Raw genomic sequence first — 57,671 nt, 5'->3', positions numbered from 1 at the left:
CGTGGTACTTCTTCCTCAGAAGCAAAGAAACGCTTGTTGGCTTCTATGGTACTTTCTGTCAAGTCTACGCAGTGTGTTTCACGTTCAAAAGCAGCGCCTGGTTCATTGAAGCCGATATGACCATTGTGCCCAAGCCCCAGAAGCTGTAGATCAATACCACCGGATGTGGCAATTATATGATTGTAATCAGTACAAGCCTTCTCTGAATTGACCTCAAGTCCATTGGGAACGAAAGTGTGAGCTTTGTCAATGTTTACATGATTGAATAGATTCGTGTTCATAAAATAGCGATAGCTCTGGTCATTTTCGGGGGAGAGACCTTTATATTCGTCCAGATTGATGCTGGTTACATGGGAAAAGTCAAGGTCTCCTTTGTTATACCACTCAATCAATTGGCGATAAGTTCCTACAGGTGAAGAACCGGTGGCAAGTCCCAGTACACAGTTGGGTTTCATAATAATCTGTGCAGAAATAATATTTGCAGCTTTACGGCTCATGTCTTGATAATCTTTTGCTCTGTAAATAATCATAGTTTTTATCCCTTTCTTTGAATAGTTCATATCTTTTGTGTTCAGTATAACAATCATCCTGTACTTTTCAAGGGAAATGCGTGGAATTGAAGTTACTTTCACAAATGGAAAGAAACAACCTGAAATTGTGCAATTTCACTAATTGAGTACTACCAAAATTGGCTAAAAATCACCCCTGTTTTGAAAAATATGAAAGAACTTTCAGAACATGGAGATGCTATTGAAAATAAAAACGGAGTTGGTATACTTGGTTTCAGCAAGGCAAACAAAGGAAGGAGAACGAAGATGAAAGAGTGTATAGAACAGATAAAAGGCAAATTGATCGTATCATGTCAGGCATTACCGCATGAACCGTTACATTCTTCTTTTATTATGGGAAGAATGGCGGTTGCAGCGAAAGAAGGCGGTGCTGTGGGAATTCGCGCGAATACAAAAGAAGACATACAAGAAATACAGACTCAGGTCGATCTTCCGATTATTGGAATTGTAAAAAGAGATTATGACGACAGTAAGGTGTACATCACTCCAACAATGAAAGAGATTGAGGAGTTAATGGAAGTGAAGCCAGAGATTATTGCGATTGATGCGACAGAGGCACTTCGACCGGGAAATGTTACATTGGATGAATTTTATTATCAGATTAGGGAGAAATATCCGGATCAGCTTCTAATGGCAGATTGTTCAACTGTGGAGGAAGCAATTCATGCAGATGAGCTTGGATTTGATTTTATCGGAACTACGATGGTCGGATATACAGAACAGAGCAAGGGAGATAGAATCGAAGCAAATGATTTTGAAATCTTAAGAAAAATTGTGGCACAGGTAAAACATCGTGTGATTGCAGAAGGTAATATCAACACTCCAGAGAAAGCAAAAAGAGTTATTGAGTTGGGAGCATTCAGTGTAGTGGTTGGTTCTATCATTACAAGACCACAATTGATTACAAGATCATTTGCTGAGGCACTGGAATAGAAAAGCGGGCTTAATATTTTTCACATAAAACAAGAATAATAAAAAGAAAAGGAGAAAGAATCATGAAAAATCTTGACAAGTACAAAGGAGTCATTCCGGCATTTTATGCATGTTATGACAAGGAGGGAAATATCAGCCCAGAAGGAGTGCAGGCTCTGACAAGATATTTCGTAGAAAAAGGGGTAAAGGGCGTATATGTTAACGGGTCTTCCGGAGAATGTATTTACCAGAGCGTGGAAGATCGTAAGATTGTCCTGGAAAATGTGATGAAAGCAGCAGAAGGGAAATTGACAGTCATTGCCCATGTGGCGTGCAACAATACCAAAGACAGTATGGAGCTTGCAAGACATGCAGAGAGCCTTGGGGTAGATGCAATTGCGGCAATTCCTCCGATTTATTTCCATCTTCCTGAATATGCGATTGCACAGTACTGGAATGATATCAGTTTGGCAGCACCAAATACAGACTTTGTCATCTATAATATTCCGCAGCTTGCAGGAGTAGCACTTACGATGGGATTGTTTGCAGAGATGAGGAAGAATCCAAGAGTCATTGGTGTAAAGAATTCATCTATGCCAGTGCAGGATATTCAGATGTTCAAACAGGCAGCAGGAGAAGATTATATCGTCTTTAATGGTCCAGATGAGCAGTTTATCAGTGGACGTGTTATCGGAGCAGAGGGCGCTATCGGCGGAACATATGGTGTTATGCCAGAGTTATTCCTTAAGATGGACGAGTATGTAAAGGCAGGAGATATGGAGAAAGCAAGAGAGATTCAATATGCTGTAGATGCAATTATCTATAAGATGTGCTCAGGCCATGGCAATATGTATGGCGTGATCAAGGCAATTCTTAAGATTAATGAAGGACTGGAACTCGGAGGAGTCAGAGAACCATTGCCGGCACTGATTGAGTCTGATATGGCAATCGTTGAAGAGGCTGCAAAGATGATTCGCGATGCAAAAGAAGCGTATCTCGCATAAAAAATATCAAAATCAGACACGAATGAGAATATAGGAGGAGAGAATAGAATGCAAGGTTTTACAGTAATAGATTTGGTGATCTTGATTGTGTATCTGGCAGCAGTATTGTTAGCAGGACTTCATTTCGCCAAAAGGGAGATGAAGGGAAAAGAATATTTTAAGGGAGATGGAACGGTACCGTGGTGGGTAACTTCTGTTTCTATCTTCGCAACGTTGTTAAGTCCGATATCCTTCCTGTCACTGGCAGGAAATTCATATGCAGGGACATGGATCATGTGGTTTGCTCAGCTTGGAATGCTTCTGGCAATTCCACTTACCATTAAGTTCTTCTTGCCAATTTACAGTAAACTGGATATTGATACCGCATACCATTATCTGGAATTAAGATTTGGAAGTAAAGGACTGCGTGTGTTAGGGGCTGTGATGTTCATCATTTATCAGGTAGGGCGTATGTCTATTATCATGTACCTGCCATGTATGGTACTTTCCAGTCTGACGGGCATTAATGTAAATCTGCTGATTGTAATCATGGGAATTATCGCAATCATTTATTCCTATACAGGTGGATTGAAATCAGTACTTTGGACAGACTTTATCCAGGGTTCTGTGTTATTGATCGGTGTAACTTTTTCGCTGTTCTTCCTGTTAGCACATATTGATGGAGGAATTGGAGCAATCTTCCATGCTTTTGCAACAGAGCATAAGTTCCTGGCAGTAGATCAGCCAATCTTCAATCCGAATATCCTAAAAGACAGTGTGTTTATTATGATCGTCGGAGCCGGATTTAATACCATGGGATCTTATGTATCAAGTCAGGATATTGTACAGCGTTTTACAACAACCACGGATACGAAGAAGTTAAATAAGATGATGCTGACAAATGGTGGATTATCTATCTTCATTGCAACTGTATTCTATCTGATTGGTACTGGATTATACGTATTCTATCAGCAGAATGCATTACCGCCGGCAGCAGCACAGGATCAGATCTTTGCATCTTACATTGCATTTGAACTTCCGGTGGGATTCACAGGACTTCTTCTGGCTGCCATCTACGCAGCAGCACAGTCCACATTGTCTACAGGACTGAACTCTGTGGCAGCAAGCTGGACGCTGGATATTCAGGCACGTTTGTCTAAGAAGGAATTGAGTTTTGAGAAACAGACCAAGATTGGTCAATATGTATCCCTGATTGTTGGTATTTTTGCAATCGTAGTATCTATGGTACTTGCAAATGGCGGCGTGAAGTCTGCATATGAATGGTTCAACGGATTTATGGGACTGGTACTTGGAATTCTGATAGGAACATTTATCCTTGGAGCATTTACAAAAGTGGCAAATACATTTGGGGCAACACTGGCATTTATTGCAGCATCCGCAGTCATGGTAGGAATAAAATATTTTGTACCGGCAGAAGATGTTACTATCTGGTCATACTCCATTATCTCAATTGCAGTATCTCTGGTAGTAGGAATTCCTGCAAGTATGATCTGGAGAAAGGTGAAAGGAGATACTTCTGAGCCTGCGAAGTACACAACCATTTACACTTCAAAATAAAAGGAGAAGTTGAGATGATATACGGAAATATTCATAATATGGAAGAGTTTTCTTGTCTGGAAGAGAAGATCAAAGAATGCTTCGTATATGTAATGGAGCATGACATGGCGGTATATGAGAAAGGGAGCCATGAAATTGACGGAGAACGTTTCTTTGTAAACGTAGTAGAATATACTACAACTACACCAGAGGAGCGTTTTTGGGAAGCACATAAAAAATATCTGGATGTACATGTGATGATCCATGGAACGGAGCAGATTGATCTGAACTTTATTCAGAATATGGAGCAGAAGGAATTCGTGGAAAAGGATGATTTCCTTCCGTTAGAAGGGGAAAAGAAAGCATCGGTTATCTTACAGGATGGCGATTTCCTGATCTGTTATCCAAGTGACGGACATCGTACTGCGGTTGCCGTGGATGGACCAGAAACGATTAAAAAAGCTATTTTTAAAGTATTAATATAATATTTACAAAAGGCAAATCGGAGAAGAATCCAGGATTTGCCTTTTTGTAGTAACTGCTCAGCCGTAGATTGCGCAATGAAAAAGAATATATTATAATGAAAGGACAAAAGCCAGCAAAATGATAAAAAAATATGTAAGTATAGATATCGGCGGTACTGCGATGAAATATGGGCTTATCAGTGAAGAAGGAGTTATTCTTGCCCGGAGTGAACAAAAGACAGAGGCTTATAAAGGTGGAGCGTCTATTCTTGAAAAAGCTGTCAGGATTGTGGAAGGATTTTTGAAGAGAGAAGAGATTAGCGGCATCTGTATCTCCACTGCAGGTATGGTCGATACGGTTAAGGGTGAGATATTCTATTCAGCACCTCTGATCCCCAGATACGCGGGAACCAAATTTAAAGAAACTATGGAACGGAAATTCGGAATTCCCTGTGAAGTGGAAAATGATGTGAATTGTGCCGGACTTGCAGAATATATGTCTGGTGCATCGAAAGGATGTCATAGTGCACTGATGTTGACAGTCGGAACAGGGATTGGGGGCTGCATTGTATTAAATGGCGAGATTTACCATGGATTCAGTAACAGTGCCTGCGAGATTGGTTATATGCATATGGCAGGCAGTGATTTTCAAACAATGGGTGCTGCCAGCATATTGACGAGAAAAGTGGCAGAGTGGAAGAATGAACCGGAAGAAAACTGGAACGGTTATCATATTTTTGAAGAAGCAAAAAAAGGGGATGAACTGTGTAACAAAGCAATCAATGAAATGGTGGATGTATTGGGACAAGGCATCGCGAATGTTTGTTATGTGATTAATCCGGAGATCGTCGTACTGGGCGGTGGAATTATGGCACAGGAAGAGTTCCTGAGAAAGAAGATTGAAGATGCCGTGAGTTGGTATTTAATTCCAAGTATTGCTGCTCACACAAAGATTGCATTTGCAAAACATAGAAATGACGCAGGTATGTTGGGGGCATTTTATCATTTTCAAAATTGTCATAGGAGATAAAGGGTGAAGATACAATGGAATACTATGTAAAATCTGTAGTTCCAATCATAGAATCAAATTATGATAACTTTACAACTGTGGAAAAGACGATTGCAGACTTTTTCATTTATAATCGTAAGAAGGTAGATTTTTCTGCGAAAGCAATTGCAGAACGGTTATATGTCTCGGAGGCATCGCTCTCACGCTTTGCTAAGAAATGTGGCTATCGGGGCTATCGAGAGTTTGTGTATCAGTATGAAGAGACATTTGTTGAAAAGCAGGAATCCATGACGGGAAATACGAGAATGGTATTGAATGCATATCAAGAGCTTCTGAATAAGACTTACAATCTGGTGAATGAGGCTCAGATTGCCAGAATCAGCAGATATTTGAATCAGGCGGAACGAGTCTTCGTATGTGGCAAGGGGAGTTCTGGTCTTGCTGGCGGTGAGATGGAACTGCGTTTTATGAGAATCGGTGTAGACATTGATTCGATTCGGGATTCTGATTTGATGAGGATGCAGGCGGTATTTCAGGACAAACGGAGTTTGGTATTTGGAATCAGTATCAGTGGTGAAAAGGAAGATGTCTTGTATCTTTTGTATGAGGCACACAAAAGAGGGGCTAAGACGGTACTTTTGACGGCCAAGAATAAAGGGATCTTTGATGAATTTTGTGATGAGGTAGTGCTTCTGCCATCCTTGCGGCATCTGAATCATGGAAATGTAATATCACCGCAGTTCCCGATTCTGGTTATGCTTGATATTATCTATTCCTATTATGTGGAACAAGATAAATTTGAGAAAGAAATTCTTCATGATAACACTTTGCGTGCATTAGAAGAAGGAAGCAAGATGCATCAAAATATTCAATCATTATAATTTAGTGGGAGGAACAGCATGATTATTAAAAATGTAAAGGTGTATACGGAGGAAAAGACTTTTTCTGATGGGATAATCTATATCAAAGATGGGGTATTTGATAAGATTATTATATCTGAAACATCTCCGGTGAATGTGGATTCACTGAGGAATCTGGAGGGTGATTTGGATGAAGTGATTGATGGACAGGGGAGCTATGCTATCCCGGGGTTGATCGATCTACATTTTCACGGATGTAAAGGGTACGATTTCTGTGATGGCACCAAAGAAGCAATTGCAGAAATTGCAAAGTATGAGGCTTCCATTGGAGTAACAGCTATTGCACCGGCAACGATGACGCTTCCGGTGGAAGAGCTGGAGAGAATCCTTGCAGTTGCAGCATCCTACAAAAAGGAAGCAGAAGAAAGTGGAACACAGGGCGCAGATCTGATTGGAATCAATATGGAAGGACCATTTATCAGTCCGACCAAAAAAGGGGCACAGGACGAGCGGAATATCATCCCATGTGATTCGGATATCTGTCAGAGATTTCTGGACGCGTCGGAAGGACTGGTGAAATTCGTCGGAATCGCGCCAGAATGCAGTGAAGAATCGGTACATTTTATTCAGCAGATGAAGGACAAAGTCCATATCTCTTTGGCACATACGAATGCTGATTACGATACTGCTATGGATGCATTTCAGGCAGGAGCAAATCACGCTGTACATCTGTACAACGCCATGCCATCATTTACTCATCGTGCTCCAGGTGTTATCGGAGCAGTGGCAGACAACAAGCATGTCAATGCAGAATTGATCTGCGATGGTGTGCATATCCATCCATCTGTTGTTCGTGCGACATTCCAGATGCTCGGCGCAGACAGAATGATTCTGATCAGCGACAGTATGCGTGCGACCGGCATGCCGGATGGACGTTATACTTTGGGTGGGTTAGAAGTTGATGTGGTCGGTAATCGGGCAACGCTCGTATCGGACGGTGCACTGGCAGGTTCCGCAACCAATCTCCTGGACTGCATGAGAACAGTAGTGAAAAAGATGGGAATTCCATTAGAGACAGCAGTTGCCTGTGCAACAATGAATCCGGCAAAAGCCTTGGGAGAATACGAAAATTATGGTTCAATTACGCCAGGGAAAAAAGGAAACGTTGTATTGCTGGATTCAGAGTTGAATCTGAAAATGGTTGTAAAGGAGGGGACGGAGGTTTTTTGATTTTCCTCCGTCCCCAATTATAGGTTGATGGTATAAATCTTGGTGGGACGGCCGCGCATGTGACTGGATTTTTGGAAGGAGGTCGTTGCCACTCCGCAGTCTTCCAACTTTTGAAGAATCCGATTGGCACCCCGCAGAGAGATGTGGAAGTTTTCAGCCAGATCTGTGCTGGTGATTTCGCGTTTTCCAAGCAATATTAAGAGCCGTGTAAGGCGATGGATTGTCATGGTTGACAGGGAGGATTGCTTGGCAATTTCTTGCATCTGTGGGGTGATGATTGTACTGGCGATAGTACGGTTGTCGGCATCCAGAGGACCAATCAGTTTCTGGTCTTCGTCCACTAGAAAGGAATCGCCTGAGATTCCGGACGAGACCAGGGCAGTCTGCGAATTGGTTATGGCTTCTTCTACGGTATTACCAATGCCATAGGAGATATTCAGGTTAAAATCAATAGAATCATTCAGATAAATCGCAAGAAGGTTCTGTTTAAAGTCCGCAGTGATGTAAGACAGAACCGCTTTTTCTGTAAGGACCAGAGTTTTTTCACGCCGTTTTTGCAGGATAAAATCCAGGTCATTCTTATGTGCAAAATCCATCAATGCTTTTTGCAAAGAAATCTCTAAGCGCTCTGACCAGATGCGGTCTTTGGTTTCCTTTGGAGAAATGGAAATGACAGCAGGAGCATGAGCAGTTATTTTCTCGATTTTTATCTTGGCCAGCAGATGTTGCAGAACATCGCGAACATATTCATCGGTTCCTGACGCGAAGACACAAGGAATATGTAAATCTTTTAAGCGTGGTACCAGACTGCTGTAACGACAGATCACCAGATCAATCTGATCTTGTTCCCATAACTTTTGAATATGTTTCAGAGTAGAATCTTCTACAGTGTATAGTTCTTCCAGTGTAGCAACAGAAAGCCAGTGAGAAAAGTCTGGGAATGTATCCATGATGCTTTTATTATCCAGAAGACTTAGGACAGATGCCCGCGGTTCTACATTTACGAAAACATCAAAAATAATCCGTTCAGGATCCAATGAACGGTTCTCAATCAGCAATGTCAGGGGAATTCTGTAAAAGCTTTCATTATCTGTATCAAGAGAAAGAATTGGCTTGAGAGGTTTGTCAATAGCACGCTCTAATACAGTCTGAACGACGATTCCAGTGGTAAGAATACCATCTGCCCAAGATTCATTTTCCAGATAAATTGCTTTTAAATCCGTGAATTTTTCATACTCCACGAAACGAAAACTGACATTTTCTGGTGGTTTCTTTAAAGTGTCTTTCATATATCTAACTAAATATCTTGAAGTAATAATAAGAATATGGTAGGTCATACCTGCACCTCCTGATTTACTTATTTATATTTTCTATTAAAGTGTTCCATAAATCAATAGGTATCTTCCAAAAATCGAAAAAAAGAATGTAATTTTATCTATATTTAACAAAATTTACAAACAATATTTGATAATAATTGATAAATTCAGAAAACTGAATTATAATCCAAATAAAAGAACAGTTCTTTAAATATTCCTAAAATGAATTGGAGGAGAAAAGAATGGGTGCGGAACAATTATTAGAAGAGGCAAAGATGTATGAACAGCAGTTGATAGAGAAGAGACGTTATCTTCATCAACACGCGGAGACAGAATTTGACCTGCATGATACTGTGGCATTCGTGAAAGCGGAATTGCAGTCTATGGGATATGAACCACAGGAATGTGGAAAAGCAGGATTGATTGTAAATGCAGGTGGAAAAAAATCAGGGAAGGTATTCCTGATCCGCGGAGACATGGATGCTTTGCCGATGGCGGAACAGGCAGAGGTGGATTTTCCTTCTGAAACGGGAAAAATGCATGCCTGTGGTCATGATATGCATACAACGATGATGCTGGGAGCAGCAAAGCTGTTAAAAGAGCATGAGGATGAGATCGAGGGAACTGTGAAGTTGATGTTCCAGCCGGCGGAAGAGATCTTTGAAGGGGCTCACGATATGATTGAAGCAGGAGTACTGAAGAATCCAGATGTTGATGCAGCGTTGATGATCCATGTAATGGCAGGACAGCCATTCCCGGCAGGAACGGTTATCGTTAGTGATGGAGGAATCAGCGCACCGGGTGCGGACTATTTTAGAATTATGAGTATCGGTATGCTGAGCGGATTCTTTATCTTGATTCCTCTTGGAAAGAAACTTTGTATGAGCGTTTCTAAAACAGAAAACGCAAGTACATGGAAATATGTATTGAGCGGTACATTTATGTTATGTCTGTTCGCTGTTTATGTACCAGTTCTTCTGATTGGTGATACCATTCGGGCTGCAGTTATGCTTACCGGTCTTGTGATAGCAGTTGTTCTTGGAATCCTTGCTTCAAAACCGAAGCTTAGATGGCTGAATGACTTTATCATGGCATTCTCCATGATCGGTGGTATGGTTTCATCCTTGTTATGGACAAGTATTTTACAGTAAGAGGAGGTAGAGGACATGAGTAAAGATAAGAAGAAAAATAATGTTGTAATGGATCCTTTTCAGCAATGGTCACACAGTAAAGGCCGCATTGGCACGGTGATCGCTTTGATTTATATGGTGTCGGTTCCGTTTATCGTATTAGGATATTATCATGCAATTCCTTCTCTTGGAGAAGTGTTTAATCTGGCGACGATCAGTATTCTGATGATTTATATTCCGGTCGGTATCTCTGAAGCAATCAGTTATACTCCAATCCTTGGAAGTTCGGCATATCTTACTTTTATTACCGGAAATATTATGAACCTGAAGGTTCCATGTGCGATCAACGCAATTAAATTGTCAGATACTGAGCAGAATACACCAGAAGGTGATGCGATTGCATCTGTAGCAGTAGCAGTTTCCTCTATCATGACGGTTATCATTCTGGCACTTGCTGCACTGTTGAGTTCAAGAATTGGATTCGTATTTGAGATACCACAGGTTAAGACGGCTTCAAACTACATTATCCCGGCTCTTTTTGGTTCCCTGACATTAGGTTTGTTCTCTAGCAGCAGCTCTGGAGATAAAGTAGTTAAGGGTGGAACAAAAGGCGTGATCCCTGTATTGATCATTGTATCTGTACTTTCCTTACTGGTACGTATTTCTTCCGGCGGATCTCTGTTTGGAGCAATCGGATTCCTGATTATTGCAATGCTTCCGATTGCAATCATTACTTCCAGAATTATGTGGAAAAAGGGAATTATCCAGGTTGTGGATAATCCGCAGAATGTGAAGAAGGATGAGAAGAAAGAGGAAGAATAGATTTGAATCATAGAAACTTGTTTTCATGAGTAGATTGCGATATAATAGCTTATGTACACATGAATGTACAATTTTGATGAAAAGGAGAATCTGTGATATGAAATATGTATGTGAAGTTTGTGGCTGGGAATATGACGAAGAAGCAGGATATCCAGAAGGCGGTATTGCACCAGGAACTAAATGGGAAGATGTACCGGAAGATTTTGAGTGTCCGCTTTGCTCTGTAGGAAAGGATCAGTTCGCTGAAGCTTAAAGAACAGAAGAATAGAAGGCCTGCCATACTGATATTTTCAGTGTGACAGGCCTTTTGAAACTGCCATATGATCAGAGGAACATTTTTATGAATAGAATTATCTTTTTGGGAGACAGTATTACCGATGCGCACCATAATCTGGGCGTGGATCCTCTGAGCCTGGGAGATGGCTATGTTCAGTTGATTGCTCAGAGGCTGAAGAATACGGATTCAGGCATTCGGGTGTTGAATCGGGGGCATGATGGATTTACTCTTCAGGGAGTATTACGCTTCCTGGGAAGGGACTGTATTCTGCAGAAACCAGACGTGGTGAGTATTCTTGTCGGATGCAATGATGTCGGAGTGATGATGAATACAGGAAAAGATCTGACAGATCAAGGATTTGCTGAGAATTATGAACGATTGCTGACTGAGATACAAGAGGAGACCAGAGCCAGAATCGTCTGCATGGGTCCTTTTCTGTTCCCATATCCTCTGGAATATCAGAATTGGATTCCGGGAATTCTGCAGGCGGAACAGATTATCCGTGAAGTAGCCGGAAAACATCATCAGTTGTTCATTCCTTTGCATGAGGAGATGCAGGAAGCGGCTGAAAGGTACGGCTATGATGCGTTGACAACAGATGGGATTCACCTGACAAGAAAAGGTGCCGAGATTGTGGCTGACAGATGGATAAAAGGAGTAAAATGAGACTGTTGCTGGTATTTATCTTGACAAAATCAAGGAAATCAGGTAGGATTTTAGACAAACCTGTTTTTTATATGATTCAAAGGCTTAGAAAAGAAGAAGTAGTAATCTTTACACCCATACAGAAAGTTGCCGGTTGATGAGAGGCGCATGAAGGAAGCGGTTATGAATACATCTTGGAGCTGCACACCGAAAATATCAGATACTTTTTGTGTATGCGCAATGAAGTATCAGTAGGCTGTGACGTAAGGCACACGTTACTGTGCGAGAGTTGTGAATACGCAACTTACAGAGACTGTTTATGCGAATGGCAGTGAATCAAGGTGGTACCACGGTATATATCCCGTCCTTATCTATGATAAGGGCGGTTTTTTATGATACAGGGATTTTGTCCTAATAGAACATTTCCGAAAAGTGTGGGTCTGTAACATTTATATAAGAATCATAGAATAAAAAAAGAAAAGGAGAGAAAACAATGGGAATTTATGAAGAATTGCAGGCGAGGGGACTGATTGCTCAGGTAACAGATGAAGATGATATCAGAGAGCTGGTTAACAATGGAAAGGCGACTTTTTATATAGGATTTGATCCAACTGCAGACAGTCTCCATGTGGGACACTTTATGGCACTCTGCCTGATGAAGCGTCTGCAGGATGCAGGAAATAAGCCGATTGCTCTGATTGGCGGTGGAACCGCGATGATCGGAGATCCGTCCGGTAGAACCGATATGCGTCAGATGATGACGAAAGAGACTATCCAGCATAACTGTGAATGCTTTAAAAAGCAGATGAGTCGTTTTATTGATTTTTCAGATGGAAAAGCACTGATGGTCAATAATGCAGACTGGCTTCTGGATCTGAATTATATTGATGTACTCCGTGAAGTAGGAGCACACTTCAGTGTAAACCGCATGCTGACAGCAGAGTGCTATAAGCAGAGAATGGAAAGAGGACTTAGTTTCCTGGAGTTCAATTATATGATCATGCAGAGCTATGATTTCTACGCATTATACCAAAAATATGGATGTAATCTGCAGTTTGGTGGTGATGATCAGTGGAGTAATATGCTTGGCGGAACAGAGTTGATTCGTCGTAAATTAGGAAAGAATGCATGTGCAATGACGATTACATTACTTCTCAATTCTGAAGGCAAGAAGATGGGTAAGACTCAAAGCGGTGCAGTATGGCTTGACCCGAATAAGACTTCTCCATTTGAATTCTATCAGTACTGGAGAAATGTTGCAGATGCAGATGTATTAAAGTGCATCCGTATGCTCACGTTCCTTCCATTAGAAGAGATCGACAAGATGGATTCATGGGAAGGCGCACAGTTGAATACTGCAAAAGAGATTCTTGCATATGAATTGACCAAACTGGTTCATGGAGAAGAAGAAGCACAGAAAGCACAGGAAGCGGCAAAAGCATTGTTCAGCAAAGGTGCAGCAGCAGATATGCCTACTACAGAATTGACAGAAGCAGATCTGACGGAAGGAAATATTGATATTCTTACTATGCTCGTAAAAACAGGATTAGTTCCGTCCAAATCAGAAGCGCGTCGTGCAGTACAGCAGGGCGGAGTAGCTGTGGATGGTGAAAAGATAACGGATATCTACGCATCATTTGCCGGAGAAGATCTGAATGGTGAAGGTATTGTCCTGAAGAAAGGTAAGAAGAATTTCAGAAAAGTTGTTTTAGTCTAGCATGCTGCATGTTGGCATGTTGTCGAGTGATAAGGAATGAGAAAAATGAAAAAATATAAAATATTTCTTTTGTTACTCTGTCTGATGTTTATCCTGTCAGGATGTAAAGCAAAAGAGAAGCAGACAGAGGAGACAACGAAAGAACCATTGAAGATAGAATCTGAAGAAGAAGTACCGGAGGAAGAGGAATCTGAAGAACAGGTACAGGAGCCGGAGGAACCTCAGACAAATGGAAAGCTGATCGTAATTGATCCGGGGCATTCCGGGGTGGTCGCTCAGGGAACGGAACCAGTAGGACCTGGAGCATCTGAATATAAAGCAGCAGATTCCGGTGGGACCTGTGGTGTTAGCACAGGGATTCCGGAGTATGAACTGACACTGACATTATCTGTAAAACTAAAGGCAGAATTAGAAAACAGAGGATATACAGTCATAATGACAAGGGAGACGAATGATGTCCCAATGAGCTGTACACAGAGAGCAGATGTGGCAAATCAGAATGGTGCGGACGCATTTGTCAGAATACATGCAAATGGTTCGGAGAACAGTGGGGCACAAGGTGCCATGACAATCTGTACAACACCTTCCAGTCCTTATGTTCCGGGGCTTTACAGTCAGTCCCGGGCATTATCTGACTGTATTATCAATCATCTTTGCGCGGCAACCGGATGCAGAAGCGAAGGAGTATGGGAAACAGATTCCATGAGTGGAAATAACTGGAGCCAGGTTCCGGCCACCATTGTGGAAGTAGGATATATGACGAATCCACAGGAAGATCAACTGATGGCAACGGAAGATTATCAGAATAAGATCGTGCTGGGGATTGCAGACGGAATTGAAGATTATTGTTTCTGATTGCCTCATGATAATGAGGAAAAAAATAAGGAGGAATAGTATTATGGCATTTCAGGAAATAGCAATTAACAGTTTAGAATTCAATCCATTTCAGAAGATTTCAAAAGAATGGATGCTGATCACAGCGGGTGATGAAACCAAAAGCAATACGATGACAGCAAGCTGGGGAGGCCTGGGAATCATGTGGGGCAAAAACATTGCAACCGTGTATATCCGTCCACAGCGTTACACTAAGGAATTCGTTGACCAGAATGATACATTTACCATTTCATTTCTTGCGGAAGAATACAGAAAAGCATTGAATGTATGTGGAAGTGTGTCTGGAAAGAATGTGGAAGATAAGTGGAAAGAAGCAGGGCTTCATCCATATTATGTAGACGGTACAACAGCTGTAGAAGAAGCGGATCTCGTATTTGTCTGCAAAAAACAATATCATCAGACTATGAAACCAGAATGTTTCGATGTCACTGAAAATGATGACAAATGGTATCCTGATAAAGATTATCATGAAATGTATATGGCAGAGATTGTAAAGATTCTGAAGAAGGGATAGCTGATATGTTAAGAGATAAGATGCTGTGGATATTCCCAAGTGATATGTTACGGGATGAGTATCGTCAATGTGTGGATGAAGGTCGTTGTGTAGAAGAATATGCTCCCGAGATTGAAAAAATCCTTGCAATAGAGGAGGAAGATAGTCGAAACGCACAGGCGAAAAGACTATTGCTTCAGATGGAACAGACTCCGATAAAAGAAGATTTTGGATATCTGGAGCCAGTGTCTTATGAGGAGATTCAGCGATGTCTGAGTGAAGAAGCAAAGCAGAATTATCCGTACGATACAGATCATCTCAAAGACCATGTGTTAGGTGCAGTCTATGGAAGAATTACGGCCTGTGTACTTGGAATTCCTGTGGAGGGATGGCCACGCAAGAAGATAAGGGAATATCTGGAGGCAACAGATCAGATGCCTTTAGCATATTATATTTCCTCAACGAAGGATGATACTGTCCGGGAAAGATTTGATCTCCGGGAAGAAGATGCAATGACGTCTTATGACCGTCAGAAAGTAGAATGGTACGATAATCTGAATGGGCAGTTTCCGAATGATGATGATATTAACTATACCGTAATTGCGCTCAAGATCCTTGAACGATATGGAAGAGACTTTACGATGGAAGATGTTGCGGAGGCATGGCTTCTTGGAATCCCTGCATTCCATGCCTGTACCGCAGAGCGTGCAGCTATCCGGAATCTGATGAATGGGGTATTACCGCCGAAGTCAGCTGTGGAATGTAATCCTTACCGGGAATGGATCGGAGCTCAGATACGGGGAGATTTCTTCGGCTATGTGAATCCCGGCCATCCATTAGAAGCAGCAGAGATGGCATACCGTGATGCATCGGTGTCTCATACGAAGAATGGTGTCTATGGAGAGATGTTCATTGCAGCCTTGATCAGTCTGTGCTTTGTTCCGGATATGACGATGATAGAGAGAATCTATACAGCATTGCAGCAGATTCCGCCCAAGAGTCGGTTAAAAGAAAGTCTGGATGAAGTGTGTCGGTGGTATGAACAGGGATGGACATTTGATACAATGGCCGAAACAGTGCATCAAAGATATCACGAAGAAGAGATGTTTGACTGGTGCCTGACCATTCCGAATGCTATGCTGGTCGTTGCATGCCTGCTCTGTTATGATAACTTTGACGATGCAGTGACCGCTGCAGTGCTGTCTGGATTTGATACGGACTGTAACGGGGCAACCGTAGGTTCCATTATGGGAGCGATTCATGGATTGAAAGGCATAGATCCGAAATGGTATGAAGCATTCGATGGGATTGCCCGTACCAGTGTGCATGGATATCATGAGATACCATTGCAAGAATTGGCAGAGCGGACAATCTCACTGATAAAAGAATAGATGAATATAGTTGGAAAAAGATAAACAGCCGGATTGCATAGAATCTCATGGAAACTATGTGTCCGGCTGTTTAGATGATAGAGTTGTCATGGTATTTGAAAGTATTTTCTGTAGAAAGCCATATAAGGATTATTGTTTCAGATATTGAATGCTGTAAGGAGGTAATTCCAGCTCTCCATTCATGGAGAGTTTTCCATGAGTCAGTAATTCGACCGCATCTCCTTGAAGATCCTGATGCCTTGCAGTATAAGGGGTATCTGCTGCATTGATCGCAACCATCACTCGTTCTGTATCTGAAGAGCGCTCAAAGATCAGCTGATGATTCTGGATCAAGACATTTCGATAAGTGCCATTGCACAGAGCACCGCTGTTCTGGCGGGTACGAATTAATAGTTTCATAAAGTCTGTCAGTTCATTGGGCTTTGGCACATCGAAACAAGGTCGCAGTGAATAGTCGTTATCCGGCGCTTTTTCTCCGGGTTCTCCCCATTCACTCCCATAATACAGGCATGGAATCCCAGGCATCCCCAGTAAAAGACCATAGGCCAGAGGAATGTGTTCCTTGTTCGTTAATATACTTGCAAGTCTCGTGACATCATGATTATCCACAAAAGTCATCAGATGCTTGCCACGATAGATACACCAGGGATCAGCTCCAAATTGACGATGCAGAGAATGTGCGATCTCAAAAAGGTTCATGGAGTTAAAGCTTGAGAAAATCCCCTTGTAACATTCATAGTTTGTACAGCTGTGAAGCATATCATCATTCACGATCAGATTATAGTCTCCGAATAATACTTCTCCGATCAGAGCAAAATCAGGTTTTAATTCCTGAACATAAGAACGGAGCCTGCGCATAAAATTATGATCCAGGCTGTAAGCAACATCCAGTCTCAGACCATCAATATCGAATTCATCTACCCAGAATCTGACACACTCCAGCAGATATTCTATAACAGCCGGATTCTGAAGATTCAGTTTGACCAGCTCATAATGTCCTTCCCAGCCTTCATACCAGAATCCGTCATTGTAACAGCTGTTTCCGTCAAAGTTAATATGAAACCAGTCTTTGTATGGAGAATCCCATTTCTTTTCCTGTACGTCCTGAAATGCCCAGAAACCACGTCCTACGTGGTTGAATACGCCATCCAGGACAATCTTGATTCCATGTTCGTGAAGACAGTTACAGACTTCGAAAAAATCTTCATTCGTTCCAAGCCGGCAGTCGATCGTTTTGAAATCACGGGTGTCATAACCATGGTTGTCGGATTCAAAGATTGGATTCAGAAGAATAGAATCAATTCCCAAGTCGTCCAGATAATCCGTCCATTCCATTAATTTGCGGATTCTAGGAACACATTCTCCGTCATTGTGAACAGGAGCACCACAGAAACCTATGGGATAGATTTGATAAAAAACACTATTGTAGGCCCACATTTTATACCTCTCTTCCTTGAAATAATCATTCAGTTGTAGTATCGTAAGAGATGTCTCAAGGCAGAGACACTTACAGCAGTTATTATAGCAAAAATCGGAAGAAAAATCAAAGAAAATGGTTGACACGCGTGGCACCGTATAATATAATAATTCAGTGTGAAAAAACGAGAAACAGCACGAAACCAAAGCCCCGGAGTCTTGCTGATTCTGATATAATTATTACAATGTTAATGATTCATAGGAGGTAAACCAATGAAAACTTATATGGCTAATCCAGATAAGATTGAAAGAAAATGGTATGTAGTTGACGCTGCGGATTATACATTAGGACGTTTAGCATCAGAAGTAGCTAAGGTTTTAAGAGGAAAGAATAAACCGGAATTTACACCACATGTTGATACAGGTGATTATGTAATCGTTGTAAATGCTGAGAAAGTAAAAGTAACAGGTAAGAAGCTGAATCAGAAGATTTATTACAATCACTCTGATTATGTAGGAGGAATGAAAGAGACTACATTAGCTGAGATGATGAACAAGAAACCTGAAAAAGTGATTGAACTTGCTGTAAAGGGAATGCTTCCAAAAGGACCTTTAGGAAGATCTATGATTAAGAAACTTCATGTATACGCTGGACCAGAGCATGAACAGCAGGCTCAGAAACCAGTAGAACTGAAATTTTAAGGAAAGGTTGAAAGGAGGATATTACAGTGGCTAAAGCAAAATTCTACGGAACAGGAAGAAGAAAAAAATCAATCGCAAGAGTATATTTAGTACCAGGAACAGGTAATATTACTATAAATAAAAGAGATATCGATGAGTATCTTGGACTGGAAACATTAAAAGTTGTTGTACGTCAGCCATTGGTTGCTACAGAGACATCTGACAAATTCGATGTAATCGTTAACGTAAAAGGCGGCGGATACACAGGACAGGCAGGAGCAATCCGCCATGGTATCGCAAGAGCACTTCTTCAGGCAGATCCAGATTACAGACCGGTTCTGAAGAAAGCTGGATACTTAACACGTGATCCACGTATGAAAGAACGTAAGAAGTACGGTCTCAAAGCAGCACGTAGAGCACCACAGTTCAGCAAGCGTTAATCATACATTCATACGAGACAAATACAGATATTCAAGGTCCATCTGGGATTATCCCGGGTGGACTTTTTGTAATTCTCCGGAATTTCTTTGTTTTCTGATATTCGCATTTTTTGTGCACTGAATAATCACAAAATTGAGATTCTTTGTTCTTTTTTCATACCCAGGAAAAGTCTGTGGTACAATATTGAAAGGTATCATTGCTATGCAGAGATTTCTTTGTGAGAATCTGTATTGGAGGAATTAGGATATGCAGATTATATTAGTTGTAGAAGATGATTATGATTTGAATCAGGCGATCTGTTATTCTTTGAAAAAGTCAGGATATGGAGTTTATGGTGTGACTTTTATGGAAAAAGGGAAGCAGATTTTTTTGGGGAATCAGATAGATATGGTCCTTCTGGATGTGAATCTTCCAGATGGCGAGGGATTCTCTTTTTGCCAGTGGGTAAAAAAGCAAAGAGAAGTTCCGGTCATTTACCTGACAGCCAGGGATATGGAGGAGGATGCTCTGGCAGGATATGAATCCGGGGCAGAAGATTACGTTACTAAACCATTTTCAATGAAGATTTTACTTAGAAAAATAGAAGTCATTTTAAAAAGAACTGCTTCGGTCAATCGTCTGATTTTTGCAGATGAGTATTTATATATAGATTTGGATAATGCACGAGTAACGGTAAAAGGTCAGGAATGCCCTGTCACACCGACAGAGTGCCGTCTGCTTCGTCAATTTCTTATGAACAGGGGACAGCTTCTGACTTATGATCTGTTATTGGAACGGTTGTGGGACAGTGGGGGACAGTTTGTGGACAAGCACGCCCTGGCAGTAAATGTGAATCGTCTGAGGGGAAAGATTGAAGATAAGGATCACAGGTATATTTCAAATGTATATGGGATGGGATATCAATGGATTGGCTGATGTGTATCATGATGATAATTTTATTTGCAGCAGTACTGGTATTGTTATGGAAAAACTACCGGATAAAAAAAGAAGCGAAGTTGTTTGCTGAAAAGGTGGAAGATGTTCTGGATGCTATCGTAACGGGTAAAGAATGGAATATGGAAGAGGAATTGGAGGATAGCCTCTGGGGAAGAACAGGAACACAATTAGCGAAAGCCGGGCACGTATTTCGGAAAAAAGAAGAAGACGGTTTTCGTGAGAAAGAAAGAGTAAAGGGCTTGATTTCTGATATATCCCATCAGACAAGGACGCCCATTGCTAATATAAAACTATACCTGGAACTCCTTGAGGACGAGGAGGTTTCGCAAAGCGGTCAGGAGTTTTTGGGAAAAATCAAAGGGCAGATGGAAAAAATTGATTTTTTAATGCAGAGCATGGTAAAAATGTCAAGGCTTGAAACGGGAATTCTGCAAATACATAAGGAAGACCAAAATCTATACGAAACCATCCGCCATGCAGTTGCCGATGTGGTTCCGGAGGCGGCTTTGAAGGGGATTGATCTATATGTGAACTGCGAAGAAAATATGATGATTCGGCATGACAGCAAATGGACGGAGGAAGCAATTTATAATATTCTGGATAATGCACTCAAGTATACCGAACCTGGTGGAAAGATCCATATTCAGACAGAAAGACAGGAATTATTTTTTAAGATCAGCATTTCCGATACCGGAAAAGGGATTGCCCCGGAGAGGCAGGCAGAGATCTTTACAAGATTTTACCGTGAGCCGGAGGTCCATGATAAACCAGGGGTTGGGATCGGATTATATCTTGCAAGAACAATTATGGAACTTCAGAAGGGCTACATAGAAGTACAGTCTGAAGTGGGAAAAGGAGCGTGTTTTCGCCTGTATTTACCGGTGATTAAATCGTAACATAACCGATCGGGGATTGTCACAATCTTGTGATAATTAAAAATTGAGACAGGTTTGTGATTTTTAGGAGATATTCTATAGAATATCAAAAGAAGGAGGCAAACCAATGAAAGAATACATTGTAGAGACAAGAAGCTTAAAAAAATACTATCAAATGGGTGAAAATACGGTAAAGGCATTGGATGGCGTAGATTTTCGTGTGAAAGATCAGGAATTCGTTGCTATTATCGGAAAAAGCGGATCTGGAAAAAGTACACTTTTGCATATGCTGGGTGGACTGGATGTGCCAACAGAAGGGGAAGTGTTGGTAGAGGGTAAGTGTCTTTTGGGGCTGAAAAAAGAACAGCTTGCCATATTCCGCAGAAGAAAGATCGGGTTTATTTTTCAAAATTATAATCTTGTCCCGGATCTTAATGTATATGAGAATGTTATTCTTCCGGTGGAACTGGATGGGAGAAAGGTTGATGTGGAGTATGTGGATAGGATACTGGAACTTTTAGGGCTGTCAGAGAAGAGGGAAGCTCTTCCTGGAACATTATCTGGTGGACAGCAGCAGAGGGCTGCGATTGCCAGGGCGCTTGCGGCGAAGCCCGCCATTATTCTGGCTGATGAACCGACGGGAAATCTGGATTCGGTTACCAGCCATGATGTACTCGGACTTTTGAAAATGGCAGCAAGACAGTTCAGCCAGACCTTGATCTTGATCACTCATGACAGAGACATTGCACAGCTTGCAGATCGTATCGTACATATTGAGGACGGAAAGATTGTAGGAGATACCAGGAAGGGAAGTGATTCCTATGCTTAAGAATCCGAATCAGAAAGTGATCAAGAGGATGGCACGGAACGCTTTAAAAGTAAACAGGAGAAAGACCATTACTTTGTTCCTTGCGGTTCTTCTTTCTTCCTTTTTGGTATTCACAATATTCACAGTTGGAGATTCTTATTTTAGACTTCAGAAAATTCAGAACATCCGTATGTCAGGAGCTGAATTTGATGCAATCATGTATGGAGTGACGGATGAACAGAAGCAAATGTGTGAGAACAACCCGGATATCGTTCTGACAGGTACGGTGGGAGTCTGTGGATGGGTAGAAAAAACAGATCAGGATTCCACACCTAATGTGGGACTGATCTGGGCAGATGATGGATATTGGACACAGATGATGGAGCCGGTCAGAGAAAAGTTGGAAGGAAGATATCCGACAGCTTTGGATGAGATAATGGTAACAAAATCCGCTTTAAAAGAATGTGGTTACGAAGATCTTGATGTAGGCGATACCCTTGCTATGTCTTATGGAACACATGAGGGAATCTTTACAGGGACTTTTCGAATCTGTGGGATCTGGGATGGATATGGACCCAAGAAGCAGTTTTATGTCTCGAAAGCATTTTATGATCAATCGGGATGGAAGCTTTCTCAGGCAGCTTCCGGTCGTTACTTTATGGATTTTAAGCAGAAAATAATGACAAAAACAGAGCAGAATGCTTTTATCGAAAGTATGGACCTTGGAAAGCAGCAGAATCTTTTCTTCATGGAAGATCTTGGCGCATCGGTTCAGATATTGGCAGGCCTTATTGGCTTGATTGCAGTTACCTGTTTGTGTGCGTATCTGCTTATTTATAATATTATGTATCTTTCCGTAGCTGGAAAAGTTCGTTATTATGGTCTGCTTCAGACGGTCGGAATGACTGAAAAGCAGATAAAAAGGATGATGAAGGAACAGATGCTTCTGATAGGATCTGCAGGGACAGTACTTGGATGTCTGGCAGGGGGGCTGGTATCCTTTTTCCTGATTCCTGTTGTAGTAAAATCCCTTGGAATTAAAAGTGGTTATGTTGGAGCAGACATGGTTCGTTTTCATCCGGCAGTTCTGCTGGCAACCATCTTACTGGTTGGAGTTACCATCTTTCTGGCCAGCCAAAAACCGGCAAAAATGGCAGCAGATATCTCCCCAATAGAAGCGCTTGGTTATCGTCCGACCCATAAAACCGTAAAAGAAAGAAAAGCAGGAAAGGGGAAAGTAATAGCAAGACTTTCTATGGAGCAGTTTACAAAGGATAAGAAAAGAACTGCGGTGGTACTGTTGTCTTTGACAGCCAGTCTGTCTGTGTACCTTTGTATTGTGACCATGCTGGACAGTCAGGCAGCAAGAACCATAGTGTCAAATTATATGGATACGGATATGGTTATTAAAAATGATACGGCATGCAAAGAAAAATCAGAAGACAGAAGAGATATTCTGGATGAATCTTTCGTGAAGTCAATCAAAGAAAATGCTGGAGTCTCTGAAGCACATTCTATGATATTTGCCGAGATTACAGTTCCATGGGAACCGGATTTTGCTGAGATGTGGATGAAAGAATTTTATGCAAAGTGGATGAGCACTCCATATAGTAAGGAAAAGGACGAGTATCAGAATCATCCTGAGAATTTTGGATCCTCTCTGATTGGAATTGATGAACAGGAATTTGATTATTTAAATAACAGTCTTGAGCATCCGATAAATAAAGAGGACTTCCTTTCGGGAAAAGCATGTATTGTTTATCGAAATGGTTTGGATTTCGCAGATACTGACGTAATAGGAAAAAATGTGACATGTGCTTTGTATGAAGATCAACAAACGACAAAAACTTTTATCATAGAAGGAGTTACGGACGAGAATTATTATACGGCACTCCTTGGATACCCACCGACGATTATAGCCAGTGATCAGGTGGTGAAAACATTTGCCAATCATCCAATTACACTAAAGACCAGCATAAAATATCACAAAGAATATGATAGGGATGCAGAGCAGGAAATCCTGGCGTTATTAGAAGAAAATGACAATGCAAAAGACTTTTCCTGGGAATCCAAAATCGAAGATGCAGATGAGATTGAAAAAGCACAGGGCAATATGCCGCAAGTGGGAATCGGGATTGTGTTGATTCTGGCTTTTATCGGAATCATGAACTACATGAACACCTTTGTAGTAAATGTGCAGAGCCGGATGACGGAGCTTTCGGTTATGGAGAGTATCGGGATGACCACGAAGCAGCTTCTTGGAATGCTAGTCAGGGAAGGAGTTCTCTATGCAGGCGGCGCATGGCTTGTTACACTAACAGTAGGAATGGGAGTAACGTATCTTCTTTATGAATCAATGAATTATCAGGGGATTGCGTTTTCAGTACCATTACTTCCACTTTTATTTGCATTGGGAATCAGTTTGCTGGTTTGTACTATGGTTCCAGTGCTTACCTGGATCGTTTTGGAAAAGAAAGGAACTGTTGTTGAGAGGATTAAGGGAGTTGAGTGATTTTGGAGCAATACGGAAATTGAAAGTTTATGGAATTTACAATTGATTTTTTGAAGAATACTGCATATAATATAAGTGACAGAAGACTGTCAGGTGTGCTGACACCTTAAAAATCTGACATTTATGTCGCACATTATGAGGCGAACGGTTGGGGAGCAACAGAAAAACTCTACATTTTTGCCGGTGTTATTGACCGGACGGTTGGCAGACAACAGAAAAATCAGCATTTTATAGTTTTTAAAGGGTTGTCCGACATGGGCAACCTTTTTCTGTATCGTAAGAGGTGAGTTACTAATTAATGAAATATGATAAAAAGAAAGCACTGGAAATTATTGTTGAGACGGCTAAACAGTATGATAAATGGTTGAAATCAAATCATTTTCTAATTTTTTATCAAAAAGGGAAAGAACAGGATTGTGTGGAAGTAGGTTTTCGAGATCTGAATTTCCTTCATTTGACTGGGATAAAAACCAAGTTGTCAGCACAAAGATTTTTCTCCTTATGTATCGATGGAAAACTATCTTCTAAGTGTTGGTTTCAGATCTGGTAAAACAGTAGATATGCCAGTCACACTGTATAAAGAAAATGTGAAAAAACTGATTAAACCGGTGTGCAAGGTCCTTGCAATATTCAAGAAGCCTTATAATCAGCAGACTTATACAGAATGTACATATTGCTCAAAGGGAATAAATCTATCAGAATTATCATTGCCAGACAAGGTTGAGGTGTTTTTATCTGCAGAAGAGGAAATGATAAAGAGGTGATAGTATAAAAAGAGCCAGATACCATTTCTGATACCTGGCCATGAAGAGAAGTGCTCAGTTGTTATTAGATGCTGTGGGTTTGCAGCATGTATGCAGCACATATATCTACAAAGCCTTATTATACGGGTTTCCACAGTTTCGCAAACGTTAATCATTCGTTCGAGACTACAAATTATATACGACGCAGAACGTCACAAGACGTTTCACGACCTCTCAGGACATTTGTTCTGGGAGGTTTTTAGTTTATCAGAAGTGAGAACTGTGGTAGAATGTAATCAGGTTCATATGTAATATTATTTTCATAAGAAAGAGGATAAAAACAATGCTGGCGCCAAGGAAAGTGAAATTTGAAGCTCAGAAAAGAGAAAGGGAAAATCTGGAATTTCGTACATTTTTGAAGTGTAATGCGGATGAAAAAGAACTGGATGAGCAGTTTTTTAAATTGCATGACGAGTTGTTTACACAATATGATTGTAATAGATGTAGAAATTGTTGCAAGATGTATCATGGAAGCATTCCGGAGGAGGATGTTGAGAAAGATGCACTGTATTTAGGAGTAACCGCTACAGATTTTGCTGAACAATATTTAGGCGGAAAAGATTCTGAGGGGAATTACCAGACAAAGCATAAACCATGTGATTTTTTGATGGAGGACGGGAGTTGTAAATTGGGAGATTGCAAGCCTGAAAGCTGTAAAAGATATCCGTATACGAATCAACCAGAACGTCTGTGGAGCTTATATAGTGTGTTGGAGGCTGTGTCTGTTTGTCCGGTGGCTTTTGAAATCTATGAAAGACTGAAGAAAGAATATAGGTTCAAGAAATAAAATGAAATGGTATACATTATTTAGACAACATATTTTGGACAGAGGGATTGAATATTATGAAGATGGTCATGTCGTAGATTTTAGCTATTCTGATGACGAAATTATAGCACAGGTAGATGGAACGGATGTATATGATGTTCAAATTACGTTGGATGGAGAAGACGTAATAGATATGTACTGTTCCTGTCCATATGCAGCGGATGGAAGAAATTGCAAACACATGGCGGCGGCTTTGTTTCAGTTTGAGGAAATGCTGGCTGGAAAGGATGCTGAAATAGAAGATAACGATACAGAAGAAGAGGTTTCATTACTAAAAGAGGACTTTTTCCAAAGGCATCAAAGGAAAAAAGAAGAAGTAACAGAGCTTATTTCAAAAATACCGGAAGACAAAGTAAGAGAATTGTTGGTCGAATTTGTTTTGGCAGATGAAGGATTAAAGCATAAATTGCAGATGCAATATGAATTTAAAATGAATAGTAAGTTAATGCTGGAACTTCGGACAGAAATAGATCACATTATATATCGAAATAGCAGAGGAGGGTATGTGGATTGGTATCATGCCTCTGAATTTACATCCGAGTTAAGCGGTTTTTTGCATACAAAGGTAATGCTATTAATTGAAAAAAATTGCTTAAAACAAGCGTTTGAGTTGACAAATCTGGTATTTCATTGTATTGGAAATATCGATATGGATGATTCGGATGGAAGTTCTTCTTGGGTTGCGAATGCCTGCTATGAATGTTGGAAGCAAATTATTGAAAAAAGTGATGATATATACAGAAATGAGATAAAAACATGGTTTGAAACGCATCAGGATGGGTACGTAATTGATATATATGAAGAATATATGGAAGAAATCCTGTTTGAATTTTTTGCAACAGAAGAAATGATAACAGAAAAGATTAAAAACCTGGATAATTTCATAAATAAACGTTCGGGATCCGATTGTGGAACAATATATTCGGTTCACTATGGATTTGAAAATCCAATCATAAAGAGAATAGAATATATGAAAAAATTAAACTATACTGCTGAGCAAATCAAGGAGTATAAACATGCAAACCGCAGGTTTTTTGTGATTCGAGAATTGGAAATCTCAGAGGCAATCGAGAATAATGATTATGATACAGCTATAAAGGTGTTGTTAGAAAGCAAAGAGCTTGATGCTGGTAATATCGAGCAGTTGGAAAAATATAGCGAGCAATTAATAGAAATATACGATAAATTAGGGAAAACAGAGGAATATATTGAGGAACTTATACGGTATATTACATCTTTTTGGCAATATGATTTAACCTATGTTAAGATGTTGAAAGCATGTATTGTGAACCCGGATCAATGGAGTCAGATGGTTGATGATATCGTGATGAAAAGCCGGTATGAAGATTTTGTATGTCAGTTACTCTATGAAGAAAAACGATATGATGAGTTGATGAGTAAGATTGAAGAGAGTTCCAATAAAGTTAGTCTGCTGGATTCATATGATAAAATTTTGCGCAAAATAATGCCGGAACGAGTAATAAAAATATATTCTGCTTATTTAAAACAGGCGGCTGAAATGGCGAATGAAAGGAAAAAATATAAATATCTCATGCCATATCTTAAGAAGATATCTAAATGTGATGGAGGAAAAACTGTAGCAGAAGATATTGCGGCTACATGGAGACGAGAATACAAACGTAGAACTGCAATGATGGATGAACTTCGAAAGGCAGGTTTTTAAATTGCTTAAAAATAAAAGAATTGTTTTGCAAAATCCCCTGGTGTGGTAATATATATATAAGATTGGCTACGGAGGTGTTAGATATGCCAGAAATTTCTTTGTTTTATGAGATTCGTGTTACAATGTATTATGAAGATCATAATCCACCACACTTTCACGCAGAATATAATGGAAATCAAAGATGGACTTCCATTAAATCGAATCAATCCTTTGGTTTAATATGAGAGGGGATGAATATGTTTCCAAAAGTAGTGCAGGTAATCCCATATAGGGACTATAAAGTAGATGTATATTTCGAGGATGGAAAAATAGTTTGTTATGATGCAAGTCATCTCTTAGAAAAAAAGGTTTTTGAACGATTAAAGGATATTGATTTTTTTATGAATGCATGCACAATATTAAATGATTCATTGGCTTGGGATGTCACTGGAACCAGAGATGAAAGCAAATGCTTAGATTTGGATCCGGATATGCTATATGAATTAGAAAATGTAAAGGAAAAAATTGCTTAAATATTTGTCCGAATACTTTTTCAAAAAGCCAGATACCATCGCTGATATCTGGCCATGAAGAGAAGTGCTAAGTTGTGATAAGCTGCTGTGGGTTAGTAGCAAGTATGCAGCACACATATGTTTAAACAGAACGAAGGAGAAAGCTTTCGAAAAGATCGCACAAAAACAATTGAAATAGAGAGAGGTAATCATATGGCGAAGCAAACAAGAGGAGTCTGTAAATTTTGTGGCAAAGAGTATACGAGAGGTGGAATGCTAAGGCATTTGCCGACGTGTAAAGCCCGGAAGAAAAGAATGGAACAGGAAAATGGCAAACCAAGATGTGGATGGTTTGAATTAGTAATCTCAGATAAATATGATTCTTCATACTGGTTAATTGTAGAGATAAGGGAAACGGCAACATTAAAAGACTTAGATGCATTTATTCGTGACATCTGGGTAGAATGTTGTGGACATCTTAGTGCGTTTGAGATTCAGGGAATAAGATATGAGTCTTGCCCAGATACAGACAGCTTTTGGGGACCTCCTGCAAAGAGAATGAATGATAAAGTAAAAAATGTACTTATTGTTGGTGATTCAATAAATTATGAATATGATTTTGGTTCTACAACAGAATTGGTGATTCGTGTGCATGATTATTATGTGGGAGCCCAAAAATCAGAAAAGATCACCTTGTTATCGCGGAATAATCCACTTCAGATTCTTTGTAGTCAATGTGGAAGTAATGTGGCACAGTGGGTGGACCCTGAAGGAGTGTATGAAGGTAATCCGTTTTGGTGTAATGAATGTCTGGACGAAGCTGATATAGGAGAAGATACCTTCTTCTTACCAGTATGTAATTCACCGCGAATGGGTGTCTGTGGGTATGAAGGAAGTAACCGTTATCCAGATCAATTTGTGCCAGATGGTAGCATGGATGAAGAAGAGAAAAACTTTGAAGATTCTGGAGATTTTGTGCCATATGAAGAGGGCAGGAAAGAAGCAACAATCATACAATGGAAAGAATTATATGAAACGGCAACGAGAATTCAAAAACTAGAACCCTGGAAAAAATTCTGGGATATGGATATCATTGGAATCAGAAATGGTGCTGAAGAAGATACTACATTTTTCAGCATCCTTGGCCGTGGTGGTGATTGTTATGGAATTGTGGTGTATGAAGGGTATGAAGGACTCAATGATTTTATGATGCTTACGATGCAGGAACAGTTGAACCTTCCGGTTGATTATGTGATGTTTTCGCAGAGAAATCTGACGTGCTATTGGGGGAACAGAGATGAGCTGTCGAATGAGCAGAGAAAGATTATAAAAGAACTGGGGTATAAATATAGAGGGAAAAATCAGTGGCTGTATTTTCTGTCTTTTGAACCTGGATATTTCCCATATAATTTCAATCAGGATGAAGTGCTTCGAATGACAGAATATCTGCAAGATCTGGAAGTCGCGTTAGAACAATATGAAAAACAGAAGATGTCTGTAGATTTTGAAAAAGGTAATATGCTTTCTTTGGAGTTTGAAGCGGATAAAAAGACTTGGGAGCTTAGTGCAAAACCTCTTCCATTTATGTCATTCCAATTTCGGAATCTGATCATAACAGATGAAGAGCTGCTTGCTGATTTATCCCGGGCATCAAAGTGTAAGATGATATTAGAGATAGATGTTTCCATACCAGGATTTCGAATCAATGATGTAGAATATGGTCGACCGGCGAATCCTGCGATGTACATGATTGCAGATGCCTCGTCGGGAATGATGTTAAGATGTGAACTTCAGGAACCGAAAGAAGATGCGGTTGCGTCTATAGCAGAAGAAATCGTTGGATTTATTTTACAATGCGGTGCGCCTGATGAAATTCGGGTATCCAACATATTGGTAGAGGCTGGTCTTGAACAGATTTGTGATGTATGTGGAATTAAACTTCGCAGAGTTAAGCGGTTAAAGGCATTAGATGAATTCAAAAAAGGGATGAAAGATTTTCTGTAGTGGATGGACAATAAATTAGTTGGAGATTTCTATATATTAAAAAGAAAAATTGTGTTAAAATCTATTTAAGCGGAAATATAGTATCAGGTAATTGATATTACGGCTCAAATCTAAGATTCTCATAATTGAGAAGGAAATTAAAGGAGGGAAATGATATGCCACATATCAACGTAAAATTATATGCCGGAAAAAGTGAAGAGATGAAGGAAAAGCTTGCAAAGGCAGTAAGAAAAGCTCTGGCTGAGGAGTCCGGAGTCTGGAAAGAAAGCGATATCTCGGTATCTATGGAAGAATATTCACCAGAAGAGTTTGAAGCAGCAACAAAAGCAAGTTTTCAGAAAGAACAACTTGTATTTGACTCAGACTATATTAATTTTAAGTAATAGCACAGCCTCCCGGTGATTCTCTGGGAGGCTGTTTCAGAATATGTTTATAGATTATTTTAAGAAAATATGGATTAATTTGTTGTTGAGTTTTTTATATGGCTGATATCGCATCGGAAGATCCAGCCATGTTTTTTTGTCTACGATACTCTTGTAATGGGAGAAGGTATCAAAACCGTCTTTGCCATGATAAGAGCCCATGCCGCTTTCTCCAAATCCGCCGAATCCCATTTCGCTGGTAGCCAGGTGGATGATGGTATCATTGATACAGCCTCCACCGAATCCACAGCGGGAAGTAATTTTTTTCGCTACGTACGAGTTATTTGTGAAAATATATAATGCCAATGGATGTGGCATTGCATTGATGTTACGGATGGCTTCATCCAGAGAATCATAGGTCAGAATCGGCATGATCGGACCGAAGATCTCTTCCTGCATTACGACATCGCCAAAGGTGACATTGTCCATTACTGTAGGCTCAATACGTAAAGTGGCACGGTCAAAGTTCCCGCCGTGTACAATCTTGGCAGAATCCATAAGTCCAAGAATCCGGTCGAAATGCTTTTCGTTGATAATCTTTCCATAATTTTCTCTGTTTAATGGCTGTTTACCGAACTGCTTTTGAATCTGTTTCTTGATTTCTTTGACCAGACGTTCTTTGACCGAGCGTTCGCAGTAAATATAATCAGGAGCAACACAAGTCTGGCCGCAATTCAGATATTTACCGAAGACAATTCTCTTTGCTGCAAGCTTCAAGTTGGCATCTTTATCTACGATACAAGGACTTTTGCCGCCTAACTCCAGAGTGACCGGCGTTAGATGAGCAGAAGCCTGCCGCATGACTTCTTTACCGACTGCCTGGCTTCCGGTAAAGAAGATATAGTCGAAATGTTCGCTTAACAGGCAGGTATTCTCAGCCCGCCCTCCCGTTACGACAGCAACATATTTTGAATCAAAACATTCCTGGATCATTGCCCGGATGATTTCACTGGTGTGAGGAGAATAAGCACTTGGTTTCAGTACTGCAGTGTTACCGGCAGCGATAGCATCGACCAGTGGATCGATAGTCAAAAGGAATGGATAGTTCCATGGGCTCATAATCAGAACTACGCCATAGGGAGATGGCTTTTTATAGCTCCTGGAGTGGAACTGAGCGAGAGGAGTATGCACCGCCTTTTCTCTGGCAAATGAATGAATATGCTTCAGCATATAGCTGATTTCGCTTAACACAAGTCCGGTTTCGCACATATAACTTTCAAATGCACTTTTTCCAAGATCTTTTTTGATTGCTTCGTTGATGTCTGCTTCGTGTTTTAGAATACAGGCCTTTAATTTTTTCAATGCCAGGATGCGGGCGTCAATACTGAGAGTTGCGCCGGTATAATAATAGGTGCGTTGCTCCTGGACGATTTTTTTAATCTCAGTTTCTGTCATGATCAGCTTCCTCCTCTATATCTTCTTCCATCAAGAGATAATAAAAATCCTCTAATTCTTCTGCATTCATTAATACTGGAACCGGATAAAGAGGATTTGCTTCTTTGTCAGCGTAATGTGCCAGTTTTGGAATGTCCTCCTCCTGGATTTCTTTTACTGTATCTCCGATGTGAAAGCGCTTCTTCATATCTTTAATGGCATCAATAAATGCTTTTGCTGCTTCATCGTATGGAGTTCCTTCTTCTACGATTCCGGCTTCCAGAGCCAGACGGTATAATTTTTTATGAATGCTGGTGCCATAAGCTTCTAATACAAATGGCAGCAGGATTGCATTTGCAAGTCCGTGCGGAATATTATATTCTCCGCCAAGAGAATGTGCGACTGCATGGACATATCCAACATAAGATTTGGTAAATGCACATCCGGCATAGAATGAAGCGTGGAGCATATTCCTTCGTGCATCCACATTTTTACCATCATTATACACGATATCGATATTTTCGAAAATTAATTTTACAGCTAAAAGAGCATCTTTTCGAGTGCCAGGCGTAGTAGAATTGCCGATATATGCTTCCACAGCATGGGTCAGAGCATCCATACCGGTTGTCGCAGTAATGAATGGTGGAAGACTTAATGTAACTTTTGGGTCTAATACTGCATAACGCGGGATTAGTGGAAAATCATTGATTGCATACTTGTGCCGGGTCTCTGCATCTGTGATAACAGCAGCCAGGGTGGTCTCGCTTCCAGTTCCGGCAGTTGTAGGAATGGCAATTAGAAGAGGAAGTTTCTTATGTACTTTCAGGATTCCCTTCATTTTTGCCAGAGACTGCTTCGGTTTTGCAATTCTGGCTCCGACTGCTTTGGCACAGTCCATACTGGAACCGCCCCCGAATCCGATCAGCGCATTACAGCCGTTGGTCTGATACAATTCCAGAGCTTCTGCAACATTGTCAGTCGTTGGATTGGCAACCGTCTTGCCATATATGGTGTAGGCAATGTCATTTTCGGACAGTGCGTTTTCCAGACGCTTCGTCAGGCCGAGTTTCATAATGCCGGCATCCGTAATAATAAGCACATGGTCACATTTTTTCTTCTTAATAAAATCCGGCAACGCTTTCACACTTCCCACAATCTTTGGTTTCCGATATGGAAGAAATGGCAGTGCAATCTTAAAGGCAGTCTGAAACGTTCTGCAATATAGTTTTTTAAGTTTATTCATAATCGTATCCTTTCTGCTGTTGTTCTAATTCTTCACAAAGCTTGTCTAGATTATTCGCAATCTGGAATAAGACACGGTAAAAAACCTCCCGGTCTTCATCGCTAAGACCTTTGCCTCCCATCAGTGTTGCGTGAAGAATTAAATCAGTTACTTTCGATGCATATTCATTTCCTTCTTCCGTTAACACCGCTTTGGTTCGATACTTTTTCCCCGTGCCAGATTGGTCATACTCAATAAAATGATGACGCTCAAGATCCGCTAATATCCGGGAAATCCCCGCCTTGTCTTCCCGGCAGAGACTGCACAGTTCTGTAGCAGTAAGCCCCTCCGGATTCTGATGCAGATAATAGATACACATGGCATGTGTTCCTTTCAATCCAAGAGAATTCATACGAGCCTTCTTAATCTTCTGGATATCCTTGTATATCTGCGAGGTACCAAGCGTAAGCATTTCAAATCTTTCAAGCATTGAGAATCATCTCCTTAATATAGAAGTTGACAAATCAACAAGTAACATAATGAATATAGCATCAGAAAGTTGATTAGTCAACAGGCGGGGACGGGGGTTTTTTCATTTTCCCCCGTCCCCACCTAGACAAAAACCTGGTCAAAGGATAGAATAGAGGATAAATGAATTGACAAGGAAGTGGAGAATGCTATGGGAGAGCAACTGACGCAAAGTGACGTACAGAAGATTAAGGAAGAGATTGAATATCGGAAGCTGGTGGTTCGTAAGAGGGAGCTGGAAGCGGTGAAGGAAGCAAGGGCTCAGGGGGATTTGAGTGAGAATTTTGAATATAAGGCAGCGAAACAGGATAAGAATCGGAATGAGAGCCGTATCCGTTATCTGGAGAAGATGTTGAAGAATGCAAGGATTATATCGGATGTTTCGAGGGATGATGAGATAGGGATTAACAATACGGTGGATGTCTATTTTGAAGAGGATGACGAGACGGAGACTTACCGGCTCGTGACCAGTGTGCGTGGTAATTCACTTCAGGGATTGATCAGTATTGAATCCCCGCTTGGGAAAGCAATAAAGGGACATAAGGTCGGCGACCGGGTCAAGGTTAAGACCAACGGTGAGGATGGATACTATGTGATTATCAAGAAGATCGATAAGACGACGGATGATTCTTGTGATACTTTAAGAAAATACTAATGATTAAATTAGAGAGGAGACATCCAGATGAACTGTAAAAAAGAAGATATGTTGTTATATGCTATTACAGATCGTAGCTGGCTTGATGGGAAGACATTATACAGCCAGGTCGAACAGGCGCTGGAAGGCGGCGTTACTTTTCTGCAATTAAGGGAAAAGGAGTTGGATGAAGAGCATTTTCTGGAAGAAGCCAGAGAAATAAAAGAATTATGTAGGAGATATCATGTCCCATTCGTTATCAATGACAATGTGGATATTGCAGCTGCTGTGGATGCAGATGGGGTCCATGTGGGGCAGAGTGATATGGAGGCTGGAAATGTCCGTGAAAAACTTGGCCCTGATAAGATCATCGGAGTGACAGCCAAGACGGTGGAACAGGCGTTGCTTGCTGAGAAGAGAGGAGCCGATTACCTGGGAGTGGGTGCGGTGTTTCACACGGATTCGAAGGCAGATGCCAAGGGAATCAGCCATGAAACATTAAAAGCAATCTGTGACGCCGTAAAGATACCGGTGGTGGCAATTGGAGGAATCAGTAAGGACAATGTATTGCAGCTTGCTGGAAATGGAGCAAGTGGAATCGCAGTCATTAGCGCCATATTTGCACAGAAGGATATAAAAAACGCAACAATAGAATTAAAAAAGTTAACCAAAGAAATGGTGGAATCATGTTAAAAGGAATCATTTTTGATGTGGATGGAACACTCCTGGATTCAATGGAGATCTGGCAGGATGTAGGCGTGCGTTATCTTGAGAAGCAAGGAGTGAAACCAGAACCAGGACTGAGCGAGATATTGTTTCCCCTTGGAATTGAAGAAGGCGCAGTATATTTAAAAGAGCATTATCATTTAGAGCAAAGCGTAGATCAGATGATTGCAGGAGTGCTGGATACAGTGCGAGATTTTTATTATAATGAAGTTCAGTTAAAGCCCGGTGTGACAGACTATCTGGCGAGCCTGTACCAGAAGGGCATATCGATGGTCGTGGCAACATCCAGTGAAAGAGAACTGGTGGAGGCAGCATTCAGGCGACTGAATATAACGAATTACATTGAGAAAATATTTACCTGTTCGGAAGTCGGAGCAGGAAAGAATCGTCCCGTTATCTATCAGAAGGCCAGTGAATATCTGGAGGCAGGACCCGAGGAGATCTGTGTATTTGAGGATGTGCTTCACGCACTTGAGACGGCAAAAAGAGCAGGCTTTCACACGGTAGGCGTGTATGACAGATTTAGTGCGGATGATAATGAAAAGATCCAAGAGACGGCAGAGCTTTATCTGGAAGATATGACGGAAGTTGACAGATTCTGGAAATATGCATCTGGGATATGAATAAAAAGATGGAAATGAATTTCAGATGCTTACTTCAGCGGCAAATTGGGGGCACCACCTTATGTCGCTATAAAAAATTAATGCTATCAAAAGAAGAAAGGAAGAATGAGAGATGAGAACAGCATTAACAATCGCTGGCAGTGATTCCAGCGGAGGCGCCGGTATTCAGGCGGATATTAAGACAATGATCAGTAACGGCGTATACGCTATGAGCGCAATTACAGCTTTAACAGCGCAGAATACAACTGGCGTGACCGGAATTATGGAGGTGACTCCTGAATTTTTAGCAGAGCAGTTAGATAATATATTTACCGATATCTATCCCAATGCAGTGAAGATCGGCATGGTATCAGCGAGCCCATTGATTACGACGATTGCTGACAAATTAAAAGAATATAAGGCTGAGAATATAGTGGTGGATCCGGTCATGGTCGCGACCAGTGGCGCAAAACTAATTAGTGATGATGCAATTGCTACATTAAAAGAATGTTTGCTGCCGATGGCGTGCGTTCTGACTCCGAATATCCCGGAAGCAGAGGTTCTGTCCGGTATGTCCGTGAGATCAGAAGAAGATATGATTGAGGCAGCCAAAGTGATCAGTGAGACTTATCATTGTGCAGTGTTGTGTAAAGGCGGTCATCAGCTGAATGATGCTAATGACCTGTTATATCGCGACGGCGCTTATAAATGGTTCTATGGCAAACGAATTGACAATCCGAATACCCATGGTACCGGATGTACACTTTCCAGTGCAATTGCTTCGAACCTTGTAAAAGGATTCGATCTGGATACTTCGGTGGAACGTGCCAAAGCATATATTTCCGGGGCACTTGGAGCAATGCTCGACCTTGGCAAAGGCAGCGGTCCAATGAACCACGCATTTAATCTGACCGGAGAATATGCAAAAACTGCGGAGGAGGTACGATAGTATGGAAGAAAAACGTACTTCTATCTTTGAAAATGGAATGATCTGGTTTGGTGCAGGTGTTTCCATTGCAGAGATTCTGACAGGTACTTATCTGGCGCCGCTTGGATTTGGACGAGGTCTGGCAGCGATTATCGTCGGACATATCATCGGATGTCTCATGTTATTCTTGGCCGGAGTAATCGGCGGAAAAGCCAGAAAGAGTGCTATGGAAACAGTGAAAATGAGCTTTGGACAGAAAGGAAGTCTTTTGTTCTCTGTGTTAAATGTGCTTCAGCTTGTGGGATGGACCGCAATTATGATATATGATGGAGCCCTGGCGGCAGACGGGATTATGAGTACCGGCAGATGGATCTGGTGTCTGATTATCGGAGCATTGATTGTGCTCTGGATCATGATTGGAATTACCAATCTTGGCAAGGTAAATGTGATTGCCATGACAGCATTATTTATCCTGACACTGATCTTATGCAAAGTCATCTTCTTTGACAGCGGTGCTGTAGGCATGGCGGCAGATGAAAGTATGACATTCGGAGCTGCTGTAGAATTGTCGGTAGCAATGCCGTTATCCTGGCTTCCGCTGATCAGTGATTATACCAGAGAAGCGAAAGAACCAGTCAAAGCAACAGCAGCCAGTGCCATTGTGTATGGAATTGTAAGTTGTTGGATGTATGTCATTGGAATGGGTGCGGCAATCTATACCGGAGAATATGACATTGCACAGATTATGCTGAAGGCAGGACTTGGCGCAGCAGGACTTCTGATCATTATCTTTTCCACAGTTACTACAACATTTCTGGATGCGTATTCTGCCGGAATTTCCAGTGAGTCCATTGTATCAAAATGGAATGGAAAGCATGTGGCAGTTGCCGTGACGGTTATCGGAACGGCTGCAGCAATCGTATATCCGATGGATAATATTACTGATTTCTTGTATCTGATTGGTTCTGTATTTGCGCCGATGATTGCCATTCAGATTGCAGATTTCTTTATTTTGAGGAAAGATCATAGCGTGAGCATGGTAAATGTACCGAATATGGCAGTGTGGGTCATTGGTTTTCTTGCATATCGAGTTCTCATGAATGTTGATATGATAGTGGGAAATACACTGCCGGATATGATCATTACGATCATCCTTTGCCTGATTGTAAACAAGATTATAAATTCTGTTTCTAAATCATAGATTTTTATTGCCCGACCATGATATTTGTAGAACATGATGAGGTATTTCAGGAGAAGACTGCAACGAAGATAATCAAGTTGTGAGAGATGGTATGTAGAGATGGAGAATCAGAACACATTTGAAAAAATCTATGATATTGTCCGTCAGATTCCCAGGGGAACAGTGGCTTCTTACGGACAGATTGCGGAATTGGCAGGAAATCGCCGCTGGTCCCGAGTAGTGGGATATGCTTTACACGCGGTCCCTATAGAGAGTGATATTCCCTGTCACCGCGTTGTGACAAAGGAAGGGAGAACTTCCAGGGCATTTGGAGGAACCGATGGAAGCCTCCAAAAAGAACTCCTGGAGGCTGAAGGGGTAGAATTCATTGATGGGCATGTGGATATGAAGAACTATCAGTGGACAAAGAGAAGAGTTTGAAGGGTGATGAACAAGAAGTTACAGTAGCGATCGCAAGGTTTGGCTTGACAAAAAAGGAAGAAATAGTAAGAATAAAATTATAATTCACAGGAAGAGAGGTTCATGTATGGGGCAGGAGATGATTAGACTTTATACCCGGCAGAATGATAAGACGTTATATCAATTGGAAAGGGATGGAAGAATCATTAATCAAAGAGTGTATGTAGAGATGCATTTTGGGGATATCGCACCACTTTTTATGGAGAGTTATGACTGGTTTACGAAAGAAGCGGCAAAAAGAGTGCCCAAGCCGGATGATGTACAGGCACCAATCTGGTGCTCTATCAGTGAAGAGAACTGTCTGAGACCGATTCCTGGAACGGTGGTTTATATTCTGGAGGTTCCTAAAGAGCAGGTAATGTATTTTGACGATGTGAAATGGGATTATGTGCTGAATCGTATCTATCTTCCGAAGGATGAGGAAGATGCGGCTGCTTATAAGCAGCATCTGAAAGATCTTGGAGTTGCGAATGGGTTTGAGTTCATTGAAGGCAGATATAAAGGAATGTATCCGGAAGAAGAACAGCGGATAAGAGAAAGTTGGAAGAGATGTTTTGAGATTGATAATTGGACTATTTTTAACGTGTGTGGCAATCTCTGGGAGATTCGAAAAGAATGGGTAAAAAAGATTGTCAGGCCAGGAGAAACAATCGCAGATTAGTGGGCTAATCTGCGATTGCTGTATCTATACACATGTTCCGGTAATATAATATTGTAATCGGTTAGATGTGCCATAAAATCCCTCAGATGCAAGTTGGAAACTGTATTGGTAAAAGTAGTCAACTGTGAGGAAGATAAAGCTATCGTTAGTAAGATACAAAAAAGAATCAGTAAAATAGATTCAAAAAGTGTGTTTACATTTTGCAGGATGTTAGTGCATCCTTTCAAATAAGAATAAATTAATCCGTGGAACAAATAAACTGCCATGGTGCGTGTGCCAATATAAGAATATTGATTTTTCTTTTCAGATATTAAAAGTGCAATTGCAAAAGTCATTCCAAATCCAATTGCGTAACAAATCATTCGACAGAGAATTCCTTCTAGGGAACCCTGTCCAAGATAATTGTAATTGTATCTTCCGTAAAAAATCTTTGGTGACAGATTCTTGTGCAATGGTTCTAGTATTAGAAAAGAGGTAAAAGCAATAATACCAGTCAATGCCAGAAACTGGTTCTTACGGTTACGAAGTTTTGTTAGAATATCGCGGTCGAATAAAGTCCCAGCCAGGAAAAAAGGGAAGAAAACCAGAACTCTTGGAATGCTTAAAAAATTATCTGGAATGCTGGAACATCCGATAAGAAGCCCGGCTGCAACAGAAAGCATCATGTAGTGTGGAAGCTTCTTAACATAAGGAGTGAGCAGGCGCCAGATAAAGAGAGCCAGAATATACCACAAAGAGAATTTTGGGTACATTAGATAAAGTCTGGTTGATTTATGGATAATTATAATATACAAAAGATAATAAATTAGTTCATATACAATGTAAGGAATTACCAGTTTGCGAAATAGCGTTTTAAAAGAGAGTTCTCTTTTGGAAAAGTATCCTGATATAAAGATAAAAGCTGGCATGTGAAAGGATACAATCAGCCATTTTAATGTATATAAAAATGAGTTATATTCATAGCTTTGTTCAATAAAATGTCCGATAACGACTAATACAATTAAAAAAACTTTATAATTATCGAACAGATAATCTCGTTGTTTTGTTGTTTTCATATTTAGTCCCCTGTTCATGAATTTTTAAAATGTCGTTTTTAACTTCATACATTTTAACTCAGGCAAAAGCAGGGGACAAGAAGTAAAGTATATAAAAAAATTCAAAAAATATTTACAAATTTGTTACATTTTATTAGGCAGATCAGAATTTTACTCTGGTAAAGGAAGTATTGTAGCTGCCAGATTGGATAATTCAGAATCATCATTTCCTGCATTTAGTAAGGAGTTCATATTAATTGGAACATTTAAGACGGTTTCTGTACCATAATCAGGCGATACACTATATTTTTCCATTGCCTGTACAAGACCCAAAGAAGCTTCGTCAATGGAATAATAGGTCCCTTGTTCGAATTCCTGAAAAGCGTTGAGCAGACTATTGTTTGGAATTACGGTAACATCCACTGTGTAGCTGTAGATTCCAGATTCTTTTTGAGGAATGCCTACGGTGTATTGACATTGATTCATAATTCCTTTTAAAGCTTCCTGATATCTGGACACATATGCAAAACTTAAGTCTGAAGGAGGATCAAAAACATCTGATTCATACCATGCGAGAGTCTCTTCTTCTGTACGGCCAGTATGTTTGGCAAATTGTACCACATCGCCTTTAAAAGAAGCGTCAAGATAAGCAGTAAGAAAATCCTGCGCATCAAATAATTCACAGACAATGTTGTATGGTTCCATATATCCATAGAGCGCCTGAGACAAAAATGTAAACATACTGTCTTCATCAATGGAATATCCGTCAGCATTTTGGGTCAGCTTTACGGTGGATATAATCTCATCATTATAAACTGGAGAATCAGCAAGTATCTTACAGTCCTCTTTTAATACAGAAGAAACTGCCTCTGTAAGACTGGAACTTTCCAGAGAAGAGATCAGCTCAGTATTTTTGGAACTTAATGTTTCTCCAATATTGACAGGAGTATAAGTAATCTGGACAGAATAGCTTCCGTCACCATTTTCTTTGGCTTTGGCCACTTCAAACTGGATTGTCTGAAAAGAGGATTGCAGGAATTCGAAATAAGGTTCTTTTAACTCTTCAGGGAACTGTAATACATAGTTTTCGTTACTTTTTGCAATCCCATCATCCAGAAGGGAAGCAAAACTTTCGGGGGCAGAATTTTTCATAGTGGTGATCTGTTTGCCAACATATTGATCAGCTGTATATTTACTTTTACATCCTGGAAGCAGTATGGCCAATAGAATGCAAAAAAGAATAGATAATTTTGAATTTCTCATAAAAATATTCCTCCATTTTAGAATTGTCTGACTATAGATATTGTATCATTATAATTTAAGCGCTTCAATAGAAGGGCTAAGAAGTTTGAAATATGACTGGAAAAAAGGTCGTATATTATATATAATAGAATAACAGTTCAAAACCAACGAAAAAGGAGATGTATTCATGGAAATGTTATCAATCGAGAAAGAATTACAGGGAAATTCTTATCCTGGACGTGGAATTATCATTGGAAGAAGTGCAGACGGAACTAAGGCTGTGACTGCTTATTTTATTATGGGAAGAAGTGAGAATAGCCGTAACCGTATTTTTGTTGAAGAAGGAGAGGGAATCCGCACACAAGCGTTTGATCCGTCAAAACTTACCGATCCAAGTCTGATTATCTATGCACCTGTTCGTGTGCTTGGCAATAAGACGATCGTAACGAATGGAGATCAGACGGATACGATCTATGAAGGTATGGATAAGCAGATGACATTTGAGCAGTCATTGAGAAGCCGTGAGTTTGAACCGGACGGACCGAATTACACACCAAGAATTTCAGGTATCATGCATATTGAAAAGGGTAACTATAATTATGCGATGTCCATTTTAAAGAGTAATAATGGTAATCCAGACAGCTGTAATCGTTATACATTTGCATATGAGAATCCAGCAGCAGGAGAAGGTCATTTCATCCATACATACAAGTGCGATGGCAACCCATTGCCAAGTTTTGAAGGAGAACCGAAGCTGATTGCAATTCCAGATGATATGAATGCATTTACAGAGATGTTGTGGAACAGCTTAAATGAAGATAATAAAGTTTCCCTTTTTGTGCGTTATATTGATATCGCAACAGGAACTTACGAGACAAAGATTGTAAATAAGAACCAGTAAGGAGGATAACATGAAAGAATTAGAGTTAAAGTATGGCTGTAATCCGAATCAGAAGCCGTCAAAGATTTATATGGCAGATGGAAGTGACCTTCCAATTCAGGTGTTGAACGGGCGCCCGGGTTATATTAATTTTTTAGATGCATTCAACGGCTGGCAATTGGTCAGTGAATTGAAAAAAGCGACTGGACTTCCGGCAGCAACGTCTTTTAAGCACGTATCACCAGCAGGGGCGGCGGTTGGACTTCCTCTTTCAGATACATTGGCAAAAATTTACTGGGTAGATGATCTCGGAGAATTATCTCCTCTGGCATCTGCATATGCAAGGGCAAGAGGTGCAGACCGTATGTCTTCATTTGGCGATTTTATTTCTCTGTCAGATGTCTGTGATGTAGATACTGCAAGACTGATTAAAAGAGAAGTGTCTGATGGTGTGATCGCGCCTGGTTATGAACCGGAAGCATTGGAGATCCTGAAGCAGAAAAAGAATGGAAATTACAATGTGATTCAGATCGATCCAGATTATGAACCGGAACCGTTGGAACACAAAGATGTATTTGGAATTACATTTCAGCAGGGAAGAAATGAACTGAAGATTGATGATGCATTTTTCGCAAATATCGTAACAGAGAATAAAGAGCTGACTGAGCAGGCTAAGATTGATCTGGCGATTTCTATGATTACATTGAAATATACACAGTCTAATTCTGTATGTTATGTAAAAGATGGACAGGCAATCGGTATCGGAGCAGGACAGCAATCCAGAATTCATTGTACTCGTCTGGCAGGCCAGAAAGCAGATAACTGGTGGTTAAGACAGTCTCCACAGGTTATGAATCTTCCATTTGTTGATTCTATCAGACGTGCTGACAGAGATAACGCTATTGATCTGTATATCGGAGAAGATTATATGGATGTACTTGCAGATGATGCATGGCCGAATATCTTCAAAGAGAAACCAGAAGTATTTACAAGAGAAGCCAAGAGAGAATGGTTAGATAAGATGACAGACGTTTCTCTTGGATCTGATGCGTTCTTCCCATTTGGGGATAACATTGAGCGTGCGCATAAAAGTGGTGTGAAATATATTGCACAGCCAGGCGGCTCTGTGAGGGACGATAATGTTATTGATACATGTAATAAATATGGAATGGTGATGTCATTTACCGGACTTCGTCTGTTCCATCATTAAAAAAATAAAAATGGGGACGTAGTATTTTTGCAAAATACTACGTCCCCATTTTCATTTTACGGTGTACCCAAATGAAAAGAGGGGTGTACCTTTTTGATATGTTTTCGCTACAAATCTTCAAAATTGTAGCATTCTTAAAACGTTCTCAATTCTTTGTAGATTCAATTTTTCGACATTTCCCGATAAAATATCATCTAAAGGAAGGTGATGCGAATGTCCGTTGTAGAGATTTTGTTGGTCTCAGTGGGACTGTCTATTGATGCATTTGTGGCAGTTGCCTATATCGGTGAGGGATTTTCCAAGATTCAAATAAAAAATATGGTGGGGTTATGTTTTTTATTTGGAGGGATGCAGCTTGGAACGTTATTGATTGGCAATCTGATTACATTGCTTCCGATGTTCTCGTGGGCGCATGCGCAAGATATGGCTGACAGTTGGGAGGGACTTACGGTTCTGATCTTTGCAGGACTCGGCATATACATGATCTGTAAGGGCATAAAACGGGAGAATGTACTGGAAAGGCGTCAGGATACTATTGACTGGAAGACAACAACGATTATGTCAGCACTTACCAGTATAGATGCTTTTTTTGCAGGAGTTGGATTGGGATTTTTGGATACAGAGATGATTTGTCAGGCACTTACATTATTTCCGGTAACTGTATTAGAAGTAATATTCGGAATTATTGTTGGTTATCGGTTGGGATTAAAGCATAATCGTCATGCTTACTGGATCGGAGGTGCTTTGTTATTAATTTCTAGTGTAGATGTATTGCTGCATTATTATGTTTGATTTGATGTTTTATATCATTTTGATGGAAGAATAGAGGAGGAATTTATTTATTATGGGTACATTAACACACAAAGCTGCAAGAAGTGCTTATGGAGCTGCTATTGATCTGGCTTTAAAGCATGTTAACAAAGACAGAGAAAAAGGGTTGTTGCAGATTGTAGATCTGACAGAACGGTATATGGGAGATAATTTTTCGATGGAGAGTTATGAGGCAGCTCGCCGATTGATTCGCAATCCAGAGAATAAGTGGATGAAGTATGTTGATCGGGCCTTGGATGAACTTGATCCTCATGTAATTCGGCAGACTGCACTGAATCTGGGGTATGAAGCAGCATTTCATGGGACGAAAACGATTCGTGAGATGAGAAAGAAATATGATTGCAATATCCCATGGTTGATCTTAATGGATCCAACCAGCGCCTGCAATCTTCACTGTACTGGCTGCTGGGCGGCAGAATATGGGAATAAGTTAAATCTTACATACGACGAGCTTGATAGTGTTATTACACAGGGGAAAGAATTAGGAATCTATTTCTATATGTATACAGGTGGGGAACCTTTGATCAGAAAAAATGACATTATAAAGCTGTGTGAGAAACATAACGATTGCGCATTTCATGCATTTACCAATGCGACACTGGTAGATGATGCGTTTTGCGAAGAGATGAAGAGAGTTGGAAACCTGTCTTTATCCATCAGTCTGGAAGGATTTGAAGAAGTGAATGATCTGAGACGTGGCGCAGGAGTATATGATAAAGTTATGCATGCGATGGATTTGTTGAAAAAGCATGGACAGATCTTCGGAACATCTATCTGCTATACAAGCAAAAATATAGAAACCGTAACTTCCGACGAATTTTTAGATTTGATTATTGAAAAGGGTTGTCGTTTTACCTGGTATTTTCATTATATGCCGGTAGGAAATGAAGCAGCAGTTGAGTTACTTCCTACAAAAGAACAGCGAGAATACATGTACCATAGAGTTCGGGAAATCCGTTCGATGGAGGGTGGAAAACCAATATATGCTATGGATTTCCAGAACGATGGAGAATTTGTTGGAGGATGTATTGCCGGTGGAAGAAATTATTGCCACATCAATCCGAATGGTGACGTAGAACCGTGTGTTTTTATCCATTACTCAGGGGCTAATATCAGAAAGGTATCTTTATTGGATGCTTTAAAACAGCCATTGTTCATGGCATACCGAGATAACCAGCCATTTAATAACAATCATCTGAGACCGTGTCCAATGCTTGAGAATCCGGAGATATTGCAAAGGATGGTAAAAGAAACAGGGGCAAAATCAACAGATCTACAATCACCGGAATCTGCAGAACACCTTTGTGGAAAATGTCTGGAATATGCACAGAACTGGAAAGAATCTGCAGACAGAATATGGGAAGAACATCCATATCATAGAGAAGGATACCAGAATTATAAATCTGGAAATAAGTAAAAACATCAAATCTTCTCCAGAGAAGTTCACTTGCTTCCAAGAGATGTAATGTGCTACAATATCCAATAATAAAAATTAAGGTGATAAAATGGAACGTAAGAGCGAGATGACAAAAGCTTTGCTTGGTGAAAAATTTAAAAAATTAGTTATCGAAAAGTCTTTTGAAAAGATAACGATTAAGATGATCACCGATGAAGCCGGCGTTATCAGGCCAACATTTTATAATTATTTTCAGGATAAATATGAAGTAATGGAATGGCTTCTCTGGGAAGATGTATTCAAAAGTGTGACGGAGCTCGTTAATATGGATATGGACAAAGAAGCTCTGAAAATGCTTTTTCGAAAATTTGAGATAGACAAAGAGTATTATGAAAAAGTGTTTACTATAAGTGGACAGAACTCTTTTGAAGAGATGTTATATAATCAGATTTATGATCTGGCAAAAAGAATGTTGGCAGAGCATCCGGTAAAAATCGAAGACCGTTCCCAGATTATAAATGAAGAAATATTTGCAAAATTTCAGGCAATCACATTGATGAATGGAATTAAAAGCTGGATACTATACTCTGGAAATCAGATATCAGCGGATGATGCTTTGAAATTCTATGAATTTCTTATGACACATTCGTTACTTGATATTGTGGAAGATGGAGAAAAAGTGATCAAATAGGTACACCACATTTTTAAAATAGGGACGTAGTAAAATGCAATTTTACTACGTCCCTATTTTAAAAATGTGGTTGTATCTTATATCAAAAAACTATATAATAATAAAGATATATGTGATGATTGTGCAAAAAAAATGGTAAATAAGCCAAAATTCATAAAGGAGAAGATTTATTATGGGTAAATATTTTGGAACGGATGGGTTCCGTGGGGAAGCAAATGAGGTCTTGACGGTTGAACATGCATTTAAGGTGGGAAGATTTCTTGGATGGTATTATGGTCAGGATCATAAAGCAAAGGTAGTGATTGGTAAGGATACAAGAAGAAGCAGTTATATGTTTGAGTATGCGCTTGTTGCAGGTATCACAGCGTCTGGTGCTAATGCATATTTATTGCATGTAACTACAACACCAAGTGTATCATACGTGACGAGGACTGATAATTTTGACTGTGGTATTATGATTTCTGCAAGTCATAATCCGTTTTATGATAATGGAATTAAGGTTATTAATGGAAAGGGACACAAGCTGGAAGCTGAAGTGGAAGAGAAGATTGAGGCATACATTGACGGTGAGATAGGGGAACTTCCGTTGGCTAAGAAGGAAGATATTGGCCGTACCGTTGATTATGCAGCCGGAAGAAATCGTTATATCGGATATCTGATATCTCTGGCAACACGTTCTTTTGAGGATATGAAGGTTGGTCTGGATTGTTCTAACGGAAGCGCATTTGCCATTGCAAAGAGTGTCTATGATGCATTGGGGGCTAAGACATATGTGATTAACTGTGAACCGGATGGAACGAACATTAATACCAATTGTGGTTCTACGCATATTGAAGTATTGCAGCAGCATGTGAAAGACAATCATCTGGATGTTGGATTTGCGTATGACGGAGATGCGGACAGATGTATCGCGGTCGATGAAAATGGAAATGTCATTGACGGAGACCTGATCCTGTATATTTGTGGAAAATATATGAAAGAAAATGGGCGTCTGAACGGCGATACGATTGTGACTACGATCATGTCTAATCTGGGCTTATATAAAGCTTGTGATAAAGTTGGATTAAAATATGAAAAAACGGCTGTCGGCGATAAATATGTATATGAAAATATGGTTCGTAATAATTTCTCACTTGGTGGAGAACAGTCTGGACATATTATCTTTAGTAAGCATGCGACAACAGGAGATGGAATCCTGACATCTCTTATGCTCATGGAAGTAATGCTGGAGAAAAAGCAAAGCCTGGCAAAACTTGCAGAAGAAGTTAAGATATATCCTCAGTTATTGAAAAATGTCCGTGTGGCTGATAAGAAGACTGCCAGAGAGAATCCTGCAGTGATTGATGCTGTCAACGCAGTGTCAGAAGCTTTAGGTGACGATGGACGTATTCTGGTAAGAGAAAGTGGTACAGAGCCTGTGATTCGTGTTATGGTTGAGGCGGCTACAGATGAGTTATGTGAGAAATATGTAGACCAGGTGATTGAAGTGATTAAAGCAGAAGGCCTGATTGTTGAATAAAGTTTTCTGAATACAAAGGGTTCCACTCTAGATTGAGTGGAACCCTTTTCCTATGATCTCACTGGTATTTGATATCAATAAAAATGCATCTGGAGAATTCTCCTTGATAAAATTACGAAGTTTTATAGCTTCCATCCGGTTTAATGCCGTGAGCAAAATGTATTTATCTTCGCCGGAAAATGCACCTTGAGCCAATACAATAGTTGCACTTCGGTTAAGATCATCTCTGATAAAATCACAGATTGGTTTCGGATTGGAACAGACAACGTTAAAATACTTGGAAAGATTCAGACTTTCGATAAAACCATCAATCATAAAAGAACGAAGTGCCAATCCCAGGAAAGAATATAATCCTGTCTCTATATCGAAGACAAAACATCCAGCTAATGTAACGATAAAATCAGTAGCAAGCAATGCTTTTCCGATATCCATGCTGGTGTATTTCTTCATAATCATAGCAACAATATCCGTTCCACCGCTGGAAGCACCAATGTTGAATAATACTGCAGAGCCAATAGAAGGAAGTGCGATTGCAAATGCAAGTTCCAAGATTGGCTGATCAGTTAATGGATGGGACATAGGATAGATGCGTTCTAATGCCGATAAAGTTACAGATAATAAAATACTGCTATATGCTGTTTTAGCTGCAAACTTTTTCCCCAGGATAATAAAGCCAATCAGCAATAGAATCATGTTGGCGATAAAAGAAAAATCACCGGCAGAAATTGGGCATAATCTGGCGACTAAGACTGCGAGACCTGTAATACCGCCAAAAGTAAAGTTGTTGGCAAATTTAAAGAAATAGATGCCAACTGCCATAACCAGTGTACTCAGAGTTAATAAAACAAAGTTTTTCAGTTGTGATTTCATAATACATTCCCCAATTATATTATTTTTTAAAGGATCACCCTTGATACCACACCGATTGTAACGCTCAGGTATAGAAAAGTCAATGAAAGAATGCTATATTATACCTAGAAATCATAATAGGAAATGAGGAGAGAAGATTGAAAGTTTTTCAACAAAAATCAAAAATTCAAAAATTTGCAGATGCGGAAGAATTTGTGAGGGAATATCAGATTGGAAAGGGTGATTTTGTTCTGGCAAGTCGGCATATATATGAGACTTATTTTGCTCCATTAAAGATTGAAGCACATGTGGAGTATAAGAGTAAATATGGAGCCGGAGAACCGACAGATGTTATGATAGATGGTCTTCTTCAAGATTTTGCAAGGACTGAGTGTACACGAATTGTTGCAATTGGCGGCGGTGCAGTCATAGATATGGCAAAGATCTTGGTTTTAGGTGGGAATTATAGAGCAGAAGAGATATTTCAGCGCAAAGTACCGCTTCAAAAAGTTCGCCCATTGATTGCAGTTCCAACAACCTGTGGAGCAGGATCGGAAGTGTCCAATGTATCGATTACGGAATTAACCAGCCTGCATACGAAGCTGGGCTTGGCGGTTGATGAGATTTACGCAGATGATGCAGTGCTGATACCGGAACTTTTAAGAGAATTGCCATATCCATTTTTTGCAACCAGTGCGATTGATGCATTTATTCATGCGATTGAATCTTATGTGTCTCCGAAAGCAAACTTATATACAGAAATGTTCAGTATGAAAGCCATGGAGATGATTATAGATGGATTTCGTAAAATTGTTGAAAATGGACCGGAATATCGATGGAATCTTCTGGATGAATTCCTGACAGCAAGTAATCTGGCTGGAATTGCATTTGGAAATGCCGGTACCGGAGCAGTACATGCCATGTCTTATCCATTAAGTGGTGTATATCATGTGACACACGGCGAAGCAAATTACCAGTTCTTAACAGCCGTATTTGCAGTGTATCAGGAGCTGAAACCAGAAGGAAAGATCCAGGGACTGAATCATTTCTTGGGCAAGCTTTTGGATTGTGAGGAAAGACAGGTCTATACAGAATTAGAAAAACTTCTGGATAAAATTATTTCCAGAAAGCAGTTACATGAATATGGCATGACAGAGGATGAAATCGAAAGCTTTGCCAAGAGTGTTGAAGCAAGTCAGCAGCGTCTGTTGAATCAGAGTTATGTAAAGCTGTCTTGGCAGCAGATGGCAGAAATATACAAAAAATTGTACTAATTATATGAAGGAAATCCCGCATTATAAATCCGGAATTGGCAAATAATATTTCCCAAAAAGGAGGAAATGTCTCATGTATAAATATTTGCCAATTACGGATGTATACGCAAGAGAAATATTAGATTCTCGTGGAAATCCTACGATAGAAGTAGAAGTACTTGCGGAAGATGAGTATTGGGGATGTGCCAGTGTTCCTTCTGGCGCTTCGACCGGACAGTTTGAGGCTGTAGAATTAAGAGATCGTGAGGATAGATACGGAGGACTTGGTGTTGAACGTGCAGTGGATCATGTGAATGCACGGATTGCTCCTGAAATTATAGGAATGAATGTATTAGATCAGGCAGCTATCGATACAATCCTTATTCAATTAGACGGAACGGAAAATAAGTCGAATCTGGGGGCCAATGCTATGCTTGGAGTGTCCATGGCAGTTGCAAGGGCAGCGGCATCTGCACTGCGTCAGCCATTATATGCGTATCTTGGAGGGACGAATGCCAAACGGATGCCGGTTCCGATGATGAACATTATGAATGGAGGAAAACATGCCGATAACACGATTGATATTCAGGAGTTCATGATTATGCCCGCCGGTGCAGTCTGTTTTCGGGAAGGCCTTCGAATGTGTGCAGAAATCTATCATACATTAAAAAAGTTGTTGAAAGAACAAGGCTACAGCACTGCAGTCGGAGACGAAGGTGGATTTGCACCGAATCTTCCAGATGCCAGAGAAGCGTTGCACTTTATTACAGATGCAATCAAAAGATCCGGATATAGACCAGGAGAAGAAGTTGTAATTGCACTTGATGTAGCTGCTTCAGAATTATATGACAAAAGCTTTAAAAAATATGTATTCGAAGGCGAAGGAAAGATGAAGAACAAAAAGATTGTTCGTTCGGTTGAAGAACTTATCGATTTTTACGCAGACCTGGCAGAAGAATTTCCCATTGTATCTATTGAAGATCCATTGGATGAAGAAGATTGGGAAGGGTGGGAATTACTGACGACAAGACTCGGGTTAGACCTTCAGTTAGTCGGTGATGACCTCTTTGTCACCAATACCCATCGCTTGAAAAAAGGAATTAAACGAGAAGTAGCCAATGCGATTCTCATAAAAGTCAACCAGATTGGTACTCTGACAGAAGCTTTTGACGCAATTGAAATGGCAAAAAACGCCGGATACAAGACTATCATATCCCATCGCTCCGGCGAGACAGCAGATCCAATGATCGCAGATATCGCAGTAGCATTTAATGCAGGACAGATTAAGACAGGAGCTCCGTGCAGATCCGAACGAGTAGAAAAATATAATCAATTATTGCGGATCGAAGAACGGCTTGGCGATGTCGCCGAGTATGAAAATCCATTTTAGTGTCAAAAAGGTACACCACATTTTTCAATTGGGGACGTAGTAAAATTTAATTTTACTACGTCCCCAATTGAATTTTCCTTGCCATTTTGTCTTCCTTATGCTAGAATAAGTATGGTTTATCCGCAGGAGGTGTAGAAAGTGGAGATTTTAAAAACGGTATTAATGATTATATTTGCAATAGACTGTATCGCATTGACGGCAATCGTATTAATGCAGGAAGGTAAATCAGCTGGGCTTGGAACAATCAGTGGTATGGCAGATTCTTATTGGGGTCAGAACAAAGGTCGTTCTATGGAAGGTGCGCTGGTGAAGTCTACGAAGTTCCTTGCGATCCTGTTTGTTGTATTGGCAGCAGTGTTGAATTTAAAAGTATTTGCATAAGATAAGGCATATTTTTATGAGAATGGTGGGACACTCCTGTATGGGAGTGTCTCTTTGTGTATATTTGATGAAAGTGACATCGTTTCTTGTGGAAATATTCTTAAATGGAGGACTTGTAAGAGATGGACAAGACATTTGAAAAGCGAAAAAAGGTAATCTATGATTTGATTTGTGATGATTTATATGTGCCTATGAAGTTCAAAGAACTTGCAATGCTTCTGCAGGTTTCCAAAGATCAGAGAGATGCCCTGCGGGAGGTATTGGAATCTTTGGAGGAGGATGGAAAAATCTATCTTTCTAAGAAGGGCAAATATTGCAAAGGAGAGGCGAAACGTCTGACTGGAATCTATCGCGCGAGCCTGAAAGGATTTGGATTTGTTGTAATTGAAGGTGAGGATTCAGATATATATATTGATGAGGAACATGTAAATGGTGCATTTGATGGCGATGAGGTAGAAGTCGTAATTACAAAGGAGCCACAGGGAAGAAGCCGGGAGGGTAAGATTGTAAGGGTTGTATCCAGAGGCTTGACAAAGATTGTCGGACTGTATCAGATGAAGGCGAACAAGAATTATGGATTTGTGATACCAGATAATCAGAGATTCGCGCAGGATATCTTCATCCCGGTTGAAAAATCAAAAGGTGCAGTGGATGGTCATAAAGTAGTAGTGGAATTGACTTCATATGGTGAACAAGGACGCAAGCCTGAAGGAAAAGTAATAGAGATTATAGGACATGTCAATGATCCGGGAACAGACATTATGTCTATTGTAAAAGGGTATGATCTGCCGGTAGAATTTTCAGAAAAAATTTTAAATCAGGCTGAGCGTGTGGCAAAGGACGTTAGCGAGGCTGATATGGATGGCCGTAAGGATATCCGGGACTGGCAGATGGTGACGATTGACGGAGAAGATGCGAAAGATCTGGATGATGCTGTCTCGATTGAACGTGATGGTGACAATTATATCCTGGGGGTTCATATTGCAGATGTGTCGAATTATGTACAGGAAAATAGTGCGATTGACCGGGAGGCTTTGGAACGTGGAACGAGCGTATATCTTGTGGATCGTGTCATTCCTATGCTTCCACATAAGCTTTCGAATGGAATCTGTTCGCTGAATGCTGGAGAAGATCGTCTGGCGCTTAGCTGCATCATGACAGTGAACCCGAAGGGGCTTGTAATCGATCATGAGATTGCAGAGACGGTTATCCATGTCGATGAAAGAATGACTTACACAAGTGTCAAAAAGATTCTTGTAGACAGAGATGCAAAAGAATGCGAACGGTATCGTACTTTGATTCCCATGTTTGAATTGATGAAGGAATTGTCAGGAATTCTCCGGGAACGCAGAAAACAAAGAGGATCTATTGACTTTGATTTCCCAGAGACAAAGATGGTATTAGATGAAAATGGAAGACCAGTTGAGATAAAGCCATATGACCGCAATGTGGCGACAAAGATTATTGAAGACTTCATGCTGCTTGCAAATGAGACTGTCGCCGAAGATTATTATTGGCAGGAACTTCCTTTTGTGTATCGTACACATGAAGCACCGGATGAAGAGAAGATTCGTGCTTTGGCAATATTTATTAATAATTTCGGCTATTCAATGCATGTTGGTGTAAATGAAATCAGACCGAAAGAAATTCAAAAGTTGCTTGCAAAAGTAGAAGATACACCAGAGGAGGCGTTGATCAGCCGTCTGGCACTCCGTTCTATGAAGCAGGCCAAATATACACCGGAGAACACCGGACATTTTGGACTGGCAGCTAATTATTATACTCATTTTACCTCTCCGATTCGCCGATATCCGGATCTGCAGATTCATAGAATCATTAAGGATAATCTGCGGGGAAGGATGAATGAGAAGAAGATGGAACATTATCATCAGATCCTTCCTGACGTGACAAAGCATTCCAGCGAGATGGAGAGAAGAGCAGATGAGGCGGAGAGAGAGACGGTTAAATTAAAGAAAGTGGAATATATGCAACAGCATATCGGTGAGATCTTTGAAGGAGTCATATCCAGTATTACAAAATGGGGAATGTATGTGGAACTTCCGAATACTGTAGAAGGTCTGGTGCATGTGGCGAATATGACAGATGATCATTATGAATATTTCGAAGATCGTCATGAAATGGCAGGTGTGCATACGCATAAGGCATATAAATTAGGACAGCAGGTGACCGTTCGGGTGATTGATACGGACAGACTGCTCCGAACGATAGATTTTGAATTAGCAGATGAAGGAGATATGGAAGATGGCGAAGACGAATGGTAAGATGATAGCTAACAACAAAAAGGCATATCATGATTATTTTATATTAGATACTTATGAAGCCGGCATTTCTCTGCACGGCACAGAGGTGAAGTCCTTACGTATGGGGAAATGCAGTATTAAGGAATCATTTATCCGAATTGAAGATGGTGAAGTCTTTATCTATGGTATGCACATCAGTCCTTATGAAAAAGGAAATATATTTAATAAAGATCCATTGCGTGTCCGAAAACTTCTTCTTCATAAGTCAGAGATTAATAAATTGCTCGGAAAGACAAAAGAAAAAGGGGTAGCAATCGTACCGCTAAAGGTGTATTTTAAAGGTAGTTTAGTGAAAATAGAGATTGGTCTTGCCAAAGGTAAGAAATTATATGATAAACGCCAGGACATTGCAAAAAAAGACCAGCAAAGAGAAGCACAGCGGGATTTTAAAGTGCGTAACTTTGGATAGCAAAGCAAGGAGGGAAACATGGTACCAATAAAAAAAGAAGATTTAAGAAAACTGGTGACACAGACGACGGTAGAAATGTATGAAGAATTAACGCCACAGTTAATTCAGCTGATCGATCAGACGAAGCATGATGATACATTGACAGAAGCGCAGAAACAAGATGAGATATCTTTACATATGTTGGGTTATGTAAAATCCTGTACAAATGAGATTATTATTGAAGTTCTGGCGGAGATACTGGGACTGGAAGATGAATAATTCACAGGAAAGAGAGGAAAATTAGAATGGCATATTGTGTAAAATGTGGTGCGAAGGTGGATGATGACATCCGATTCTGTCCGCAGTGTGGGGCAGAGATCCCTCGGCAGACAAGCCAGGAACAACAGTATACATATGGTCAGCAGACGGGCCAGGAACAACAGTATACATATGGTCAGCAGACAGATCAAAAACAACAGTATACATATGATACGGAAGAGTATTTTGATCCGCAGGAAGTACGCGGAAATAAAGGGATGGGTATACTCTCCTATTTTGGAATCCTGGTATTAATCCCATTGTTAGCCGGAGATAAGCGTTCGCAGTATGTAAGATTCCATGCAAACCAAGGACTGGTTTTATTCCTTGTTTCGTCTATTATAGATCTTTTAGATGGAGATTGGGTGTGGGGATTGCATTCTGTCATCAACTTTGGAGAAAGCATCTTTTCGTGGGCATTTGATATCTTAAGTTTTGCATGCTTTATCCTGATGATTATGGGCATTGTTGCTGCATGTAAAGGACAGAAAAAAGAATTACCTTTGATAGGAAAGATTAAAATATTAAAATGATTTTATATAAATGAAGCAGTTGTCAGGTTGACAACTGCTTCATTTATATATGAGATTTATAAGATAGGATCATCTATATAAGAAAGGGAATAATTCCCTGACAACGTGGGACCTGGTCCCTTTATAATTAAAGATTACTCAATGGTAATCAATTTTGGCTGTTCTTCCTGTCTCTGTACTTCCTTCGGGAATGTCAGATGAAGGACCCCGTCTTTGAATGCGGCTTTAATGTCTTCTTGGCTGATCTCGTCACCTACATAGAAGCTTCTGTTGCAAGTGCCGGTGTAGCGTTCTTTGTGGATGCATTTTCCTTTTGCATCTTTTTCTTCTTTTGTCTCATTTTTATGAGCTGTAATGGTAAGGTAACCATCCTTTAAATCAGCTTTGATGTCCTCTTTAGCATATCCTGGAAGTTCCATTGCGATCATGTAGTTCCCGTCTTTTTCATGAATATCTGTCTTCATGATCTGTGTAGAAGTACGGTCATATGAAGTGGTGAAAAATGGATCATTAAACATGTCATCAATTAAATTAAATCCTCTGTTTGTAAGTAACATAAGTCATTCCTCCTTAAATATATGCCTGACCGGTGAAAAGATATCCGTTTTGGTTTTATACGAAATCACCGGTGGTATTTTGCTTTGTTTTATTTGTTATAGTTATTATATAACACATATTGTTAGCAGTGTCAATAGGTGAGTGCTAACTTTTTTATAATTTTTAAATTTATGATACCAAGGACAAAAGATCTAAACCCATATGAGCTTGCTCATAGGTGGGGCGTTTGATCCCCAACATCATTTTATTTGAGATTTCAATAAAAAAGAGAGCAGAAAATCTGCTCTCGTTGTAATATCTTATGTTGAATAATAATTCTATTCTTTAATTCCGTTCTTCAAGCGGAGTGAAATCTTCATGTGTTCCCACATATTTATAAGCAGGACGAATAATCTTGCCGGCGTTGATTAATTCTTCTAAACGATGAGCACTCCAACCGGGCATACGTGCAATTGCAAAGATTGGGGTAAATAATTCCTGTGGAATGCCTAGCATAGTATAGACAAAACCGCTGTAAAAGTCTACGTTGGCGCAGACATTTTTGAACAGTTTGCGGTGTTCCATGATTAGCTGTCCGGCCAGGCGTTCTACCAGTTCGTAAAGTGCAAATTCTTCCATTAATCCCTTTTCCTCGGCAAGTGCTTTGGCGAATTTCTTCAAAATGACTTCACGAGGATCGGAGAGTGTATAAACAGCATGCCCCATACCATAGATTAGCCCAGAGTGATCAAATGCTTCTTTATTAAGAATCTTTTGCAAATATATGGCTACTTCTTCTTCGTTGGTCCAGTCATTGATATGAGCTTTGATGTCGGCAAACATATTCTGGACTTTTAGATTGGCTCCACCATGACGAGGTCCTTTTAATGAACCGATAGATGCAGCGACCGAAGAATAAGTGTCTGTACCAGAGGAAGTGACAACATGGGTTGTGAAAGTAGAATTGTTACCACCGCCGTGTTCGGCATGAAGAATCAAAGCGATATCCAATACTTTGGCTTCCAGCTCGGTATATTGACTATCCGGACGTAACATTAGCAGAATGTTCTCGGCCAGAGACAGCCCTTTCTGTGGATTGCGGATCAGTAAAGTCTCGTCCTTACGGAAATGTCGATATGAATGATAAGAATAAACAGCAATCAGAGGAAGCTTGGCAATTAGTTCCAGAGACTGGCGAAGTACATTTCCAGGAGTGATACTTTCTGGATCAGAGTCATATGTATAGAGCGTAAGAATACAGCGCTGCATGGCGTTCATGATATTCTCGTTTGAAGCTTTCATGACAACATCACGGACAAATCGACCGCTTAAATTCTGTAATTCAAACATAACATCAAGAAACATAGAGAGCTCTGTTTTGCTGGGAAGTCTTCCAAACAAGAGAAGATAAATGGTTTCTTCGAATCCAAATTTGCGACCTTTCAGACTGTTTACAATATCATTTACATTAATTCCCTGATAGTATAATGCACCTTCAGCAGGAATCTGACGTCCATTGATGAGATTATAGGCACAGACATCAGAGACTTCCGTCAATCCTGTTAAGACACCCTTTCCGGCGGAATCACGCAGACCACGTTTGACATCATATTCAATATATAAGTTGGGGTCAATCCGGTGATTTTTCATCAATTCCTGTTCTAATTTTTCTATGTTCTGTTTTAAAATGTCTGTTTCGTGTAAGTCTTCAAGGTGCATCAATTCATTTTCAGCCATACTCATTCCTCCGCTTCTCCGAGATTTAAATGAAAAAACACCTATTACAATTTATCATCACGTCATCGTAATTGGTGTTCGTTATACATAGTATATTAAAATATTCTACACGAAAGAGGATGATAATACAAGAATTTTCTTGGGATTTCTTTGGCTTTGAAATTTTTTATTAGAAAAAAATGGCATTTATATGCTCTTGACAAACATAGTTTCGATTTCTATAATAAAATATATCTAACAAAAGATTCGTTTGCAGACCAGAGAGCATGAATTCAGGGCTTGTACTGGTTTCGACGGGGGTCTGGAAGTTGGAGAAGCCATCCGTAGCGGGACACTACGATAAAAGTTCCAATTAAATATAAACGCAGACGAAAATTTAGCGTACGCTGCCTAATATTGGCAGCAGTCGGTCTTAGGTCATCCGCTGCTTAAGTAACCGGCTTCAACAAGGCGGAGCACTTCGTTTCCAAAGCTTTGAGGAGATAGAAGAACTTATGAAGCTACTAAAGTCAGTAACCTGTCATTAGGTGACTGACGGAGGGAATGTCAGAATAATGACTGTGATGGGAGATGCTCTGGTGGATGGGCTTTCGGACGCGGGTTCAACTCCCGCCAGGTCCACTTCGGAAATGTCTGTTTGACAGGCATTTCTTTTTTG

General features: G+C 40.3%; 59 protein-coding genes, 1 other RNA gene and 1 other annotated feature (1 of these 61 running past the window's edge). Of the genes, 49 read left to right on the top strand and 11 right to left on the bottom strand.

The window, feature by feature from the left end; translation table 11 throughout:
• Positions 1-530, bottom strand: the 5' portion of a protein-coding gene (nagB, locus tag ACQRBH_RS10280) for a glucosamine-6-phosphate deaminase (protein ID WP_427761552.1). Its footprint begins 208 nt before the window's first position; the window shows 530 of its 738 coding nt (coding positions 1-530); its start codon is at positions 528-530; the stop codon falls past the left edge of the window.
• 285 nt (positions 531-815) lie between these two features.
• Here nagB and ACQRBH_RS10275 point away from each other — a divergent pair, with 285 nt between their 5' ends.
• The 7 genes from ACQRBH_RS10275 to nagA all read left to right on the top strand — a co-directional run bounded on the left by ACQRBH_RS10275 (position 816) and on the right by nagA (position 7,584).
• Complete coding sequence (locus ACQRBH_RS10275; RefSeq protein WP_427761551.1) at positions 816-1,502, top strand: N-acetylmannosamine-6-phosphate 2-epimerase; 687 nt, start codon at positions 816-818, stop codon at positions 1,500-1,502.
• Between the two features lie 62 nt (positions 1,503-1,564).
• Complete coding sequence (locus tag ACQRBH_RS10270; protein WP_347376102.1) at positions 1,565-2,485, top strand: dihydrodipicolinate synthase family protein; 921 nt, start codon at positions 1,565-1,567, stop codon at positions 2,483-2,485.
• A gap of 48 nt (positions 2,486-2,533) precedes the next feature.
• Complete coding sequence (locus ACQRBH_RS10265) at positions 2,534-4,042, top strand: sodium:solute symporter (RefSeq protein WP_427761550.1); 1,509 nt, start codon at positions 2,534-2,536, stop codon at positions 4,040-4,042.
• 14 nt (positions 4,043-4,056) lie between these two features.
• Entirely contained in the window at positions 4,057-4,506 is a 450-nt protein-coding gene (locus tag ACQRBH_RS10260; RefSeq protein WP_347376100.1) for a YhcH/YjgK/YiaL family protein, read from the top strand.
• Positions 4,507-4,627: 121 nt separating this feature from the next.
• Entirely contained in the window at positions 4,628-5,515 is an 888-nt protein-coding gene (locus ACQRBH_RS10255) for an ROK family protein (protein WP_427761586.1), read from the top strand.
• Between the two features lie 14 nt (positions 5,516-5,529).
• Positions 5,530-6,375 carry a MurR/RpiR family transcriptional regulator gene (locus tag ACQRBH_RS10250; protein WP_427743495.1) on the top strand — a complete coding sequence of 282 codons (846 nt, stop codon included), beginning with the start codon at positions 5,530-5,532 and terminating at the stop codon, positions 6,373-6,375.
• Positions 6,376-6,393: 18 nt separating this feature from the next.
• Positions 6,394-7,584, top strand: a complete 1,191-nt coding sequence (gene nagA, locus ACQRBH_RS10245; RefSeq protein ID WP_427761549.1) for an N-acetylglucosamine-6-phosphate deacetylase — start codon at positions 6,394-6,396, stop codon at positions 7,582-7,584.
• Positions 7,585-7,601: 17 nt separating this feature from the next.
• Here nagA and ACQRBH_RS10240 read toward each other — a convergent pair whose 3' ends face one another.
• Entirely contained in the window at positions 7,602-8,921 is a 1,320-nt protein-coding gene (locus tag ACQRBH_RS10240; protein ID WP_427761548.1) for a hypothetical protein, read from the bottom strand.
• 221 nt (positions 8,922-9,142) lie between these two features.
• On the opposite strand from ACQRBH_RS10240, the gene ACQRBH_RS10235 reads away from it, so the two are divergent.
• The 8 genes from ACQRBH_RS10235 to ACQRBH_RS10200 all read left to right on the top strand — a co-directional run bounded on the left by ACQRBH_RS10235 (position 9,143) and on the right by ACQRBH_RS10200 (position 16,269).
• The gene (locus ACQRBH_RS10235) at positions 9,143-10,051 is read left to right on the top strand and encodes an amidohydrolase (RefSeq protein WP_427761547.1); all 909 of its coding nucleotides are present in this window, start codon (positions 9,143-9,145) and stop codon (positions 10,049-10,051) included.
• Positions 10,052-10,066: 15 nt separating this feature from the next.
• Positions 10,067-10,852 (top strand): hypothetical protein, encoded by a 786-nt coding sequence (locus ACQRBH_RS10230; RefSeq protein ID WP_427761546.1) that lies wholly within the window; start codon positions 10,067-10,069, stop codon positions 10,850-10,852.
• A gap of 97 nt (positions 10,853-10,949) precedes the next feature.
• Entirely contained in the window at positions 10,950-11,105 is a 156-nt protein-coding gene (locus ACQRBH_RS10225) for a rubredoxin (RefSeq protein ID WP_235233310.1), read from the top strand.
• A gap of 87 nt (positions 11,106-11,192) precedes the next feature.
• On the top strand, positions 11,193-11,795 hold the full coding sequence (locus ACQRBH_RS10220) for an SGNH/GDSL hydrolase family protein (RefSeq protein ID WP_427761545.1): 603 nt from the start codon (positions 11,193-11,195) through the stop codon (positions 11,793-11,795).
• 76 nt (positions 11,796-11,871) lie between these two features.
• Positions 11,872-12,146: a binding site (T-box leader), on the top strand.
• 121 nt (positions 12,147-12,267) lie between these two features.
• Positions 12,268-13,491, top strand: coding sequence for a tyrosine--tRNA ligase (tyrS, locus tag ACQRBH_RS10215; RefSeq protein ID WP_427761544.1), 1,224 nt, complete (start codon positions 12,268-12,270; stop codon positions 13,489-13,491).
• A 45-nt stretch (positions 13,492-13,536) separates the two neighbouring features.
• Positions 13,537-14,346: an N-acetylmuramoyl-L-alanine amidase family protein gene (locus tag ACQRBH_RS10210; protein ID WP_427761543.1), complete on the top strand. Its 810-nt coding sequence runs from the start codon at positions 13,537-13,539 to the stop codon at positions 14,344-14,346.
• 43 nt (positions 14,347-14,389) lie between these two features.
• The gene (locus ACQRBH_RS10205) at positions 14,390-14,899 is read left to right on the top strand and encodes a flavin reductase (RefSeq protein ID WP_427761542.1); all 510 of its coding nucleotides are present in this window, start codon (positions 14,390-14,392) and stop codon (positions 14,897-14,899) included.
• A 5-nt stretch (positions 14,900-14,904) separates the two neighbouring features.
• Positions 14,905-16,269 carry an ADP-ribosylglycohydrolase family protein gene (locus tag ACQRBH_RS10200; RefSeq protein ID WP_427761541.1) on the top strand — a complete coding sequence of 455 codons (1,365 nt, stop codon included), beginning with the start codon at positions 14,905-14,907 and terminating at the stop codon, positions 16,267-16,269.
• 129 nt (positions 16,270-16,398) lie between these two features.
• Here ACQRBH_RS10200 and ACQRBH_RS10195 read toward each other — a convergent pair whose 3' ends face one another.
• Entirely contained in the window at positions 16,399-17,706 is a 1,308-nt protein-coding gene (locus ACQRBH_RS10195) for an alpha-amylase family glycosyl hydrolase (protein WP_427743486.1), read from the bottom strand.
• A 252-nt stretch (positions 17,707-17,958) separates the two neighbouring features.
• Between ACQRBH_RS10195 and rplM the strand changes: the two genes are divergently transcribed.
• The 13 genes from rplM (at position 17,959) to ACQRBH_RS10130 (ending at position 30,129) form a co-directional block, all read left to right on the top strand.
• Complete coding sequence (gene rplM, locus ACQRBH_RS10190) at positions 17,959-18,387, top strand: 50S ribosomal protein L13 (protein ID WP_235233325.1); 429 nt, start codon at positions 17,959-17,961, stop codon at positions 18,385-18,387.
• Between the two features lie 26 nt (positions 18,388-18,413).
• Positions 18,414-18,806 carry a 30S ribosomal protein S9 gene (gene rpsI, locus ACQRBH_RS10185; protein WP_235233327.1) on the top strand — a complete coding sequence of 131 codons (393 nt, stop codon included), beginning with the start codon at positions 18,414-18,416 and terminating at the stop codon, positions 18,804-18,806.
• 247 nt (positions 18,807-19,053) lie between these two features.
• A complete protein-coding gene (locus tag ACQRBH_RS10180) occupies positions 19,054-19,722 on the top strand; it encodes a response regulator transcription factor (RefSeq protein ID WP_427761540.1) in 669 nt (222 codons plus the stop codon).
• On the top strand, positions 19,710-20,639 hold the full coding sequence (locus ACQRBH_RS10175; protein WP_427761539.1) for a sensor histidine kinase: 930 nt from the start codon (positions 19,710-19,712) through the stop codon (positions 20,637-20,639). The genes ACQRBH_RS10180 and ACQRBH_RS10175 overlap by 13 nt, the downstream gene beginning before the upstream one ends.
• Before the next feature lie 106 nt (positions 20,640-20,745).
• A complete protein-coding gene (locus tag ACQRBH_RS10170; RefSeq protein WP_427761538.1) occupies positions 20,746-21,447 on the top strand; it encodes an ABC transporter ATP-binding protein in 702 nt (233 codons plus the stop codon).
• Positions 21,440-23,938: an ABC transporter permease gene (locus tag ACQRBH_RS10165; protein WP_427761537.1), complete on the top strand. Its 2,499-nt coding sequence runs from the start codon at positions 21,440-21,442 to the stop codon at positions 23,936-23,938. Before ACQRBH_RS10170 ends, ACQRBH_RS10165 begins: the two co-directional genes overlap by 8 nt.
• Before the next feature lie 298 nt (positions 23,939-24,236).
• A complete protein-coding gene (locus tag ACQRBH_RS10160) occupies positions 24,237-24,488 on the top strand; it encodes a PBECR4 domain-containing protein (RefSeq protein ID WP_427761536.1) in 252 nt (83 codons plus the stop codon).
• 536 nt (positions 24,489-25,024) lie between these two features.
• On the top strand, positions 25,025-25,528 hold the full coding sequence (locus ACQRBH_RS10155) for a YkgJ family cysteine cluster protein (protein WP_427761535.1): 504 nt from the start codon (positions 25,025-25,027) through the stop codon (positions 25,526-25,528).
• Between the two features lies 1 nt (position 25,529).
• Complete coding sequence (locus tag ACQRBH_RS10150; protein WP_427761534.1) at positions 25,530-27,251, top strand: SWIM zinc finger family protein; 1,722 nt, start codon at positions 25,530-25,532, stop codon at positions 27,249-27,251.
• 83 nt (positions 27,252-27,334) lie between these two features.
• Positions 27,335-27,475 (top strand): DUF4160 domain-containing protein, encoded by a 141-nt coding sequence (locus ACQRBH_RS10145; protein ID WP_427761533.1) that lies wholly within the window; start codon positions 27,335-27,337, stop codon positions 27,473-27,475.
• Positions 27,476-27,487: 12 nt separating this feature from the next.
• Entirely contained in the window at positions 27,488-27,763 is a 276-nt protein-coding gene (locus ACQRBH_RS10140; RefSeq protein WP_347376075.1) for a DUF2442 domain-containing protein, read from the top strand.
• Positions 27,764-27,955: 192 nt separating this feature from the next.
• Complete coding sequence (locus ACQRBH_RS10135) at positions 27,956-29,746, top strand: DUF7309 domain-containing protein (RefSeq protein WP_427761532.1); 1,791 nt, start codon at positions 27,956-27,958, stop codon at positions 29,744-29,746.
• A 155-nt stretch (positions 29,747-29,901) separates the two neighbouring features.
• Positions 29,902-30,129: a tautomerase family protein gene (locus tag ACQRBH_RS10130; protein WP_235233336.1), complete on the top strand. Its 228-nt coding sequence runs from the start codon at positions 29,902-29,904 to the stop codon at positions 30,127-30,129.
• A 54-nt stretch (positions 30,130-30,183) separates the two neighbouring features.
• On the opposite strand, the gene ACQRBH_RS10125 is transcribed toward ACQRBH_RS10130, so the two are convergent.
• Genes ACQRBH_RS10125 through ACQRBH_RS10115 form a run of 3 tightly spaced genes read right to left on the bottom strand, consistent with a single transcriptional unit; the run spans position 30,184 to position 33,254 of the window.
• A complete protein-coding gene (locus ACQRBH_RS10125) occupies positions 30,184-31,563 on the bottom strand; it encodes an aldehyde dehydrogenase (protein ID WP_427761531.1) in 1,380 nt (459 codons plus the stop codon).
• Positions 31,550-32,785 carry an iron-containing alcohol dehydrogenase gene (locus ACQRBH_RS10120; protein ID WP_427761530.1) on the bottom strand — a complete coding sequence of 412 codons (1,236 nt, stop codon included), beginning with the start codon at positions 32,783-32,785 and terminating at the stop codon, positions 31,550-31,552. Before ACQRBH_RS10120 ends, ACQRBH_RS10125 begins: the two co-directional genes overlap by 14 nt.
• Positions 32,778-33,254, bottom strand: coding sequence for a MarR family winged helix-turn-helix transcriptional regulator (locus ACQRBH_RS10115; RefSeq protein WP_235233341.1), 477 nt, complete (start codon positions 33,252-33,254; stop codon positions 32,778-32,780). The genes ACQRBH_RS10120 and ACQRBH_RS10115 overlap by 8 nt, the downstream gene beginning before the upstream one ends.
• Before the next feature lie 189 nt (positions 33,255-33,443).
• Here ACQRBH_RS10115 and greA point away from each other — a divergent pair, with 189 nt between their 5' ends.
• The 7 genes from greA to ACQRBH_RS10080 all read left to right on the top strand — a co-directional run bounded on the left by greA (position 33,444) and on the right by ACQRBH_RS10080 (position 38,503).
• Positions 33,444-33,947: a transcription elongation factor GreA gene (gene greA / locus ACQRBH_RS10110; protein WP_235233342.1), complete on the top strand. Its 504-nt coding sequence runs from the start codon at positions 33,444-33,446 to the stop codon at positions 33,945-33,947.
• Between the two features lie 27 nt (positions 33,948-33,974).
• A complete protein-coding gene (gene thiE / locus ACQRBH_RS10105; protein WP_427744335.1) occupies positions 33,975-34,619 on the top strand; it encodes a thiamine phosphate synthase in 645 nt (214 codons plus the stop codon).
• Positions 34,613-35,275, top strand: coding sequence for an HAD family hydrolase (locus ACQRBH_RS10100; RefSeq protein WP_235233345.1), 663 nt, complete (start codon positions 34,613-34,615; stop codon positions 35,273-35,275). Before thiE ends, ACQRBH_RS10100 begins: the two co-directional genes overlap by 7 nt.
• A 112-nt stretch (positions 35,276-35,387) precedes the next feature.
• Positions 35,388-36,203 (top strand): bifunctional hydroxymethylpyrimidine kinase/phosphomethylpyrimidine kinase, encoded by an 816-nt coding sequence (gene thiD / locus ACQRBH_RS10095; RefSeq protein ID WP_427761529.1) that lies wholly within the window; start codon positions 35,388-35,390, stop codon positions 36,201-36,203.
• A gap of 1 nt (position 36,204) precedes the next feature.
• Positions 36,205-37,383, top strand: a complete 1,179-nt coding sequence (gene cytX / locus ACQRBH_RS10090) for a putative hydroxymethylpyrimidine transporter CytX (RefSeq protein ID WP_235233348.1) — start codon at positions 36,205-36,207, stop codon at positions 37,381-37,383.
• A gap of 99 nt (positions 37,384-37,482) precedes the next feature.
• Positions 37,483-37,803 (top strand): MGMT family protein, encoded by a 321-nt coding sequence (locus ACQRBH_RS10085; protein WP_427744332.1) that lies wholly within the window; start codon positions 37,483-37,485, stop codon positions 37,801-37,803.
• Positions 37,804-37,909: 106 nt separating this feature from the next.
• The gene (locus tag ACQRBH_RS10080) at positions 37,910-38,503 is read left to right on the top strand and encodes a DUF3841 domain-containing protein (RefSeq protein WP_427761528.1); all 594 of its coding nucleotides are present in this window, start codon (positions 37,910-37,912) and stop codon (positions 38,501-38,503) included.
• Here the strand turns inward: ACQRBH_RS10080 and ACQRBH_RS10075 are convergent.
• Entirely contained in the window at positions 38,500-39,558 is a 1,059-nt protein-coding gene (locus ACQRBH_RS10075) for an acyltransferase family protein (RefSeq protein ID WP_427761527.1), read from the bottom strand. The two genes, ACQRBH_RS10080 and ACQRBH_RS10075, sit on opposite strands and share 4 nt — an antisense overlap.
• 150 nt (positions 39,559-39,708) lie before the next feature.
• A complete protein-coding gene (locus ACQRBH_RS10070; RefSeq protein ID WP_427761526.1) occupies positions 39,709-40,800 on the bottom strand; it encodes a hypothetical protein in 1,092 nt (363 codons plus the stop codon).
• Between the two features lie 166 nt (positions 40,801-40,966).
• Here ACQRBH_RS10070 and ACQRBH_RS10065 point away from each other — a divergent pair, with 166 nt between their 5' ends.
• The 6 genes from ACQRBH_RS10065 (at position 40,967) to glmM (ending at position 47,306) form a co-directional block, all read left to right on the top strand.
• Positions 40,967-41,680: an IMP cyclohydrolase gene (locus ACQRBH_RS10065; RefSeq protein ID WP_235233355.1), complete on the top strand. Its 714-nt coding sequence runs from the start codon at positions 40,967-40,969 to the stop codon at positions 41,678-41,680.
• A gap of 10 nt (positions 41,681-41,690) precedes the next feature.
• Entirely contained in the window at positions 41,691-42,869 is a 1,179-nt protein-coding gene (locus ACQRBH_RS10060) for a phosphoribosylaminoimidazolecarboxamide formyltransferase (RefSeq protein WP_427744326.1), read from the top strand.
• Positions 42,870-43,082: 213 nt separating this feature from the next.
• Entirely contained in the window at positions 43,083-43,661 is a 579-nt protein-coding gene (locus tag ACQRBH_RS10055; RefSeq protein ID WP_427761525.1) for a manganese efflux pump MntP family protein, read from the top strand.
• A gap of 52 nt (positions 43,662-43,713) precedes the next feature.
• A complete protein-coding gene (locus tag ACQRBH_RS10050) occupies positions 43,714-45,117 on the top strand; it encodes a radical SAM protein (RefSeq protein WP_427744323.1) in 1,404 nt (467 codons plus the stop codon).
• Between the two features lie 88 nt (positions 45,118-45,205).
• Positions 45,206-45,787: a TetR family transcriptional regulator gene (locus ACQRBH_RS10045; protein WP_427744322.1), complete on the top strand. Its 582-nt coding sequence runs from the start codon at positions 45,206-45,208 to the stop codon at positions 45,785-45,787.
• Positions 45,788-45,959: 172 nt separating this feature from the next.
• Positions 45,960-47,306, top strand: a complete 1,347-nt coding sequence (glmM, locus tag ACQRBH_RS10040; RefSeq protein ID WP_427744321.1) for a phosphoglucosamine mutase — start codon at positions 45,960-45,962, stop codon at positions 47,304-47,306.
• A gap of 27 nt (positions 47,307-47,333) precedes the next feature.
• Here the strand turns inward: glmM and ACQRBH_RS10035 are convergent, their stop codons facing one another.
• Positions 47,334-48,176, bottom strand: a complete 843-nt coding sequence (locus ACQRBH_RS10035) for a YitT family protein (protein WP_235233370.1) — start codon at positions 48,174-48,176, stop codon at positions 47,334-47,336.
• Positions 48,177-48,313: 137 nt separating this feature from the next.
• On the opposite strand from ACQRBH_RS10035, the gene ACQRBH_RS10030 reads away from it, so the two are divergent.
• The 7 genes from ACQRBH_RS10030 (at position 48,314) to ACQRBH_RS10000 (ending at position 54,739) form a co-directional block, all read left to right on the top strand.
• Positions 48,314-49,429 (top strand): 4-hydroxybutyrate dehydrogenase, encoded by a 1,116-nt coding sequence (locus ACQRBH_RS10030; RefSeq protein WP_235233371.1) that lies wholly within the window; start codon positions 48,314-48,316, stop codon positions 49,427-49,429.
• Positions 49,430-49,502: 73 nt separating this feature from the next.
• Complete coding sequence (eno, locus tag ACQRBH_RS10025; protein WP_347376067.1) at positions 49,503-50,798, top strand: phosphopyruvate hydratase; 1,296 nt, start codon at positions 49,503-49,505, stop codon at positions 50,796-50,798.
• 138 nt (positions 50,799-50,936) lie between these two features.
• Positions 50,937-51,179 carry a preprotein translocase subunit SecG gene (secG, locus tag ACQRBH_RS10020; protein ID WP_235233375.1) on the top strand — a complete coding sequence of 81 codons (243 nt, stop codon included), beginning with the start codon at positions 50,937-50,939 and terminating at the stop codon, positions 51,177-51,179.
• A 122-nt stretch (positions 51,180-51,301) separates the two neighbouring features.
• Positions 51,302-53,461, top strand: a complete 2,160-nt coding sequence (gene rnr / locus ACQRBH_RS10015; RefSeq protein WP_427744319.1) for a ribonuclease R — start codon at positions 51,302-51,304, stop codon at positions 53,459-53,461.
• The gene (smpB, locus tag ACQRBH_RS10010) at positions 53,442-53,909 is read left to right on the top strand and encodes an SsrA-binding protein SmpB (protein WP_235233378.1); all 468 of its coding nucleotides are present in this window, start codon (positions 53,442-53,444) and stop codon (positions 53,907-53,909) included. Before rnr ends, smpB begins: the two co-directional genes overlap by 20 nt.
• An 18-nt stretch (positions 53,910-53,927) precedes the next feature.
• The gene (locus ACQRBH_RS10005; RefSeq protein WP_235233380.1) at positions 53,928-54,167 is read left to right on the top strand and encodes a hypothetical protein; all 240 of its coding nucleotides are present in this window, start codon (positions 53,928-53,930) and stop codon (positions 54,165-54,167) included.
• A gap of 26 nt (positions 54,168-54,193) precedes the next feature.
• Positions 54,194-54,739 (top strand): DUF4870 domain-containing protein, encoded by a 546-nt coding sequence (locus tag ACQRBH_RS10000; protein ID WP_235233381.1) that lies wholly within the window; start codon positions 54,194-54,196, stop codon positions 54,737-54,739.
• Between the two features lie 134 nt (positions 54,740-54,873).
• Here ACQRBH_RS10000 and ACQRBH_RS09995 read toward each other — a convergent pair whose 3' ends face one another.
• Together ACQRBH_RS09995 and ACQRBH_RS09990 are read right to left on the bottom strand one after the other, a co-directional pair.
• On the bottom strand, positions 54,874-55,296 hold the full coding sequence (locus tag ACQRBH_RS09995; protein WP_235233382.1) for an Hsp20/alpha crystallin family protein: 423 nt from the start codon (positions 55,294-55,296) through the stop codon (positions 54,874-54,876).
• A 325-nt stretch (positions 55,297-55,621) separates the two neighbouring features.
• The gene (locus tag ACQRBH_RS09990; protein ID WP_427744317.1) at positions 55,622-57,013 is read right to left on the bottom strand and encodes a citrate/2-methylcitrate synthase; all 1,392 of its coding nucleotides are present in this window, start codon (positions 57,011-57,013) and stop codon (positions 55,622-55,624) included.
• Positions 57,014-57,288: 275 nt separating this feature from the next.
• On the opposite strand from ACQRBH_RS09990, the gene ssrA reads away from it, so the two are divergent.
• Positions 57,289-57,637: a transfer-messenger RNA gene (gene ssrA / locus ACQRBH_RS09985) on the top strand.
• Positions 57,638-57,671 lie beyond the last annotated feature (34 nt).

It is taken from the genome of Bariatricus sp. SGI.161, assembly GCF_050313695.1.
Classification (GTDB): Bacteria; Bacillota; Clostridia; order Lachnospirales; family Lachnospiraceae; genus JAFBIX01.
This window is presented reverse-complemented; position numbering and strand designations above follow the sequence as displayed.

What these genes read in the sequence shown, in the direction of transcription:
- ACQRBH_RS10275 (WP_427761551.1), top strand. Translation starts at nt 816, where the DNA reads ATGAAAGAGTGTATAGAACAGATAAAAGGCAAATTGATCGTATCATGT.
- ACQRBH_RS10270 (WP_347376102.1), top strand. Translation starts at nt 1,565, where the DNA reads ATGAAAAATCTTGACAAGTACAAAGGAGTCATTCCGGCATTTTATGCA.
- ACQRBH_RS10265 (WP_427761550.1), top strand. Translation starts at nt 2,534, where the DNA reads ATGCAAGGTTTTACAGTAATAGATTTGGTGATCTTGATTGTGTATCTG.
- ACQRBH_RS10260 (WP_347376100.1), top strand. Translation starts at nt 4,057, where the DNA reads ATGATATACGGAAATATTCATAATATGGAAGAGTTTTCTTGTCTGGAA.
- ACQRBH_RS10250 (WP_427743495.1), top strand. Translation starts at nt 5,530, where the DNA reads ATGGAATACTATGTAAAATCTGTAGTTCCAATCATAGAATCAAATTAT.
- nagA (WP_427761549.1), top strand. Translation starts at nt 6,394, where the DNA reads ATGATTATTAAAAATGTAAAGGTGTATACGGAGGAAAAGACTTTTTCT.
- ACQRBH_RS10240 (WP_427761548.1), bottom strand. Translation starts at nt 8,921, where the DNA reads ATGACCTACCATATTCTTATTATTACTTCAAGATATTTAGTTAGATAT.
- ACQRBH_RS10235 (WP_427761547.1), top strand. Translation starts at nt 9,143, where the DNA reads ATGGGTGCGGAACAATTATTAGAAGAGGCAAAGATGTATGAACAGCAG.
- ACQRBH_RS10230 (WP_427761546.1), top strand. Translation starts at nt 10,067, where the DNA reads ATGAGTAAAGATAAGAAGAAAAATAATGTTGTAATGGATCCTTTTCAG.
- ACQRBH_RS10225 (WP_235233310.1), top strand. Translation starts at nt 10,950, where the DNA reads ATGAAATATGTATGTGAAGTTTGTGGCTGGGAATATGACGAAGAAGCA.
- ACQRBH_RS10220 (WP_427761545.1), top strand. Translation starts at nt 11,193, where the DNA reads ATGAATAGAATTATCTTTTTGGGAGACAGTATTACCGATGCGCACCAT.
- tyrS (WP_427761544.1), top strand. Translation starts at nt 12,268, where the DNA reads ATGGGAATTTATGAAGAATTGCAGGCGAGGGGACTGATTGCTCAGGTA.
- ACQRBH_RS10210 (WP_427761543.1), top strand. Translation starts at nt 13,537, where the DNA reads ATGAAAAAATATAAAATATTTCTTTTGTTACTCTGTCTGATGTTTATC.
- ACQRBH_RS10205 (WP_427761542.1), top strand. Translation starts at nt 14,390, where the DNA reads ATGGCATTTCAGGAAATAGCAATTAACAGTTTAGAATTCAATCCATTT.
- ACQRBH_RS10200 (WP_427761541.1), top strand. Translation starts at nt 14,905, where the DNA reads ATGTTAAGAGATAAGATGCTGTGGATATTCCCAAGTGATATGTTACGG.
- ACQRBH_RS10195 (WP_427743486.1), bottom strand. Translation starts at nt 17,706, where the DNA reads ATGTGGGCCTACAATAGTGTTTTTTATCAAATCTATCCCATAGGTTTC.
- rplM (WP_235233325.1), top strand. Translation starts at nt 17,959, where the DNA reads ATGAAAACTTATATGGCTAATCCAGATAAGATTGAAAGAAAATGGTAT.
- ACQRBH_RS10180 (WP_427761540.1), top strand. Translation starts at nt 19,054, where the DNA reads ATGCAGATTATATTAGTTGTAGAAGATGATTATGATTTGAATCAGGCG.
- ACQRBH_RS10175 (WP_427761539.1), top strand. Translation starts at nt 19,710, where the DNA reads ATGGATTGGCTGATGTGTATCATGATGATAATTTTATTTGCAGCAGTA.
- ACQRBH_RS10170 (WP_427761538.1), top strand. Translation starts at nt 20,746, where the DNA reads ATGAAAGAATACATTGTAGAGACAAGAAGCTTAAAAAAATACTATCAA.
- ACQRBH_RS10165 (WP_427761537.1), top strand. Translation starts at nt 21,440, where the DNA reads ATGCTTAAGAATCCGAATCAGAAAGTGATCAAGAGGATGGCACGGAAC.
- ACQRBH_RS10160 (WP_427761536.1), top strand. Translation starts at nt 24,237, where the DNA reads ATGAAATATGATAAAAAGAAAGCACTGGAAATTATTGTTGAGACGGCT.
- ACQRBH_RS10155 (WP_427761535.1), top strand. Translation starts at nt 25,025, where the DNA reads ATGCTGGCGCCAAGGAAAGTGAAATTTGAAGCTCAGAAAAGAGAAAGG.
- ACQRBH_RS10150 (WP_427761534.1), top strand. Translation starts at nt 25,530, where the DNA reads ATGAAATGGTATACATTATTTAGACAACATATTTTGGACAGAGGGATT.
- ACQRBH_RS10145 (WP_427761533.1), top strand. Translation starts at nt 27,335, where the DNA reads ATGCCAGAAATTTCTTTGTTTTATGAGATTCGTGTTACAATGTATTAT.
- ACQRBH_RS10140 (WP_347376075.1), top strand. Translation starts at nt 27,488, where the DNA reads ATGTTTCCAAAAGTAGTGCAGGTAATCCCATATAGGGACTATAAAGTA.
- ACQRBH_RS10135 (WP_427761532.1), top strand. Translation starts at nt 27,956, where the DNA reads ATGGCGAAGCAAACAAGAGGAGTCTGTAAATTTTGTGGCAAAGAGTAT.
- ACQRBH_RS10130 (WP_235233336.1), top strand. Translation starts at nt 29,902, where the DNA reads ATGCCACATATCAACGTAAAATTATATGCCGGAAAAAGTGAAGAGATG.
- ACQRBH_RS10125 (WP_427761531.1), bottom strand. Translation starts at nt 31,563, where the DNA reads ATGACAGAAACTGAGATTAAAAAAATCGTCCAGGAGCAACGCACCTAT.
- ACQRBH_RS10120 (WP_427761530.1), bottom strand. Translation starts at nt 32,785, where the DNA reads ATGAATAAACTTAAAAAACTATATTGCAGAACGTTTCAGACTGCCTTT.
- ACQRBH_RS10115 (WP_235233341.1), bottom strand. Translation starts at nt 33,254, where the DNA reads ATGCTTGAAAGATTTGAAATGCTTACGCTTGGTACCTCGCAGATATAC.
- greA (WP_235233342.1), top strand. Translation starts at nt 33,444, where the DNA reads ATGGGAGAGCAACTGACGCAAAGTGACGTACAGAAGATTAAGGAAGAG.
- thiE (WP_427744335.1), top strand. Translation starts at nt 33,975, where the DNA reads ATGAACTGTAAAAAAGAAGATATGTTGTTATATGCTATTACAGATCGT.
- ACQRBH_RS10100 (WP_235233345.1), top strand. Translation starts at nt 34,613, where the DNA reads ATGTTAAAAGGAATCATTTTTGATGTGGATGGAACACTCCTGGATTCA.
- thiD (WP_427761529.1), top strand. Translation starts at nt 35,388, where the DNA reads ATGAGAACAGCATTAACAATCGCTGGCAGTGATTCCAGCGGAGGCGCC.
- cytX (WP_235233348.1), top strand. Translation starts at nt 36,205, where the DNA reads ATGGAAGAAAAACGTACTTCTATCTTTGAAAATGGAATGATCTGGTTT.
- ACQRBH_RS10085 (WP_427744332.1), top strand. Translation starts at nt 37,483, where the DNA reads ATGGAGAATCAGAACACATTTGAAAAAATCTATGATATTGTCCGTCAG.
- ACQRBH_RS10080 (WP_427761528.1), top strand. Translation starts at nt 37,910, where the DNA reads ATGGGGCAGGAGATGATTAGACTTTATACCCGGCAGAATGATAAGACG.
- ACQRBH_RS10075 (WP_427761527.1), bottom strand. Translation starts at nt 39,558, where the DNA reads ATGAAAACAACAAAACAACGAGATTATCTGTTCGATAATTATAAAGTT.
- ACQRBH_RS10070 (WP_427761526.1), bottom strand. Translation starts at nt 40,800, where the DNA reads ATGAGAAATTCAAAATTATCTATTCTTTTTTGCATTCTATTGGCCATA.
- ACQRBH_RS10065 (WP_235233355.1), top strand. Translation starts at nt 40,967, where the DNA reads ATGGAAATGTTATCAATCGAGAAAGAATTACAGGGAAATTCTTATCCT.
- ACQRBH_RS10060 (WP_427744326.1), top strand. Translation starts at nt 41,691, where the DNA reads ATGAAAGAATTAGAGTTAAAGTATGGCTGTAATCCGAATCAGAAGCCG.
- ACQRBH_RS10055 (WP_427761525.1), top strand. Translation starts at nt 43,083, where the DNA reads ATGTCCGTTGTAGAGATTTTGTTGGTCTCAGTGGGACTGTCTATTGAT.
- ACQRBH_RS10050 (WP_427744323.1), top strand. Translation starts at nt 43,714, where the DNA reads ATGGGTACATTAACACACAAAGCTGCAAGAAGTGCTTATGGAGCTGCT.
- ACQRBH_RS10045 (WP_427744322.1), top strand. Translation starts at nt 45,206, where the DNA reads ATGGAACGTAAGAGCGAGATGACAAAAGCTTTGCTTGGTGAAAAATTT.
- glmM (WP_427744321.1), top strand. Translation starts at nt 45,960, where the DNA reads ATGGGTAAATATTTTGGAACGGATGGGTTCCGTGGGGAAGCAAATGAG.
- ACQRBH_RS10035 (WP_235233370.1), bottom strand. Translation starts at nt 48,176, where the DNA reads ATGAAATCACAACTGAAAAACTTTGTTTTATTAACTCTGAGTACACTG.
- eno (WP_347376067.1), top strand. Translation starts at nt 49,503, where the DNA reads ATGTATAAATATTTGCCAATTACGGATGTATACGCAAGAGAAATATTA.
- rnr (WP_427744319.1), top strand. Translation starts at nt 51,302, where the DNA reads ATGGACAAGACATTTGAAAAGCGAAAAAAGGTAATCTATGATTTGATT.
- smpB (WP_235233378.1), top strand. Translation starts at nt 53,442, where the DNA reads ATGGCGAAGACGAATGGTAAGATGATAGCTAACAACAAAAAGGCATAT.
- ACQRBH_RS10005 (WP_235233380.1), top strand. Translation starts at nt 53,928, where the DNA reads ATGGTACCAATAAAAAAAGAAGATTTAAGAAAACTGGTGACACAGACG.
- ACQRBH_RS10000 (WP_235233381.1), top strand. Translation starts at nt 54,194, where the DNA reads ATGGCATATTGTGTAAAATGTGGTGCGAAGGTGGATGATGACATCCGA.
- ACQRBH_RS09995 (WP_235233382.1), bottom strand. Translation starts at nt 55,296, where the DNA reads ATGTTACTTACAAACAGAGGATTTAATTTAATTGATGACATGTTTAAT.
- ACQRBH_RS09990 (WP_427744317.1), bottom strand. Translation starts at nt 57,013, where the DNA reads ATGGCTGAAAATGAATTGATGCACCTTGAAGACTTACACGAAACAGAC.